Source organism: Fluviicola sp. (genome assembly GCF_039596355.1).
Classification (GTDB): domain Bacteria; phylum Bacteroidota; class Bacteroidia; order Flavobacteriales_D; family Crocinitomicaceae; genus Fluviicola.
The window spans coordinates 1-57,671 of the sequence record NZ_JBCNJW010000010.1; the positions used below are offsets into that span (position 1 = coordinate 1).

A 57,671-nucleotide genomic window follows, 5' to 3' on the forward strand; every position below is an offset into this window, starting at 1 on the left:
CGGCAGCGGCATCGTAGAAGTATTTCCTCCAGGTTCCCTTCATGCGGAGGCCCTGGATCGGAACACTGCTGTTGGACATCTTTCCCCCCGAAAGCGAAGTGAGTCCCAAATCGAAACGCTTGATTCCGTCTAAGAACCCGTTGGGTTTTCTTAGGTTCAAGGCATTCAGATCCGAGAGCTTGAGCTCCTTGAGCTGCTGAAGACTGTCTTTCTTATTGCTCCACTGATCGATGTTCAGGTTATAGTTTGAGATCAATTGGTTGATGGAATCCAGGTTCAGGTGATCGAAATCAATTGCTCCTTTTTCCGGAAGCTTCAAACCATTCAAACCCGGTGTTTTCACATCCGGTTTATCCAGGTTCACCTCCGGCTTGTTCAGATCGGGCATCCCGATGGTCGGTGTGTTCAGATCCGGAAGACCGGCTTTTGTGGCGGCATCTTTCTTTGTTTTCCACGCTTTGTACTGCTGGAGCAGAAAGTCCAGGTAGCCCAGTTTTCCTTCCAGGCCGTAAATGTTTTTGTCGATATCGCCGATCCCGGTGTTCAGATCCCCGATCTCATGCTCGAGTTCTGCCTTGCGCATGCGGTATTTTGCAGCGGCATCATAGCTCAGGCGGAAATAACTGGGTTTTCCGGAAATGTACTTTTCATCCGAGAGTCTTCCCTGGAAGGTAAGGGGCAGGTTTTTATACTGAAACGACGTGGAAACCTCCACAAAATGATTCATCCGGCCACGCTTATCCAAAAAGTTCGATTGAACACCCGCATTGGCCCCAAGATCAATGTTCACTGCTCCAAGATGGAAGATGGAAGAGTCTGATAGATTGGATTCCTGACCGAATAAGATCGAAAAGGGCAAAGTGGATAGTATGATAGCGGTACATTTCAATTTTAGGAGATTGAGGTAACAAATATAGTAATCCGGGTAAAAGAAAAAAGTGAAATTCAATGGATTAGGACACCGGTACGTAGATCAACTAAAATTATTTTTTTCTCCTTTTCAGGAGTGGCGGGTGTTTTTTGTTAATAAACGTGAAAAAAATATTTTCAATGACAAATCTGTTTTTTAACAGTTTAAATGTACTTTGTTTAATTAATCTCTCATCTGTGTGGATTTGTCGGAATCTGAATTGTCGTTATTTGGAAAATGATCCGAAGTAGTTGAAATGATACTGTTTTTATTCAGATTAACTCAGCTTTTTGCATGATTTTTTGACTCCTCCACAGATTTATGTGCCGATCTGGTTTCGGACTGGAATCGAAACGCCAAATGGTCATATTACAGGCGATTAGTTGTAATTACTGTTCTTTGAGACTTTTCAATCCTTCCGAAAAGCACTTAGCGTTATCATGCCAGCCTATTTTTCTGTTTTGCCGGATTAACTTTCTGTAAAGTTGAATCAGTTCTTTCTTCCGTCCGGATTTCTCCAGTATGGATATTTTCCAATTGATCAGCGAACTCCCCGATTCACAAGCGTAAAAAAGATTGTCAAATTTCTTTTCAGAAGTGTTTTCATCCAATATTTGATCCACATACGTAAGTGCCAGGTCAATATTTCCTATTGCAAAATACGTAATTGAAATGCGGTACAATGCCACTTCTCTAAATCTTCCGGAACTATCCATTTCAATAATCTGCAGGTAATCAGAAAGTGCATTTTGGTAGTTGGTTGATTGAGAATAAAATATTCCCCGGTTTAATAAGAAGTCCAGTTTAGTCGTTTGAAAGTTTCCTTCCCCAATCTTTATATCCCGATCAATTAAATAATTCAAATCGTTGATCAGTTGTTTCGTTGCTGTGGAATCGGTTCTTTTAGTAGATACATTACTTTGGACTAGCAGTGAAACCTGCATTTCGGCACGTTCCCACAGAAGGGCATGATACTTTGAAGAGTCTTCCTGAATAGCCTGATACTGTAATTCTTTTGTGATTTCAAGAATTCTTCCCGGATAGAATAGTGACGGATCCGGTTGGGAAAAGCACTTCAAAGAAAAAAGTAGAAAGAGCAAAAATAGTCCGATAGGCTTCATAAAAACACGGGATTAATCTACCTTACATTTGATGTTGAAATCGGTTCATTTAACAATCGAAAAATGAGCGTGACAACGAGTACTGATAGCTATCGGGAGAGGACAAAATAAAGGTCGAGAAGTTTTTTTCTCAGTCTTTATTTTTTTGCACATCGGGCTGGAAAGAAATCGAACTTTTTGGAGGATGTTAGAAAACTTCATTCTTTGGTTGTATAGTAATCTATTTGAGAAACCTCACCACCAAGATTGATAATTATATGGGTACGTTTATTTTCATCTTTGTACTCATGATTTTTGTAGATGGAAATATTATGTTCACTAAAGTCATTTGTTAAAGTAAACATTTGATCTGCTAAGATTTTCTTTAGCCATTCTTCTGAATTACGAATTCCAATCTTTTCAAGATGAAAGCCATAAATAATGATTAACTGTTTCATAGGGTAGATATGCATCATTTATATTTTTAATCATATATAATAGTTTACTGATTTTTTCTGAAAAATGCAATCGATTCCGAGATTAATTACTCAGATTTTTCACCATTGTATATAGAATCCTTGATAATTCGTCTGCTTTTTTCAAAAATGAATTGAAAGTGCTTTCTTCGATAGAATTAGAATCATATAAGATGTCTAGAATAGCGACACATTCAAAAACAGAACCTCTTGAAACAATGAAAAAATTGCGTCTATCTGGCTTCGAAAATCGTCCGGAACCTTCAGCAATGTTTAAGGCGATACTAAACGAAGCTCTCGATAATTGATCTTTTGTTGTTTTATCCAACTGGATTGATTGAATCAGTTGCTTAGATTCTAAATGAAAAGCCTTAGCTTTTTTATAAACTTCCAGATTCTGAAACTCAAACATAGTAGTGAAATGTAGTTGTTACTTGAGTATATGGATTCTTTTTCAGAACTACAATTGAATCATCATTCTCGTTCTGTTTCTCATTCTGAAAAATAACGGCTCGCAAAAGAATGAGAAAGAGAAGCAGAATGAGGACAAAAAAATACGGCTGCAAAGTTAAAACTTCACAGCCGTTATTTTTTTTGGTACCCGAGGCCGGAATCGAACCGGCACTCCCGAAAGAACAGGATTTTGAATCCAGCGCGTCTACCAGTTCCGCCACTCGGGCTTTTTCTGCGGACGTGCTCACTTATATAAGTAAGCGGGTGCAAAAATAAGGAATTATTTTAATTCTGCAAATCATCCGGTAAAAAGAAATGCGTGATTATATTCCGGGATTGCGTAATGAGCTGAATTTTAAAGGGTAAAAAAGCACGATTATCTGCAAAACAATCGCGCTTTTCGGGATTATTGAATGATTAACTCGCTCCACCACCGCCTCCGGTGCATTTTCTATAGGTTATAATGATATCGATAGCGGCTGAAGTCACGGAACCTGTTCCAACAACCGGATCCGGGACGTAGTCGATGTAGCTGATAAAATACCCGCTTGGAGTATTTGCAATAGCCCGGGCTTTTGCCGCTGCCATTACCTCGCTCTGCTGAGTCGTAGTGATCGTTTGATTACTTGCAAATACAAAAATGCTTCCTGATGAATTCGTTAAGAGGTATTGAGTTAACGGCATTGTAACAGAACCTCCGGTACATGCCTGTGGGTCACAGTTGGTCAGAGCATCCAGTTCGTCACAAAGAGCTGTATAACCTACAACACTGCGGTCTGGCGTGCATCTCAAAGTGAGCGCCGGGGTTTTCTCATGGAACTTACTTCTGGTAGGAGAAGTGTTGGATTTTTCGCATCCGGATAAGGCTAAAGACACGGCGAAGGCAAACGCAGAAGCGCCTTTTAGAATAGTGATTTTGTTCATAAGTGAAATTTTAGTCTTCACCAAAGTACAAAATTTAGCTATCCATGATTATTCGGAATCAGAAAATTCAACTCATTTGATGATTTTTAATGTCGCGCGTTCTTCGCCTTTGAGAATTTCTACAAAATAGATTCCGTTCGACAAATCAGACAAACTGTTTAAGGTGAGAGCATTATCGTAAGCGGATTCCGCAGGGATAGTTTGCTGCATTACCATTCTGCCTGTTCCGTCGCGGAGTGAAATTTGTGCTCCCGTGAGGTCCGTTTGCTGCCATTGAATCGTAATCCGGGACGAAAACGGGTTCGGATAAGCTGAAATCCGGTTCAATGCTACCAAATCCTGGATACCCATCATGCTGCATCCATTCAGGGTTCCCGGCATGTTTGCGTCCAGCCAGATGAGTCTTCTGTGGAACCAATCTTTCAAACGCTGCACTTCTTCCGCATACGTTTGGCTCGGAGCCTGCACTTCCGGCGTTCCCGTTGCAATTCCCATGTGTCCCCAGGTATCGTAGTGCCATACCTCGCTTTCGTGAACCTTTTGCGCCACCGAATCAATTTTTGCGTCGATGTAGGATTCCTTCAATATACTTCTTCTCAAATCGTCATACCGGCAGCGAAGCTCATTGGCGAATAGTGTATCCTCAAGCAAACGGATATACCAGCCCGGAGCATGCACGTCCTGATCACAGGCGCCGTAAATAAACTGCGAACCATCTTCCGAACCGCCCCACATATCCTTTTCCGCCCAGTCGAAATCCCACACCGGGCCGGCCTTCAGCTTGCGGATCGTGCCGTCGGTTTTGTCCTTGTCTTTATAGAAATAACGACTTTTCTTGAAGCCGTCGCCGTTTCTGCACACTTCATTCACGATGAAATAATCGATAAAAGAAGGCACGTCGATATAAGCGCGGTAACCCAGGCCCGGGTTGTCAAAATTGCTTCCGTACAAAGCCGTTTCATAATCGTTGATGAAATTCTGGATGTAGGTTTTCTGCTGGGGCATGATTTCATCCGGTTTCGGGTAAACGTAAACCATGTGAATATCCAGACCCGGAAACCCGATCGGGCTGTAATTCAATTGCCAGGAATCGTCGTTGTTCCAGTAATCAATTTTCAGCATGTAGCCGCCTGTGAGGTCTATTCCGCTGATTTCAGTTGGTTCCAGTTTGGCAACATCCACCCGGTGCTTGTCCCGTTTGATTTTCTCCCCGAACAAATAGATTCCCTGGTATTCTCCGTTCAGAACTACATCCACCAGGCGCATGCGCGTTGCGTAATGTCCCATGGAATCGAAGAGATGAAACGGGATGATATTGCGTGCAAAAGACTTGTCGTTATAATTCGCCAGCAGCACCCAGTCACTTTCCGAAGGCATTCCCAGCAGGGAAGTGTCGATGGTATTTCCGTTTACATCCCACGTTTCAAGCGCAAAGGGTTTTTGAGGAAGCGTCAGGGAGTAATTTCCGCGGTATTCAATCCCTACTTTTCCATCGTAATGCAGCGGCGGATCGGTCATGTAATTCCGGGTTCCGGAGCTGTTGTAACGAATGCGCATGTCTGCCATGATTTTCGGGTCGTCCAGGATCATGTTTCCGTTTGTGTTGATCTCCACAATCGGCAGGAGCGAAGAAGTGAGTGCAAAATAGCCCGCAGGATTATTTCCGAAAGTAATGGAAAAGGAAAGCAGGGTTCCCTCATCCGCTCCGTAATTGTCATTGATGCGCAGTTTCCAGGTTCCATTCGGGTTTTGTCCATTGTTCACCAATCCCATTTGCCCCTGCGGTTTGAATGTTCCTGTAAAAGGAGCCGACCCGTTCATGATGCTGTTTGCTGCGTCTGCATTCAGACAGGTATTGGTGAAATCATCGTCTCCACCACCAATATTTGAAAACAACATGCCGGTCGTTCCATCCGGAGCAACAATCCAAACCGTTAAATCCGCATCCCAGGTATGGGTGATATTGATACAAACCGTTTCCAGTCCGAAGTTCGTTGTATCGATCACATTCGGAAGCCCGCTGACAGTCACCGGGATGTCAATCGTTGTGTTGTCATTGATGGGGCCGGAACCTCCGTTAAATGTTTGGCAAAATGCTGAAAATGAAATGCTTGAAAGCAGAATAGAGAGCGCGTTTTTCATTGTTGTCGTAGTTCTGGAACGAATGTAGCTTAAAATTGGATTAATGATTTCTTCACATTAAATTTTAACAGAAGTGCGATCCCGGGAGTGCTTGCTTAAAATCGTATCTTTGAAGCCGTGAAATACAGAAATCATGTCTAAAATTCTGATTAAAAACATCCGCACACTGTACCAGGCCGGTGAAAATTTCCCTGCATTTCTCAGTGGAGAAGCAATGAGTACCGTTCCAACGATCCACCATGCATACCTGGCGCTGGAAGACGGCGTGATTGTAGCGTATGGCCCGATGGACGAGTGGGAAGGCATTACCGACTGGAGAGGAGTGGAAGTAATTGATGCGGAAGGCCAGAGCGTGATGCCGGCGTTTTGCGATCCGCATACGCACACGGTATTTGCACGCACACGGGAAGAAGAATTTGTAGACCGGATCAAAGGGTTGAGCTACGAAGAAATTGCGCTGAAAGGTGGTGGAATCCTCAATTCTGCCCGCAGATTGGGCGAATTATCGGAAGAAGAATTGTTCCGGGAAGCCATGAAACGCATCCGCAAAATGATGGCAAACGGAACCGGAGCCGTAGAAATTAAATCCGGTTACGGACTTTCTGTGGAAGCAGAGTTGAAAATTCTGCGTGTGATCAAACGCCTGAAACAGGAATCCGGAATTGTTGTTAAAGCAACATTCCTGGGGGCGCACGCCTTTCCGAAAGAATTCAAAGAAAACCACCAGGGCTACATCGACCTGATCGTAAACGAAATGCTTCCGATCATTGCAAAAGAAGAACTGGCAGACTACATCGATGTGTTCTGCGAGCGCAACTACTTCTCGGTTGAAGAAATGCAATACATCCTGCAGGAAGGAAAAAAACTCGGATTGATCCCGAAAGTGCACGTCAACCAGTTCTCCATTTTGGGCGGCGTAAAGGCGGCAGTAGAACTGGGAGCCTTGTCCGTAGATCACCTGGAAGAATCCAATGACGAAGACATCGAAGTGCTGAAAGGAAGCGGCTGTATGCCGACGTTCCTGCCGGGCTGTTCCCATTTCATCAGCATTCCGTTTGGAAATGCACGGAAATTCATCGCGGAAGGACTACCGGTTGCACTGGCTACAGATTACAACCCGGGAACAACCCCGTGCGACAATATGCAGTTGATCTTTTCCCTGGCTTGTGTCAAAATGAAACTCACGCCGGAAGAAGCATTCAATGCGCTCACCATCAATGCGGCGTATGCGATGGGCTTGTCGGAAACACACGGAACGATCTCTCTCGGGAAATCGACCCCGCTAATCCTCACCAAACCGATTGATTCACTGGCATATATTCCGTATGCATTCGGAGAAAATCACGTTGACAGACTGATTTTTAGTTCGTTTTGATAGTGCATGAAAACCGGGTGGGCATGTTGTTCATGACGGCGGAAGAGAACGTTCAAAAAGTGTAAAAGCTCCAAATTGAACCCTTTTAACTTTTCAACTCTTGGAACTTATTTAGAGTAAATTAAACCCTTCAAATCACCTGAATTTTCGTTTAAGACGTTAATTTTACACTTGTTTAACGTCCTTTGAACAAATAGTTTGTAATTTTCGGCGTTGATATTCACATGAACAGACCGGTATTTCTGATTCTTTTTCTCATTTGCTTTCAGTCCTTCGGGCAGGAATCGGGAAAGGAATACCAATTACTCTGGGAAGTAAAGGCTACAAAAGGAAGCAAGAAGACGAGTTATATCTTCGGAAGTATGCACTCCAACGATCCGCGCCTGTTCCATTTCCCGGATTCGCTCTACACAGCTTTTACGAAGGTCGAAGCGGTGGTTCTGGAAACAGACGTCACACAGATTTACGACGAATACGACGTACGGCTGAACCTCTTCAATTTTGATCTTTTCGATAAAAAACGCTCCTTCGCGAGTTCGAAGAAAGCGACGCAAACCGTTTATGGTTCGGAAGACGGAAGGCCTCAGTTTCTCGATGCCTATTTTCAGCAGACCGGTTATTGCGGCGGAAAATTATTTTACCAGCTTGAAACGGTACAGGATCAGTTGAAATTGGCTGAAAATCCCGAATTGTTCAACACGCGGACGGCGATCAACGGCTTGTTTTTTACGAAAGAAGCATTTATCCAGACTTATCTGAACGGTGACATTGCTTCGCTGACCAACATGCTCAAGGCCCAGTTCAAGAGTTCCCCGGAAGCCTACGACGAATTGATCACCAAGCGGAATCAGACGATGGCAAAAGGGCTCGACACACTGATGCGCAAGAAAAGTGTTTTTTGTGCCATCGGTTCGGGACATTTATATGGTTCGGACGGAGTATTACAGCTGCTGCGTCAAAAAGGATTCCAGGTAAGAGCCGTAAAAGCAAGCTACGACAACACGACAACTGCAGAAAAGAAACTCATGCTTTCCTGGCGGAATTATTCAATCACCGATGAAGAAAACTCCTTCCGGATGACTTTCGGCGGAAAGCCGATTCAGCTCGAAGATGCCAACAAGAAACACTACATCTACCAGGAACTGGGGCAGGGAAATACCTTCGAACTGATTATCCACGAATCGGCAGATTACCTGGACGATAACCGCTACCATTTTGTGGAGAACGAACTGGCGAAAACCAAAGAATCCACACTAGACGCAGGTGCGCAGATGATTGAAGGATTGGTTTTTGACCCGATCAAAGGGTATCAGTGGAAACGCTTCATTCAATTCGGCGAGGTATGTTACGAACTGATCTGCTACGGCGGAAATAAATTCATGCACTCCGACCGGTCGGGAAAATTCTTCCAAAAGTTTGAAATTCTGACGGAAAAAGAATAACCAACATCCCATTGTTTATTCCTTTTTCGCAATCTTCAAATGAATTTATCGGTTAATCCTAATTTAGATGCGATTTATTGCAAAGCATGATTGAAAGAACCCTGGAACCGATTCTTCGCGAGAAATGTCGGGAAAGTAAAATTGTAGTGCTCAAGGGAGCGCGCAGAACCGGCCGGCTGACACTTGTTTCCCGTATCTTCAACCTGGAAGATTCACAGGTCGGGATCATTGATTGTTTCAATAAAAAAGAACGCAAGCAGCTGAATTCGCTCAAAGAACTGAAGGCATTCAGTGAGGGGAAGAAAGTGGTCATTATCCGCGATGCGCAGCTGCTGGAACCCTTGCAGGATTATGTTGATTTTGCGATCGAATCCGATTCCCTTGAAAACCTGATTCTGATTTGTTCCTTTGAACCGGAACTGCACGAAGATTTGTGGGAGGCATTGCGCGACCAGGGACTCGAATTGAACCTGTTCCCGCTTTCCTATGCAGAGAGTGCGAAGTTTCATGGATTGGTTCAGGAAGACAAAGACCTGGAGCAGCGCCTGATTTACGGCTATTACCCGGAGGTGATCGTCAACCCGGAAACAGCAGAAAAGACCATTTCCGACCTGCTTGAAACCAGTATTTTCACACAGTTGGGAGCTTCCGAACGCATCAACAAAAAAGAAAACCTGATCCGCCTGCTGCGCCATTTGGCATTCAATATCGGGAAAGTGATCAGTTTCAACGACCTGGGAAAAAAATGCAGCCTGGACAATGAAACGGTGGAACGTTATGTGAAACTATTTGCCAAGGCTAACCTATTGGTGCTTATTACTTCCTATAACAACGGAAACCGTTACGAACTTAAAAAGAGTCACGTGGTTTATTTCCTCGATAATGGAATCCGCAATGCCTTGATCCGGGCTTTTCAGCCTTTGGAGTTCCGCAATGACGTGGAAGAATTGTGGCGCAATTTCGTGATCAGTGAGCGTTTCAAAGCCAACCAGTATGCAGGAAAAGATCCGGAGGTATTCTTCTGGCTCACGCATACCAAACAAGAGGTCGACTACCTGGAAGTGTCCGGCGGAGAAGCTTTCGGGGTCAAAATGTGCTGGGATGATTCCAAAAAAATCAAGGTTCCGGCTTCGTTCCGTGAATTGTACCCGCAAATCAAAGTAACGGGAATCAACCGGAAAACATTCTGGACTTTCCTGCGGAAGTAGGTCGTAATTTCATGGATTTGATGTTTCATCACTGATGAGGTAACGGATGTGTTTTTTGATCTGAAAGCCTTGTGGAATCTGGCCTGTATGCAATATCGCGAACATGCGGACAAGAGCTTGTTTTTCGATCCCCGGATGAAAAGCTTCGGGATGTGACAAACCTGAAACAATATCGGTTTAGCCTGATTTTCACAGAAAAATAACACCAATTCTCAGATATCTTGAGTAAATTCACGGAAATCACAGGATGAAGACAAAAGCAGAAATCGTAGAAAACTGGCTGCCTCGCTATACCGGGGAAGAGCTGGCAAATTTCGGACAGTACATTTTGTTGTGCAACTTCCACAATTATGTAGAGAAGTTCGCAACCATTTACGGAGTAGAAGTAGTTGGTAAGGACAAACCGATGCAGTGCGCAACTGCTAACGGAATCACGATCATCAATTTCGGAATGGGAAGCGCTTCTGCTGCAACGTGTATGGATTTGTTGTCAGCAATCAAACCGAAAGCTGTTCTGTTTCTGGGAAAATGTGGAGGTTTGAAAAATAAAAGTGAAGTCGGCGACCTGATTCTGCCAATCGCAGCCATCCGCGGAGAAGGAACCAGCAACGATTATTTCCCGTCTGAAGTTCCTGCTTTACCGGCATTTGCTCTTCAGAAAGCAATTTCTACTACCATCCGCGATGCCGGTTTTGATTACTGGACAGGAACCTGTTATACGACCAACCGCCGCGTTTGGGAACACGATGAGAAATTCAAGGAATACCTCAGCAGCATTCGGGCAATGGCCATTGATATGGAAACCGCAACGATCTTCATGGTCGGATTTGCGAATAAGATTCCGACGGGAGCATTGCTCCTGGTGAGTGATCAGCCCATGACGCCGGAAGGAGTGAAAACCAGTGAAAGCGATTCGAAAGTAACTGCCGGATATGTGGATGCGCATTTGATGATCGGGATTGATTCGTTGAAGCAGTTGATCAATAACGGGCATACGGTAAAACACCTCCGGTTCTAAAAAGACGGATAGACATGTATCTATTTGCCCAGTGGTAGTAAGGGATTCAGTGTTTTTAGGTGTAAATTCTCTTCAGCGATATTTCCTGCTTGGGAGTAAATCTGGTTTCAGTTGATCATCTCTCCGAAATACGGATAGACATGTGTCTATTTGCCCAGTGGTGGTAAGGGATTCAAGAATTTCTCCCAATAAGAAGGATTCTCCCCCAAATTGGTATCTTAGTTGAAAATCAAGATGCATGAGATTTTCACTGTTGATGCTTGGGTTCGCTGCCGTATCCGGTTCTGCGTTGTCCCAGAGTAAATTGAAATATGTCGATCCGCTGATCGGGACATCCAAAATGGGACACACCTTTCCGGGAGCAACCGTTCCCTTCGGGATGGTGCAGCTAAGCCCGGACACAGATACAATTCCCTATGCCGTAAACGGAAAATACAATCCCGATGTGTACCGGTATTGTGCCGGCTATCAATACGAAGATCCCACCATTGTTGGTTTCAGCCACACGCATTTCAGCGGAACCGGGCATTCGGATCTGGGTGATATCCTGATTATGCCTACGAGTGGTAAAATCCAGCTGAATCCGGGAATTGCTACTAATCCGAAAGGGGGATTCCGGTCAGCATACAGCCACGAAAATGAAATAGCGAAACCCAATTATTACTCCGTTCTATTGAATGATCACCAGATTCGTGCCGAGCTGACGACTACTACCCGTGTTGGAATTCACAAATACACCTTTGCCAGGCAAGATTCCGCCAATATTATCCTTGACCTGGTTTCAGGAATTTACAACTATGACGGGAAGAACGTAAATACTTACGTTCGTGTGGTGGATGACTTTCACATCGTTGGCTTCCGGCAGACTTCAGGCTGGGCAAAAAACAGAACGGTCTACTTCGCAGTTGAATTTTCCAGGCCCATCAAATCCTATGGCTACGATGATTTTCAATCCAAAAAAGTGTACCAGGGATTTTGGCGGAAATTCAACCTGAAGGACAATTTCCCCGAAATGTCGGCAAACCAGTTGCGCGCCTTTTTCAACTTCGACCTGGATGCTTCGAAAGAATTGCTCCTGAAAGTATCACTCTCGAATGTGAGCATGGAAGGAGCCTTGCTGAATATGGTGTCCGAAACACCGAACTGGCGCTTTGATCAGTACCGGAAAGCGGGAGAAGCATTGTGGGAAACCGAATTGAACAAGTTCCAGGTTGAAATGCTCAACGAAGGAGATTTGATCAATTTTTATACCGCTGTTTATCACACATGCCTGGGGCCTACGGTTTACCAGGATTTTTCAGGCTCCTACCGTGGATTGGATTTTTCAGACCATTCAAACCCGGACGGACAAACAAACTATACTACTTTTTCGCTCTGGGACACCTACCGCGCACTGCATCCCCTGTTCAACCTCGTGCAGCGCAAACGAAATGCAGACATGGTGCTCTCCATGATTGCACACCAAAATCAAAGTGCGGAGAAAATGCTTCCGGTTTGGTCTCACTACGCCAATGAAAACTGGTGCATGATCGGTTACCATGCCGTTTCCGTCATTGCAGATGCATACAGCAAGGATCTGGAAGGAATTGACTACAACAAAGCACTCGATGCCTGCATTCAAACGGCTCGTACACGCTATTTCGACGGAATCGGTTCCTACATGGATTTGGGATATGTGGCAGAAGATCAAAGCTCGAGTTCGGTTTCAAAAACGCTGGAATACGCCTATGATGACTGGTGTATTGCGCAGCTGGCTTTGGGCTTGAAACGGATGGATATCTACGAAGAATTTTCCAAACGAAGCAGGAATTACCAGAACGTCTTTGATCCGAAATCCGGCTTCATGCGTGCGCGGATGAAATCCGGAAACTTCATCGACAAATTTGATCCGCTGGAAACCCACCAGGCCGGCTACATTGAAGGAAATGCATGGAATTACAGCTTGTATGTACCGCACCAGGTTGACTCCATGATTGCCTTGATGGGAGGGAAAAAACGTGTTGCGGCGCATTTGGATTCCTTGTTTACGATGCGCCTCGACGACAAGTACTTCGAACACACGGAAGACATTACCCGAGAAGGAATCATGGGGTCATATGTCCACGGAAATGAGCCTTCGCACCACGTGATCTACCTCTTCGATTGGGTGGGAAGACCCGATCTGGCTCAAAAATACATGCGCCAGGTACTTCGGACAAAATACCTCCCGAAAATGGACGGATTAAGCGGAAACGATGATTGCGGACAGATGAGCGCTTGGTACATTTTCAGTTCCCTGGGCTTCTATCCGGTGTGTCCTGGTTCCAACGAATATGCACTCGGTGCGCCTTTGGTGAAGAACGCGAAAATTCACCTCGAAAACGGATCAGATATCACCATTGAAGTCAAAAACCAAAGCGAGAAAAATGTATTTGTGAAAGCTGTTTATCTGAACGGAGCAAAACTCAAGGACTTTAGGTTGGATTATCAGCAGTTGAAAAACGGGGCGAAACTGGTATTCGAAATGACCTCCAAACCCGCAAAAACGTTCTGAGAACTTGTAGTTTAAAGTGAATTTTAAGAAAAGAATAAGATAAAAATGCTAAATTCAGCACTTAAACTCATGCTTATGAAAAGAAGAATACTACTCTCCGGCGTATTTTTTCTAGGTCTGTCTTTGTGTTCCGTGAGCCATTCTCAGGGAATCAAAAACGTCACAAGTGCCTGGAAATCCATTGCGCAAAGCGAGATTCCTGTTAGCGGAACCCGCTACATCAAACCAACCAAATTTACAACACTGCACCTGGATGTAACGTCTATGAGACAACAGCTGGCGGCGGCAAAACGAATCACCGATCCATCCTACGTTCCTGTTTTTGTGAAAATCCCGAGAGCCGACGGAACAGTTGGAATCTACCAGGTTCATGAAAACGAAACCATGTCGGAAGGCTTAGCGGCACAATTCCCTGAAATCCGTTCCTACGATGGAATTGCGATGGACAAATCGGGAGAGGTGGTGAAGTTTGACCTGACTCCGCAAGGATTCCATGCCATGACGCTGATTCCCGGAAAACCGACCTTATTCATCGATCCGTACTCTTTCGGTGGAGGTGATGTGGAACATTACATCGTGTATTCCCGGGCAGATTTCACCACAGATAAATTTTTCACCTGTGATATGGAAGCATCCCTGCTGACAGAAGCAGAAGAAAACGACCCGGTGAAATCCTTCGGAAACTGCACGAAACGAACCTACCGTCTGGCAGTAGCTGCTACAGGAGAATATACGACCTTCCAAGGAGGAACCGTTGCCCTGGCACAGGCTGCACAGGTAACAACCGTCAACCGGGTGAATGGCGTATACATGCGCGACCTTGCAGTTACCTTGACCATCATTGCAAACAACAATTTGCTCATCTATACCAATGCTTCTACTGACCCGTATACGAACGGAACACCGGGAACGATGATTACTCAGAATCAAAACAACGTGACCAGCGTAATCGGTTCTGCAAACTACGATATCGGACACGTTTTCGGAACGAACTCCGGAGGTTTGGCTGGTTTGGGAGTTGTTTGTAATTCCAGCAACAAAGCGCGTGGTGTAACAGGGTCTGCCGCTCCGGTTGGAGATCCGTTCGATATCGACTACGTAGCACACGAAATGGGACACCAGTTTTCCGGAAACCACAGTTTCAGAGGAAATGCAGGTTCGTGTTCCGGGAACGCCAATAACGGTACGGCAATGGAACCCGGTTCCGGAAGCTCCATCATGGCATACGCCGGAATTTGTTCTCCCCAGAACGTTCAGTCAAACTCAGATGACTACTTCCACGGTGTGAACATGAATGAAATGCACATTTTCCTGAATGCAGGTGGAAATACCTGTGCGGTTTCATCAGCGATTCCGAATCAGACTTCTCCTACGATCACCGGATCGGTTGGAAGTGTGACGATTCCTGCGGGAACTCCTTTTGCATTGACTGCTACGGCAACAGACCCGGATGGAGATGTGCTGACGTATTGCTGGGAACAAATGAACAACCAGACTTCAACACAACCTCCGGTTGCAACCGCTACAGGCGGGCCAAATTTCCGTTCGAAAGATCCGCAAACAAGCGGAACACGCTATTTCCCTTCCATCGCAAGCCTGATGTCAAACGGGCCGTTCACCTGGGAAGTACTTCCTACGGTGAGCAGAACCATGAATTTCCGTTGTACGGTTCGTGATAATGAAGCGAACGGCGGATGTAACGATAATGTGGATCTGACGGTAACAACCACTTCTGCAGCGGGACCATTCATTGTGAATTATCCTTCAGCTACCGGGATTTCCTGGACTGCGGGGTCTACACAAACAGTGACCTGGACAGTAGCAAATACAGATGTTGCTCCTGTAGCTTGTGCCAATGTAGACATTTTAATCTCAACAGATGGCGGAGCTACTTTCACCGTTATTGCGAACGACGTACCGAACGATGGTTCTCAGGATATCACCGTTCCAAATACGGCTACAACGACTGCAATCATCATGGTAATGTGTGAAAACGGAACCTTCTTCGATGTATCGAACAACGTATTTGCGATTACAACAACGCCTTGTAACAACCCTACCTTGCCGACACTTTCCGGTAACACGACCATTTGTCCTGGAGGAAGCACAACCATTTCGGTTACGGCTGGTTCACTCAATGATGCAACAGCGTGGAACTGGACTTCCGGTTCTTGTGGAGGAACAAACGTAGGAAACGGAACGTCCATGGTGCTTTCAGCTCCGGGAACATACTTTGTCCGCGGACAGGGAGGATGTGTTTCAGGAGGAAGCTGCCAGTCGATCACGATTACACAAACTGCGGTAAGCACGGCTACATCCGTAAGCGGAATTACGATCACAGCTTCACAAAGCGGAGCGCAATACCAGTGGTTGAACTGTTCAACAGGAAACAGCCCGATTTCAGGTGCAACTTCTCAGTCCTACACGCCTACGGTAAACGGATCGTATGCAGTGACTGTAACGCTTGGTTCGTGTTCGGTAACGAGCTCTTGTGTAAACATCACCAACCTGGGAATTGATGATCTGAACTTAGAAGATGTGTCGATCTACCCGAATCCTACGAATGGTAAAATCACGGTTTCTTTTGCGAAAGAAGTGAACCTGAAATCATTTGTAATCCGTGATGTGACCGGAAGAATGATCCGCGAAGAACAACCACAGACAACAAGTGAAATTACCTTCGATATTTCAACGGAAGCGCAGGGAATTTACTTCCTGAATGTGGAAGTGGGAAGTGCTGTTCAATCATTCAAGCTGATCAAGAATTAAACGAGCTCATAATAAATAAGAGAATCCCGGCTTCAGAATTGCTGAACGTCGGGATTTTTTTATGCCTGGATGGCTGCTAAAATGGAGCTGAGTTTGTTTTCGTCCGGTAAGAGCAGATTTTCCTCAAATGCAGTGCCGGCCTCAACCTGCGTCAAAGAAGTTCCTGAAAAATGAATGGCATCCAATCCGCTTGCTTTCAGCGCAGGAATGAGTGCTTCTTTCACGCCGCCCCCGGCCATGATTTCAATACGTCCGGCAGCATAGGAAACCAATTCCCGCAGGTGATCCATTCCCTGATCCACATTTCGTTCTGAACCGCTGGTCAAAATGCGTTTAAAGCCCATTTTAACCAATTGATCCATGGCGGTTTTCCAGTCCTGGATACTGTCGAATGCGCGGTGGAACGTAAAATCGAGTTGAGGTGCTGCCCGTTTCCAGGTTTCCAGTGCTTCCAGGTTCAGCTTGAAATCGGGAGTCAGAGCGCCCACCACAAAACCTTTGATGCCGGTATCTTTTAATTCCAGGATTTGATCGCGCATCACAACCAGTTCGTCGTAATTGTAAACAAATCCGCCGGCGCGTAAACGGATCAATGCGTGCTGTTCGAGGTGGAATGTTTGGTGAATCCATGAAACCATCGCCCGGGAAGGTGTGAGTCCGCCTTGTTCCAGTGCAATGCAGGTTTCAATGCGGTCAATTTGTTGCTTGCTGACCATTCTGGCAGCTTCGAGCGTGCCTACGCAAATTTCGATTTTCATTTCGATAAAATGATTTCATTGATAAATGTCCAGGGAGTAAATCCTGCACCGGTTTGTCCCGGCGGAATAAGTTCTTTGTTGAAAATGGTGACTTTGACGTAGCGCGCTTTCATCTTTTTCTGAACCCGGATCAGGTCGCCATTGAGCTTGGCTTTGGCAACGGTTTTGAATTTCTTTCCATCCGAACTGATCTGAATTTGGAAATGCTCCGGGCGGTAAATCCAGGATCCGGGATCGTTCAACGTTTCGATTTGAATACTGCTGAATTTGGCAAGCGTTTCCATATCTAAAGTGAACTGAATTGTATCCTCGTTAAAGCCCAGCCATTCGTTTCCTTTCCACGGTTTTCCACCAACAACACCGTCAGTCAGGCCGAGATTGCCGTTGTGGTTGTATTTTTCATGCGGTTTCGTATCAAAGGTTACCGCTTTTCCCAAAGCCAGGTGAGAAGTGAAGCGGTAGGAGCAGGTTCTGAGTTCCTGGTTCCCGATTTTGGAATGAATTTCCAGGGCCTGTGTCACCGGTTTTTCTGAACGTTTGATGTTGATGGAATTCACGGCTTCATTGTTCCGGTAAAAGCTCACCTCATTGATTGGCTTAAGAAGATCGTAAGTAATTCCGTTCTCTGAATTCTTGTATTGCAGTGTCGGATCAAGGAAAGAAGTCGAAAAATGAATTCCGTCTTTTTTCAGTTGCGGTAAATAGTATTCCGACAGGGATTCCACAAAGGAATGATACGGTACTTTACTCCGGTTCCAAAGTACTTCAGCCATCGCCAGCAAGCGTGGGAAAGCCTGGTATTCGACTGCATGGATTGTGGAAAGGTATTCAGTCCACATGTTTGCCTGTCCACCCAAAATATAGCGTTTGTACGGATCGTCGATGCCTTTTGTCGGGTCGAACTGGTACACTTTTTCCAGCGGAAGGTAACCGCCAATCGCAAGCGGTTCGGAAGGATGTCCGCTTTGATAATAATCGAAATAGCAATAGGAAGTAGGAGTCATCACGACCTGGTGTTTGAGTTTTGCAGCTGCAATACCGCCTTCCATTCCCTGCCACGACATTACCTGTGCGTTCGGAGCCAGTCCGCCTTCCAGGATTTCATCCCAGCCGATAATGGTTCTGCCTTTAGCATTGAGATGCTTTTCCATGTCGGTGATGAAAAAACTCTGCAATTCATGTGTATTGTGCAGGTGGTTGACTTCCATCACCATTTTGCACTTCGGACATTTCTCCCAATTGACCTTCGGAGATTCGTCTCCACCGATGTGGATCACCGGGTAAGGGAAAATCTCAATGATTTCATCCAGCACATCTTTCAGGAAAGTACGTGTTTTTTCCTGCGAGCAAAATACGTCGTCAAAAACACCCCAGGTTCCCACAACCGGCAGTTGCTGTTCGGTGCAGCTCAATTCCGGGTAGGCAGCCAGGGCCGCACGTGCATGACCCGGCATTTCGATTTCCGGGATGATCTCAATTCCCCGGATCCGGGCATATTCGACCAGCTTTCTGGCTTCTTCCTGTGTGTAAAATCCACCGTATTTTTGGTGTTCGTATTCGATGGGCTGCTTGCTGAAGTGCCCCATGAGTGTGCTGTCTCTCCACGCCCCAACGGAAGTAAGTTTCGGATATTTTTTGATTTCAATCCGCCAGCCCTGGTCATCTGTCAAATGCCAGTGAAAACGATTGTATTTCAGTTTGGCAATCTGATCAATCAGGGATTCGATCTCGGCGATAGTGAAAAAATGCCGGCTGCAATCCAGGTGAAATCCGCGGTAACCGAATGCGGGTTCGTCCGAAATATGAATGCCTTCAAGCACATTTGGGTCTTGGATCAATTGATTCAGCGTTTGCATTGCATTGCATAAACTTTGGTAGTTGCTGTATTGAATGGTGATTCCTTTTTCGGAAACATCCAGCTGATAGCCTTCGGTATATACCAGCGTATGGATCAACTGCAGGTGAACAGAGGCGTCTTTTGAATCGCTCAGGAGCAGATGAACACCGTGGTCGCGTTCAAACAATTCGTGGAAATAAGCATATCCCTTTTCCGAATCCCGGTTGCTTTCCAGTTTCAGTTCTCCGTTAAACACCAATTTTCCGGTAGTGTGTTCTACATGAGCAGGTTCCGGAAAAACCGGGCTGTGCTGAGCAGATAATGTGATCGTTAGAAATGAAAGAAGGATCGAAAGTGAAATTTTCATGTGTTTAAAATTGAAATCCGGAGCTGTTTCCGGAAGCGGGTAACAGAATGCAAAAGTCCGAATTGCCTGTTTTATTACCTGCTTCACAAATTAAGTATTTATATTTAAGCTTTGTTTAAAATTAGTTTGTTTTGATGAAAGCTTCAGTTGTATTCATTTTTTTGATGCCTCTATTTTTGGGGACGAGTGTTTTCGCGCAAAAGAAAATCCTTGGTCCTGAGGTATATAATTCCTGGAACCGGATTGGAGATATTCAACTTTCCCAGGACGGAAAATTTGCCGTTTACTCTGTAAAACCTTATCGCGGTGACGGATTTTTGTTTGCTGTGAACCTGGAAACGGGGAAAAAAGATTCCATTGCAAGAGGATATGACCCGAAGTTTGAAGGAACCGGAAATGTAGTTTCGTTCAAGATTCACCCGGGATTCGATACCGTTCGGAAAGTAGAATTGGCAAAGATCAGTAAGGACAAATGGCCGAAAGATTCCCTGGGAATTTGGTTCCTGAGCCAGGATTCCATCGTGAAGTTCGACCAGTTGAAGGAATTCAAGGTGTCTGAGAACGGAAGCGCGCTGGCTTATACGACCACAAAAAACGAATGGCCGAAAGGATATTTGACGAAAAAGGAGGTCAAAAAGGAAAAGAAAACCGAACAGAAAAAGGGGAAAATCAAAACAGACGGAAAACTCCTGACCATCGTTGATCTCGGATCGAAAGGAAAGAAATACTTCAAACACGTTTCACAGTTTGAAGTGAGTAAAGACGGGCAGTATGTCTTGTTTGTCCAGCAGGAGAAATTCAAAAAAGATTCCCTTCGTCTGAACATTTACGACTTGTCCAAAAAGGAACTCTGGAGCAGTAAAAAGCGGGTTACAGAATACGCGGGATTGAGTTTTTCCGGAAAGAATAATACGCTTTTAGGATTGGCAACGGTTGATACGGCTTCTAACAAACGCTGGTCGTTGTTTATGCTCCACCCGGATTCGAAAGAATTCAAGCAATTGATCGATACATCGGTTGTTTTTGACAACAACGAAGTGCTGTCCTCCAGCTTCAGACCATACCTCAATAACAACGATTCGGATGTGTTTTTCGGGATCGCAGACAAACCGGAAAAACCGGTAAAAGATACCTTGCTGGAAAGCGAAAAAGCAAAAGTGGATTTGTGGCATTGGAAAGACGATCGTTTGCAGCCACAGCAATTGGTGGAATTGAAACGCGACCAGGGACGAAGCAACCTGGCGGTATATCATGTAGGTTCAGGTACTTTCAACGTGTTGGGTGCCGATTCGATGAACCTGTACCAATCCGAGAGATATCCGCAGCAGGTCATCCTGGCAAGCAGCGATGCGGCATACCGTTTTCAAACCTGGGCATTCCCGAACCCGGATAATTATTACCTCATTCAGGTTTCCGACGGGAAAATCACGCCGTTGAAAGATAAGTTGAATTCCCGTCCTTCGCTGTCGCAGAATGGAAAGCAGTTGGTTTTCTGGAATGACATTACGAAGAACTTTTACCTGATGGATGTCTATTCGCAGGTAGAAGAATGCGTGACTTGCGGTTGGAAAGGAATGCTGCTTGAAGACAAGAACGGAATGATTTACGAAGATCTTCCGCAGGGAATTATCGGCTGGGGTCCGGATGATCAGAATGTGTTTATCCAGTCGGATAAAGATATTTTGTCGTATGACCTGAAAAAGAAATCGTGGGCGGTTTTTACACATCCGCTCCAGGCTTCCGAAACAGATACGAATTACACCTATTCACTCTACAACCTGAGTTCGGATTCGATTCGTTATTATCCTGAAAACACCCTGCTTACGCGCTTCAGTAAAATCACCAAAATGATGGATGTGTACCGCGTGAAAGGATCTTTTGCAAACCCAAATTTTGAATTGGTTTCAGGTTCTGCGCACAATTATTTCAATTTCAACAAAGCGAAAAAGAGCGACCGGATTCTGTTCAATCGTTCCTCCAATGCCGATTACCCGGATTTATTCTCAACGACTCGTCCGGGAGCGGATGTGGTACGCGTTTCATTGGCAAACCCGCAGCAGAGCCAGTACAACTGGTCAACCGTAGAATTGATCAAGTGGAACAGCTATGCAGGAATTCCGTTGGAAGGATTGGTGTACAAACCGGAAAACTTTGACCCGAACCAGGAATACCCGTTATTGGTTTATTATTACGAACTGTATTCCGACCAAATGCACAACCATTATGCTCCGCGACCTACAGCGTCCATTATTTTCCCAACGGAATACGCTTCGGCAGGATATATCGTGTTCATTCCGGATATCCGTTACACTCCGGGTCACCCGGCGAACAGTGCTTACGATTGTGTTTTAAGCGGAACGGATGCGGTTTTGAAAAAATACCCGAATATTGATCCGAAGCGTATGGGATTGCAGGGGCAAAGCTGGGGAGGTTACCAGACGGCTCAGCTGATTACCATGACAGACCGTTTCGCTGCTGCGATGGCAGGTGCACCGGTGAGCAACATGTTCTCTGCTTACGGTGGAATCCGCTGGGGATCGGGCTATAGTCGCCAGTTCCAGTACGAGCACTCGCAAAGCCGGATCGGGAAAACCATTTGGGAAGCTCCTGAATTATATGTGGAAAACAGTCCGCTGTTTGGTCTGCCAAAAGTGAAAACACCGCTGCTGATCATGCACAACGACGAAGATGGAGCAGTTCCGTGGTACCAGGGAATTGAATTGTACACCGGTTTGCGAAGACTTCAGAAACCGGTTTGGCTGTTGAATTACAACGGCGATGACCACAACCTCATGAAACCGGCGAACAGAATGGATTTGAGTATTCGTATGCGCCAGTTCTTCGATTATTACCTGTTGAACAAACAGGAACCGTTGTGGATGAAGGCAGGAATTCCGGCAATTCAGAAGGGCAAGAAAATGAACTACGAATTGGTAGAGTAAAGTCATTGGTAGCATAAAAAAGCCCGGTCACTGAGCGGAGTCGAAGTGCCGGGCTTTTAAAATTTCATGTTTGTTTTAAGGAATAAAAACGGTTTCTTTCGTCGTTTCTTCCTGTTCCACTTTGATGATGCCGTTACCAACGGCACCACCCAAGCTTGCTTCTATATTAAAAACGGCGACACCACATTGCCCCAACTGATAGATATCGTTGTAATTGAATGTGGCCTCACCTTGCTCATTGGTCGTTGCTACTTTCGGTTCTCTGACAGCATTATGTCCCTGTTCGGTAGACATTCCTGACAGTTTAACCGTTGCACCTGAAACCCGGTTGTTATTATGATCCAAAACGTAAATCTTCGCAATGGTATCTGCTTTCTTTCTGCAAGAACCGATACCCGTTAAAACAGCGCCGATTGACAGGATTAAAATGGAACGTGTTATCATTTGTAGAACGTTTATATCTCTAATCTCGCACATTCGGTCTGAAGATTAGTCTGCAAATGAATGAAATGGCTCTGTGGATGTTTTTTTTAAAATTCTCAGCGAATAAAAAACCCTGACTTCCGGAAAGTTCGGAATGCCAGGGTTCAAAAAGTATTTGGAACGGATTACTGGATGAATACCGTTTCTTCGTTGTCTTTTTCCTGTTCGATTTTAATAATCGCTTGTCCGGTCAAAGCATCTTTACGCGCTTCAATGTTCAATACCGCTACTCCGGCTTGCCCGAGTTGGTATACATCGTTGAAATTAAAGACTGCAACACCAGAACCATCAGATAAAGTAGTGTCAAACAAAACTACCGGTGGAGAAGGAGTCACGGTGGATTCACCTTTTAATACAACCTGAGCTCCGGCAACCCGTTGATTTTGGGCATCCAGCACGTAGATGATCGCAGTTGTATCTTTCTTCTTACGGCATCCCGAAGAAGAGAACACAACCCCCATCCCAACGATCAGGGCTCCATAAAATGCAGATTTAATAAATAGATTCATGTCTTTCAATATTATGGATTAGTTCAGGTATACCGTTAAAACATTAGTGATATGCGCTCTGCAACGAATGTACCCGGTTCCCTGACTTGGATCCTTTTTCACCAGTACATCGAAGTAACCGGTTGTTTCTTTTTTTCCGAGCTTACTGAAAAAATCCGCCATATCAAAGTAGGCAAAGCCTGATGAATTTGTCTGGACAGTGTCCACATAAGCAGGAGTAGCAGGTTCGGAATCAACGTCAGCAATGATAATCACCTTTGCGTTGTTGACTAATTCATTGTTGGATGAACGCACGAAAACCTTTAGGATCGAAGGGTCTTTCTTGCAGGAGCTCAGCACTAAAAGCACCGAAACCAACGTTAAGTACCCCATTTTACGTACCATTTTGTTCATAGTGTTGTTTTTTTGCGATGTAAATATAATCTTTTTGCGATTATAATCTGATTCTCTACAATTTCGTAACTTCGTTGCTCGAAAAAGTAAGTTTTTAAACATCAAATTAACGGAAAAAGTTACATTTTCGGTAATATTTTTTCAGTTAGACGTTTAGAAACTCAAAAGGTTGTATAAATACAGATGAAAGAGCAAATCGCTGCAGCTAAGGAAGCTATTGAAAATTACGCATTGACGGATCTGAATACCGTTGAAGCATTCCGTATTCACTTTTTAGGATCGAAAGGAGCGTTGAAGAACCTCTTCGGAGAGTTGAAAAACGTTCCGAACGAAGAGAAAAAAGAAGTGGGGCAGTTGCTGAACGGCCTGCGCTTGCTTGCAGAAGAAAAATGGCAGTCCTCCAAAGAAAGTTTCGAAAACGCACAGGGTGCAGATTCGGATGTGGATGTGACACGCCCGGCAGAGCCCATCCCGCTTGGTGCAAGACACCCGCTTTCGATTGTTCGAAGTGAAATCATCTCGATTTTTGAGCGCATTGGGTATTCGGTTTCGGAAGGACCGGAAATCGAAGACGACTGGCACAACTTTTCCGCATTGAATTTCCCGCCGGAGCACCCGGCAAGAGATATGCAGGACACCTTCTTCATTGAAAAAGGCGAACGCGAAATGGCGTTGAGAACCCACACCTCATCGGTTCAGGTACGCGTGATGGAATCTTCCACTCCGCCGATCCGTACTATTTCCCCGGGAAGAGTATACCGCAACGAGGCAATCTCGGCAAGAGCACACTGTTTCTTCCACCAGGTGGAAGGATTGTATATCGATAAAAACGTTTCGTTTGCCGATTTGAAGCAGACATTGGATTATTTTGCGAAATCGCTCTTCGGAGACAAAGCGAAGATCCGTTTGCGTCCGTCCTACTTCCCGTTCACCGAACCAAGTGCGGAAGTGGATGTTTCCTGTACGATCTGTAATTCGAAAGGATGTAACGTCTGTAAATATACCGGCTGGCTGGAGATTTTAGGTTGTGGAATGGTAGACCCGAATGTGCTGGAAGCTTCCGGGATTGATTCGGAAGTATACACCGGATTTGCATTCGGAATGGGAATTGAGCGCATCGCACAGCTGAAATTCCGTGTAAACGATTTGCGTTTGTACTCGGAAAATGACGTGCGTTTCCTGAAACAATTTAAAGGAGTGAATTTCTAAGATGGGACTGTTTTCAAGCAAGCAAAAAGCCGCGTTTCCGTGGGTAAACCTCACAAGTTCCGAACAATTGCACCAATTGCTGGATCCTTCGCAGGAAAAGCCGGTAGTTCTGTTCAAACACAGTACGCGCTGCAGCATTTCATCGATGGCGTTGAATCGTTTTGAAACGAATATGGATCCGGAAAAAGCAACCTGTGTTTTCCTGGATTTGCTCAGCTACCGTCCGTTATCTGACGAAATTGCACAACTAACACACGTGGAGCACCAGTCTCCCCAGGCTATATTGATTAATCACGGAGAAGTCATTTATTCCGCAACACATACGGCAATAGATGCTTCTGACATTATGAAACTCATTTGACTATGAAAAGATACGGAATCATCATCCTGCTCGTTCTGATTGTGGCGGCATTCATCATTGTTCCATTGATCAACAAATCTGGAAGAGGGTCGGAAGAAATGGCCATTGCCAAATTTGAAACGCCCGGTAACATCATGGTGGAATACGGACAGGAAGTTCCGGTGAAATTTACTGTTCCGGAAGGATTGGTGAAAGTGGAACTACTTTACAATGATTCTGTTTTCGAAACCTGGAATAACCCGAAAGCACAAACCCGGACGGTTGCCATGCAGACAAATTACTACGGTGTGGGAGCATTTCCGATGGTATTGCGTTCGACATTTCAAGATGGAACTTCCCTGGAAAACAGCATCCTGGTGCGCGTTGCTTCCGACATTGATCCGGAACTGGTTTTCGTAAAAGTGTTGAAGGAATACCCGCACAATAAGGAAAACTACACGCAAGGATTTGAATTTGACGGAAACCAGTTGTATGAAGGAACCGGTGACCCGGGACAACAGGGAAAAACATTGGTTGGGCCGATCTCATTGGAAACCGGACAGTTTATCGAGCCAAAGAACGGCCTGGATGCAACCTATTTCGGAGAAGGAATCACCATTTTGGGCGATTTGCTCTACCAATTGACCTGGCAGAACGGAAAATGCTTTATCTACGACAAGAAAACAATGGTGCTGAAAGGCGAGTACAGCTACGTAGGACAAGGCTGGGGATTGTGTAACGACGGAAAAGTGATCATGATGTCTGATGGATCCGAACGCATTACCTTCCGCGATCCGAAATCTTTCCAGGCAATCCGTTCCATTGAAGTATACGACAAAGAAGGACCGAGAACATACCTGAACGAACTGGAATACATCGACGGGAAGATTTATGCCAATGTCTATACTACCGGAACCGTACTGGTGATTGAACCGACTACCGGACGCGTATTGCAGGAAATCGATGCAAACGAATTGGTTGTGCGCGGGAAAAACGGAGGAGATGTACTGAACGGAATTGCTTACAACAAGCTGACGAAGAAACTGTACATGACCGGGAAGTACTGGACAAAAACATTTGAAGTTTCTATCGGTAAATAGTCATGATTTCTCCTTACAACGATGAGTATTTCATGCGCCAGGCTTACCTGGAAGCGCAAAAAGCCTATGAACTGGGAGAAGTTCCCGTTGGAGCGGTGGTTGTGGTGAATAACCAGATCATTGCGCGGGCACATAACTTAACGGAACGATTACACGACGTTACCGCCCACGCTGAGATGCAGGCAATCACGGCGGCATCGGAATTCCTGGGGGCAAAATACCTCAAAGATTGTACGTTGTATGTGACGCTGGAACCTTGTGTGATGTGCGCAGGAGCATTGTACTGGTCGCAGCTGGACAAAATTGTGTTTGCAAGCCGGGATGAAAAGCGTGGAGCAGGTCGTTTTCAGAATGAATTGTACCACCCGAAGACCCTGGTTACCAAAGGCCCGATGGAAAATGAGTGCGCACAATTGATGATCGACTTTTTCAAAGCAAAACGGTAATAGTTACGCATTCGTAATTAATCCACAACCTTTGCGATAACTGCTTCCGAAGAAATCCAGCCGTTTATTTTTCCCACATTATTCCCGATCAGCAATTCATGTTCCCTTTTGTCGAGAACGAGGTGAAGCAGGTAATTGCCTTTCCAATGGATGAATACGACATCGTTCACTTTGACTTCCTCATAGTTTGCCGTTTGCAGCGTGACGAGTTGTCCGCTTTCGATGCGTCCGCGCATAGAGCCGCCCACCGGTCGAATCTGTGCTGTGCCATCCTTTTGTAATGATTCAAGTGCTTCTTTTAACCAGCTCATTGCTTTGGTGTTGTATTGTCTCAAAATTAGCGAAATCCGTCTAACAATGCTTTTCCCTTCTCAATTTTGAATTTTTCATTTTCAATTGAAAAGTGCGTTCATAACCAATTTGGGACTTTAGCAATCCCTATTTGACCTCCCGTACCAAATTGAATTTTGCAAATCCCTGTTTTCGTGTAGATTTACAAAAAAACAATCGCTATGTCTGACATCATTCTCGACGTTTCCGGTTTAGACAAAAAATACAAAGACGTGCATGCGCTCGGAGGAATTTCCTTCCAGGTTCGGCAAGGACAAATCTTCGGTATTTTGGGCCCGAACGGAAGCGGAAAAACAACAACCCTGGCCATTCTCCTGGGGATTCTCAAAGCGAATAAAGGAACTTTTTCCTGGTTCGGAAACGGACAGGAGGCGTCTAACCGCATCCGGATCGGTGCACTTCTGGAAACGCCGAACTTTTATCCGTATCTGAATGCCATTGACAACCTGCGAATCGTTGCCAAAATCAAAAACCTGCCGAACCCGAAAGCCGCTATTGAAAGTGTTTTGCAGCGTGTGGGTCTGGCGGAACGCGCCAACTCCAAATTCAGAAGCTATTCGTTGGGAATGAAACAGCGTTTGGCAATTGCCTCGGCTTTGTTGTCTGATCCCGAAGTTTTGGTTTTGGATGAACCGACCAACGGGTTGGATCCGATGGGAATTGTGGATATTCGCCGCCTGATTCTCAACCTGAAAGAAGAAGGAAAAACCATCGTGATCGCTTCGCATATCCTGGATGAGATGGAAAAAATCTGTACCGATGTCATCATCATGCGCAAAGGAACGATTATCCGGGAAGGCAAACTAGCCGAAATTACCCAGGATAAAGAACACATCCTGATTCACAGCAGTGAACTGCAAAAAGTGAAAGAAGCACTGGGTTCTTCCATCTCGCGCATCATCAGCGAACAGGATTCCTGGATGGAGTTTACCAGCGACTTGAGCAGTTTGGAGATCAATAAGAAATTGGCACAGTTGCACATTTACTGTGACGAAATCTTTGTGAAAAAACAATCCCTTGAACAGTCATTTATCAATCATATTGAAGCATGAAAAAACTCATTCAAATAGAGTGGATTAAGATTAAGAAGCTCACCTCGGTGAAAGTGATCCTATTGGTTTATATGGCTTTGATCCCTTTGTGGATGCTTGGGATGAACGCGTTTTTTGAAGATTTGAATACCAAACTCAAGTTGTTCCCGACTTCTGAAACCATGTATTCCTTTCCCAATGTGTGGGGATTCATTACCTACTCGGCCAGTTATTTTAATTTGCTGCTGGCAGTGGTGGTAATCATTCTCACAACCAATGAATTTTCCAACCGAACCCTGCGCCAGCATGTTATTGACGGTTTGACTAAAAGACAAGTGATCTTTTCCAAATTCATGGTAGTGGTTTGCTTGTCAGTGATAGCTACCGCATATGTCTACCTGGTCGGGATTCTGTTTGGTCTTTCGCAGGGAAAAGGATTGGATTTGTATACGAACGTCCATTTTGTGGGCTTGTTTTTCGTACAAACCTTGTGCTATTTTGCGCTTGCCTTCTTCCTGTCGGTGCTGATTATACGCCCGGCGCTCACAATCGTACTCTTCTACGGAGTCATTTTCCTGGAATCGATTATGGGTTTGTTCCTGCCTGTTTCCGTCTACGCATTCCTGCCGATGAACAACATTTCGAAACTGACGCCCTTGCCGTTTTTCAAAGAGATTTTTGTGACCAACCCGGATGCTGACCATCACAGAGAGTTTTACATCCTGGATTTGTGGCAGGTAGCTTTACTTTCCCTGTTCTACATGATGATTCTGTATCTCATTTCCCTGGTTCGGTTGAATCGAAAGGATTTGTAATCTTTTTTAGCGATCCGCTTTTATACGAGAGCCGGTCCGATCATTCGGGATCGGCTTTTTTCTTTGTAACTTTGCACCATGCATGTTTCTCCAAAAACCATTTGTGCTTTGTCAACTGCCCCGGGAATGGGAGCAATTGCATTAATCCGCATGTCGGGAACAGATGCTGTTTCAATCCTGGAACAGATTTCCGGTAAATCGTATGCGGATGCACCTTCACACAGTGCGCATTTTGTGCGCCTGAAAAAGGCCGATGGTTCGGTATTGGATGAGGTTGTAGCGACCATTTTCCACGAAGGACGCAGTTTTACCGGAGAAAACACGGTGGAGATTGCCTGCCACGGTTCGGTATTTATTCAGCAGGAAATCATCAACCTGCTTTTGGCACACGGATGCGAACTGGCACAACCGGGAGAATTTACCATGCGCGCTTTCCTGAACGGCAGAATGGATTTAAGCCAGGCAGAAGCTGTGGCGGATTTGATCGCTTCCGAATCGGCACGTTCGCACGAAGTGGCCATGAACCAAATGCGCGGTTCCTTCTCCAATGAATTGGCGGAATTACGTGAGAAACTCATTCACTTTGCATCGCTGGTAGAACTGGAGCTGGATTTCGCGGAAGAAGACGTAGAGTTTGCAGACAGAACGGAATTGCTTGCGCTGGTAACAGAAGTACTTGCATACGTGCGCAGACTGATTCAATCGTTTGAATTGGGGAATGTCCTGAAAAACGGAGTTCCGGTAGCTTTGGTCGGAGCGCCGAATACCGGGAAAAGTACACTTTTGAACCAACTGCTCGGCGAAGACCGTGCGATTGTGAGCAACATTGCCGGAACAACCCGCGATGTGATTGAAGAAACCCTGAATATCGACGGCATTTTGTTCCGTTTGATCGATACGGCCGGAATCCGCGACGAAGCAGCCGAAGAAATTGAAGCTATGGGAATCCAACGTTCACTGGATAAAATCAAGCAGGCAAAAATTGTATTGATGTTGAGTGATTTCAGTGCGGAGCAGGCTTCGCAGGAAGGACACCTTTCAATGGATTCGGAGGAAACGGGCCGCTGGGCAGATGAACAGGCCGGAATCTATCCGGGAAAACACTTTTTGGTGCTCGGTAACAAATATGATCTGCGCCCGGATCAGCTCAACAGCTCGTGGAATTTTCAAACACCTTTCCTGCCGATCAGTGCCAAAAACGGCAACGGGATCGAAGAACTGAAAAAGTGGCTTTCGGCACAAATCCTGGGATCATTCAATACGCAATCTGATACGATCGTCACGAATGCGCGCCACCTGGATGCCTTGCAGAAAACGGAAGATTCGCTGGAGAAAGCCAAGTGGGGATTGGAAACCCAGATTACCGGCGATTTTGTGGCGATGGACATCCGCCAGGCCATGTTTTGGCTCGGAAGCATCACGGGGCAAATCTCCGAAGATGATTTATTGGCGAATATCTTCAGCAAGTTTTGCATTGGGAAATAATGATACATTTGTTCATGCAAAATTCCGGGAATAATAGGGAATATTAAATAGTTGGGATTTTTACCTTATCTTGAATCAAAACGATCGGATGAAGAAGGAGAAACAATCATTTCTGAAAAAACTGGGGCCAGGAGTGATCACTGGTGCGAGTGATGATGATCCTTCAGGAATTGCAACCTATTCTCAGGCAGGTGCAGCTTTCGGTTATAAAACCTTATGGACGGCTTTGATTACATTCCCCTTAATGGCTGCCGTGCAGGAAACCTGTGCCAGAATTGGTTTGGTAACAAAAAAGGGGATTGTGGCAAACATCTACGAACATTATCCCCGGTGGGTTTTGTACTTGCTTTTCCTGTTTTGTTTTCCGGCAATAGTCATGAACATAGGGGCGGATATATCTGCTATCGGTGCAGTTTCCAATATGTTGTTTCCCGATATAGAAGCAATTTATTTTAGTGTGGTATTTACCATTATACTCATTCTTTCACTGGTACTTTTGCCCTATGCGAAAATTGCCCTGATCTTGAAATGGCTGTGCATAACACTTTTCGTATACATCATAGTGCCGTTCATTACCAGGGAAGATTGGTTCGAGGTTTTAAAAGCAACATTTACTCCTGATTTTGAGTTTGATGCTGGTTTTGTTGGTGTTTTGGTTGCTATACTAGGAACCACCATTTCGCCGTATTTGTTTTTTTGGCAGGCAAATATTTCGCTGGAAGACATGGCAGCAAAAAAAAATAAAAAGCTCTCCAACCGGATGCTTAAAGACATGCGGCAGGATGTCTTTTCAGGGATGTTTTTTTCAAATATTGTGATGTTTTTTATTATTCTTACCGCCGGGGCAGTACTTTTTAAAGCCGGAATCAGGCAGATAGATACTGTTGATCAGGCAGCGAAGGCATTGGAGCCTCTTGCGGGTGAGAAAGCATACCTTCTTTTTGCAATAGGTGTACTGGGAACAGGACTTTTGGCGATACCGGTCTTAAGTGGAAGCATATCCTATATGTTTAGTGAAGTTTTCAATTTCAGGGAAGGCCTGGATAAAAAGTTTTACGAGGCCAAACCATTTTATATCATTCTATCGATCTCGTTGATTCTTGGTTTATCCCTTGAATATTTGGGAATAAAACCCGTCAAAGCATTGCTTTATTCGGCAATGCTTTATGGCCTTACTGCTCCTGTCTCATTAGCCATAATACTTCACCTGGCAAATAATAAGAAAGTAATGGGTAAGTATAAAAATGGCTGGCTTGCCAATACATTGGGAATCACTACGCTGATTTTTATGATTGTTGCAGCTGTGTTATTGGTGTATTTGCAGTTTTGGTCATAGTTGATTCCTGCAATTCAGAATTTCTTCAGAATTGATCCCTTATTTTACAGATGTCTGATTCGTAATCATTTGTTTAACAAATAGTTAATGAGATGTCTTCAAATACAAAACAACTGAATAAGGTAGCTGAAATCACGTTATTGTTTTGGCTGATGAAAATTGTTGCTACGACTCTGGGTGAAACGTTGGGCGACTTTCTTTCCATGACATTGGATCTCGGTTATCTTACGGCTTTAGGTATTACGCTGGGGTTGTTCGTGGTATGTGTGTTATTGCAAATCAGTACCCGTAAATACGTTCCTGTTCTGTATTGGCTGGTTATTATTGCCACAACTACTTTGGGAACAGAAATTTCAGATTTTATAGACCGTTCGTTGCATTTGGGCTATTCTTTGGGAAGTTTGTTGTTAGTTACTTTGTTGGTGCTTACCTTATTTCTTTGGTTCAAAAAATACCGGAACCTGGAAGTATATCCAATCAACCAAAGGACAAAAGAAGTGTATTATTGGTCTGCAATTCTGTTTTCCAATAGCCTTGGAACAGCATTTGGCGATTTTTTGGGAGAGTACTTCGGGTTGTCTTACCTGGAAGGTGCTACGATCACCGGAGCAATTATCGTTATCGTGGTGATGCTTCATTATTTCACCAGAATCAATCACATCGTATTATTCTGGATCGCCTTTATTTTTACCCGGCCATTTGGTGCTACTTTTGGAGATTTTCTTACAAAACCCGTTAAATCAGGAGGTTTGGACTTAGGAACACTCAATGCATCTTTGGTATCCATGGCAATCATGTGTCTTTTCATGTATCTCTCTCACAGGCAATATCATAAAATCAATCTGAATAGAAGCATAGAATAACAAGCCGGGAAAGGTAAAACGAATCATTTTATTTCTTATATTCAGGTAAACACGTCTCTTCCCATCATTTTTTTGGATGAGGAATGAGTGCAAAAACCACAAACTGAAGCAATGGAATTACAGACAATCCAACACCGTATTTACGAACTGAGAGGCCAAAAGATCATTCTGGATTTTGACCTGGCAGCATTATATGAAGTAGAAACCCGTGTACTCAACCAGGCAGTTAAACGCAATAGCAAACGATTCCCTCCGCGTTTTATGTTCCGGCTGAGCTTGAAAGAATGGAATGATATGCGATCACAATTTGTGATCGCATCGGTATCGGGGCAGATCAAAAGAAACACCCATGTAACACCTTTTGCTTTTACAGAACATGGAGTAACTATGCTGGCGAGTGTATTGCGGAGCGACAAGGCCATTGAAATGAATATTGCCATCGTGGAAGCATTTATTGCGCTGCGGGAATTGACGGTGGATTACCTGGAGCTTACGGAGAAATTAAAGGCCATTGAAAGCAAATACGACAAGCAGTTTGAGGATGTATACGATGTAATCGATTACCTGATCAGGAAGGAAAAACTGGCACTGATCGAACAACTGGATCGGGTTCAGATCGGATTTAAACAACCTGATTAAGAAGGAGTATTTTTCGAAAAGTGGTCATGCAGGCTTCGGAGTACTCGTTTGATATCCAGGTTCGGATAGAATCCGGCGCTGTTGATGCAATTAACCTCCACGATTTTCCACCCGTTTTCTGTCAGGCAGATATCCAGGACAAACGCTTCCGCTACGTTGAAAACGGCAATCATTTCCGCAGCAAACGCCATTCCTTCAGGAGCAACGAATGACTCAAAAGGAGTTTGTTTGTGAAACTTATAGTAAACGCCCGCCGCAATCTTGCCGCCTACAACCCAAATACGTGCTTCCTTGTAAATAAAAGCAGGTACCGACACCTGAACGTACGATGCTTCCGATCCCCGGAGCGATTCGTATACAAAATCAGTCCATTCGCTTTCGGAAAAAACCTGACCGGTAAACAACTTGGCTTCCCGGTAAGGCTTGATGAACTTTTGTTCCTTTTCTTTCCATGAAATGTTCTCTCCGACCCGGAAAACCTGAGCTGTCTCATTCAAAAGATACCCCTTGTAGCGATCGGAATATACTTCGTATAAATGATTCCCGCCGTAAAAAGATCCTGGGAACCAGTCGGTATTTTGTTTGGCGAGCTTTGCCAGTTTGACCGAACCATAAGGAAAAACATCCGTTCGCCCGGAATGTGTTTCAATCTGTTCCATACCCGGAGCCAGTTCAAAAACTTCATAGGAAAAACCCAGTTCATTTAGTGCCTCAACAGTGCGCTGATGATCTTCCGGATTGCGGATATTGGATTGAATGAGAAAATGCATATGCGTTTGGAAAATGGGAAAATCAGTTTCAGTGCTATTTAAAGCTGATTTTCAGTCCCATTTCACGTTTCATGTGCAAGAGTACTTCGGCATTTCCTTTGGCATCATCCACGGGGTGATGCGTATGCTTGGTTTGACGCAGGTGTTTCCATTGCGCAAAGGTGTCTTTTTCCAATCCGCAATAGAGGTCTGCCAGTCTCCTGGACGAAAACCCGAACGGATTCCGCTGGATGAAGTGGTGAAAATACCAGCAGATGAACATCCAGTCGAAACCGTTGTTATCACTGATGAAAATCGGCCGGCCTTTGGAGTTGGTCTTAATCCATTCTTCAAAGTCAAGCATCACTTTTTCCGGTTCGTCGAAAGCAAGCGTTTCTTCCCGGCTGAATCCCGATACAGCCAATGCTTCGGGAACATAGTTTTCCGAAATCGGTTTGATTTTTCCGTAAAAGGTTTTATCCAGGTGCTCGTCGACAATCACTGCTCCGAAGCAGATCATCGAATAATCCCCGGGAATCGGCCCGTCGGATTCAATATCAACAACAATATAACTCATATGTGATTTGGTGTTTTTGTTCTGTTTAATGTAGTAATTGCTGCAAATATAAGTACGATTGAGCAAACTGTCTGCTTTTGAAGCGTGTATGAAAAACAAAAAGCGAATCACTTTCGTCATTCGCTCTTTGGGTTTGCGCACCAGTGCTCACAAATGAGCGGGAAATTATCCGGTAATCTGGATGGAAATGGCAGTCAGTTCAAATCCCTGGAAGAAACCGTCTACTGACAATGTTCCGGATTTAAATCCGGGACTTAATGCAAATTGGATACCTGTTGTAATCGGTTTTGGAGGATTTGGCCACGCGTGCATGGTTCCTTTTCCGGTCGTTTTTACAGATGTATATCCCGTACTTCCGTTAAATTCTGCATTTCCGCTGTATTGCAGGATTGTCTCAGAGCCCATACCAAACAATGTTTGAATGGTTACGATCCCAACGGCACTTTGTCCGTTAGATTCTTCCATTAACGTTACATTCAGTGTCCCGAATGGACCGTTGATGGAATATGGATTCTGGAAACTGTATTTGGCCTGGAGTAAAATTTTTCCATCGGCCAGTTTTGCTAATTCTTCATCTGACTGAACGACAGCCAAGTTTTCTGTAATCATAAAAGGGTTTATTTAGTGAATAATGATGATACAATGGTCGGGAAATCCCGTTGAAATAAAAAGGGTATAAATACCTGATTTAAAACTGCTTTTCGTCTTGAAAATCAATTTGCTACTGCAATTTGTGCATTGACATTGATCGGTTCTCCATCCGGGTTGGATTTGGTCGGCCCGTACACATTGAACTGCTTAATGGCTTTCGGCTGGAATACCAGGCAGAGAGTTGATCCTCCGTAACTGAAATAACCCAACTCTTCTCCTTTTTTGACAATCTGTCCGGGTTTTACGCCGATGGTAATAGACGAAATTTCAGTAATCCCGATCGGGATGACACAAACTTTCCCGATGGCTTTGTCGTCACTTTCGATAATCACCAATCCCCGGGTGTTGACCGCAGATTCATATCCCTGGGAAAGAATCCCGGCGTTTGAGTCAAATCCTTCTGAGTGCAGCTCGCTGAACATCAAGCCAGGAATGATCCGTGCTTCGATGACTTTTCCGGAAATGGGAGCCCGCCAGCGGTGGTAGTTTGCCCCGCTCAAAAAGGATTGCAGGACGTCTCCTCCCACAAAATCTGCCGTATGCGGACTTTGATCGAGCATGTTGACCAACGAATAAGGCTGGCTTTTGATCCAGAACGTATCAGAAAGTTTTACCTTCCGGCTCAGTTTGTATACCGTTCCGTCGTTTGCAGATACAATGACTTTCGGGTTTTCCGGGTCGGCAAGCGGACGATATTGCAGGTTAATTTGACGGTGGAAGTAAGCATTGTACGATGCAAACCCCCAATGCGGTGCATTTTTATCCGGGATGACGAATTCATTCAGTTGGTTCAGCGCATAAGCCGAAGGCGATAACCAGCCGTTTACTCCCGTGTTCAATACATTTTGCGAAGCCGGAGAGTCGAGGTAATCGCACCACGCCTGCAGTATTTTCCGGATCGCAGTGTTGAATTCACTTAGGCGGAAAGCTGCTTCCCCGGACGGAGTAAACATCATGTACACAAAGAGTGTCGACATCGGGAAGGTATTGCGCTTTGCCGGAACCGGGTTGTATTCCGGAGCCCGCTGGATGATGTAATTCAGGGAATCCAGCAGTTGTTCCACGTTTTTGATCTGCCTGTTTGCAGCCGGAACTTCCTGGATCATCTGTGTCACATACATGCGGACAATCCCATTGGTTGCGATCAGATCAGCTAAAGCCTGAACGGAAGGCTGATAGTGTGCCGCTTTGTTTTTTTCGTTCTGAATGTCAACGGCCAATTGCTTGTGCCAGTCTTTGATGCTGGCTTTGTCTTGTGGCAGATATCCTGCGATCACGCCATATTTGGTCGTGTACCAGTCTTTTTTAATTTTCATAATGGATAGTTGTTACGTTCATTAAATAACCGGAAAGGCTTGTGCAATGCGGGTTCCCATTTTGTAGTGAACACCGACCTGGGCGGTAAAACTGACATTGGATGCCGATTCGAACAGCAGGATGATGTCAGATCCCCCGAATTGGAAATAAGACAATTCTTCTCCTTTTCGTACCGTAACGCCTTCTTCTGCAGTCATAATAACGGATGAAACCTGGCACATTCCGATCGGAACTACTGCAACGAGTCCTATCGGCGTGTCGAGTACGATCAATCCGCGAGCTTGCGCAAACTGGTAACCGGCATTATCCGGTGCATCGAATGTTCTTCTCGGGCAAATCTTGTTTTGGCCATTTCCGTCCGGAACCGCTTCCACTTCGAGGTAGACCTGACCCGGGATGACGCGTGCTTCCAGTACTTTTCCTCCAACCGGGGCATGCTGGCGGTGATAATCTGCCGGACTCAGGAATGCGTGCATAAACAACCCGTTGGTGAAACGATCCTTGTACGGACTTCCTTCCAATAACTCGCTGACTTTCCAGTGGAGGTTTTTCACCGTTACGTGCGAATCTTCGCGGATTTCCCATTGACCGTCAAACGTGGAATCTGCCGGCGAAACAATGACCGTTTGATCCGAAATCGCGGCAACCGGTCTGTAACCCGGCTTGAAATTGCGGGCGAAGATTTGGTTGAAAGACTTCCATCCGCCGTGAGGACGAATGTATTCGTTCATGTTAAAGTTGGGAGAATCATAGAATGATTTTTCCGATTCCGGAGTCAGTGATTCCGGTGTGTCGAGGAATTCGCCCATGGCGTTGGCATATTTTACCAGCCAGGCCGACAGGGTGGTGAGGGGTGGTGCAACATCGTGCGGGATGATTTTGTTTTGCAGCTTCAAAAGTGGTTCCTGGTCCACGATGAAATAGAATGCACAAAGGTGATCGTAGATGTTCTTCCCTTGCACGTTTTCACTCGGAATCCAGTACAGGAACCGGTTGATCCAATGAAGATACTTGTCGAGATTCGTCACTTCGCTGAGAAGTGGAACGTTCATACTGCTTGCCTTTTTGATCGCAGTTTCAAAATCTTTTTCCCATTTGTTCTTTTTGATCAGGACAATGAGTTCCTCTACAACAGGATGGAATTTTTCCTTGTTTGCCATAGTGTGGTGTTTTAAAGTGAATAATGATATTTCACAATGATCGGGGAATCAGGACAAAATGAAAAGGGTAGAAATACCTGATTTTCTTTATTTTTGAATGATGCATATACATTTTAAGGATTTGTTCCTGGGGCTGGCCATCGGCGATGCATACGGAGCCGGGTTGGAATTCCAGGATCGGAATTGGATTCGCCAGGAGGTTGACTTTACCCGTTTTGTCAATAAACGTGCAGAGATCAAAACGGACAAGCCGGAGTTGTTCACGCTCGATTACAACCCGTGGGATTACACCGATGATGCGGAAATGACTGTTGCAGTAGCCAAAGCAATGATGTCGGGAAAACCATTCACCGAATCCTTGTTGATTGATAGCTTCACGGAAGAATACAACCTGACTTTTTCCAAAAGAGGATACAAGCGAAACGGTCACGGGGCGATGCGTTGGTATTTCAGCGGTGAAAAGACCATTGAAGAGATCAAATCGTTTCAGAAAGACAAACGATATCCCGGGAATGCACCACCCATGCGCGCAATTCCACTGGGTTTTGCTCCTTCAGATCAAATCAATGAAATGGCGGCGATCAACGCCGATTGTACCCATCCGCACCCGCTGGCAGCAACTGCGAGCATCCTAGTGGCACGTGCCACCGAGGGATTTTTACTGAGAGGAATTCAACCGGAATCCATCATATCGTATTGCATTACATTCATCGATGAACCGGAGACGATTGCCTTGCTGAAAGCCGCCGACAAACTTCCTGCACCGGACTCCCTGGCAGAAACCGATTACGAGATTCTATGCGGACCGCAACCCATCCGGGAAGACCAGTTTTTGCCTGGAATCTGCGGATTGCCTTCCAACGCGATGCAGACAGCAGTCTGTGTATTGTACGTTTTGAAACACGCGCAAACTCCCTTCGAAGCGCTGAAATACTCCGTCAACATTGGTGGGGATGTAGATTCTTTGGCGTCCATTTGCACCGGACTCCTTTCCGGGAAACATGGAATCGGCGATATTCCGTCTTACATGATCGAAAACGTGGAAGGAAGGGCCTATCTGGCTGAGGTTGCGGAACAGTTTGAGGTGTATGTGGCGAATGTGAATCCGTTGAAATAAGATCTGTATTGCTCTTCCCGAAAAGAAATTCTGTTCAGATTATCTCGCAAAATGAGTGGTTTAGCATTCTTTTGTGAAGTGAGTATTAAAATAATTATGGTTTTTCGCAAAAAACTATTTTCTTTGTACCCGCAAATGTTGCCCAAGTGGCGAAATTGGTAGACGCACCGTCTTCAGGTGGCGGCGCCGCAAGGTGTGCTGGTTCGAGTCCAGTCTTGGGCACAAAAAAGAATCGGGATTGTTACGTAAGTAATGATCCCGATTCTTTTTTCACTCCTCTCTCGCTCTCACTCTTTCCCGATTCTTTTCAGAGCGGGAGTGAGAATTGAGAGCGGAATACTCTTATAGACCTTGTTTTCTCGTACTAATTTCTTATCTTGAATAGTATAATCATAATACTACTATTCATGTTCGATTTCGAAAAATTGGATGTTTATCAGAAAGCCAAACAATTCAATAAAGAGATTTACTCTTTTCTCAGAAATTCGAAAACGATTGATTCTGTTTCTAAGAACCAATTGCGAAGAGCATCCTTAAGCATCATGTTAAACATTGCAGAAGGTTCAAGTATATTTAGTGAACCTGATCGTCGGAATTTCTTTGTTATTTCAAGGGGTTCCGCGTTTGAGTGTGCAGCTGTTTTTGACTTTTTGAAAGAGGAAACGATTCTGACTGAAGAAGAATTTCAACAATTCTATGCAAAAGCAGAAGAGCTTTTCAGAATGCTGTTTAAGATGATTCAGAATTTATCAAATAATTAATTCTATGAGAAGTTTATGCGACAAGTTGAACAGCTTTAGAGTCGTGAAACTTCGTCGGTAAGTCCTGTCCTGCGGACTCTATTAAGGAGATAACGAAAGTTATTTCTTATTAGGATTAAATAAAATTGTCTTCCAAATATTATTTTAGAACGATTAAAAGTAGAATTGTTTAAAACAATATATTTGCTCTTAATTTAAAAAAAAACACTATTTAAGTGTTGATTAAATTAAAGTTACACTTTAAACCATTATTCATCTTTGAATCTATAAAATGGAAAACTTACTAAGACTAACCGAAAGGGTAGAAATTGCAATTGAAATAGGTGAGAGTTACTATCGTGAATTTAAAAGCGGGTTCCAAGGTCCCCCAGACAACAAGGTTCCTAGAGACCTTGCAGAAATTAAATATGACATAGCGAAAACGTTAGTAGCATTTGCTAATGCGGATGGAGGAGAATTATTTGTTGGAATTGAAGATAATCACGAAGTAACAGGTCTTCCACATAAATCAAATCAAATTGAAGAAATCCTAAAATCACCTAAAGATTGCATATTGAAAGATACCCCTATTGTATTGAAAAATGCTACAATAATTAAGTATAATGGTCAAACGGTACTCTATTTTTCAGTTAATAAGGGTGTTGATTTTGTTCACCTAACTTCCAAAGGTGAATGTTTTCAAAGGAAAGATAGAGAGTCTGTACCAACAGCTTCGGAAAAAATAAGATTTGAGCGTGAAGAAAAAGCTTCTAGAGAATATGATAGAGAATTTGTTGATATTGCAAAGATTACAGATTTAGATCATGACCTAATCGAGCAAGTGATCAACCAAATCTATAAACTTATTTCACCTGAGAAATTTTTGCAATATCTAGATCTAGCGGAGTTTGATGGAACATCATTGAAGCTACGAAAAGCTGGATTGTTATTGTTTGCAAAGAAGTCAAACAAGTGGCATCCTAGACTTCAAGTAAGGATTTTAAAAATAAATGGAACCGAAGAAAAGACAGGTGAAGATTTTAATGTCGCTGAAGTGGGTGAAGCTAATGGAAATATATTTCAATTGATTGAAAGTAGTTGGGATTTACTAAGACCACACTTAACTGATACTAGGTTTTCAGAAGACGCTAAATTCAAGAATCAAATCATGTACCCGGAATTAGCTTGTAGAGAAGCTCTTGTTAATGCTATTACACATAGAGATTACAGTAATGAGGGTAGAGGGATTGAAGTGAAAATTTTTAATGATAGACTTGTAATAGAAAACCCTGGAGAATTATTATCGTCAATTTCCATCGATGATCTTAAATCGTTATCAGGAGTTCACCAATCAAGAAATACATATATTGCTCGAGTACTAAGAGAAATGGGATTCATAAGAGAATTAGGTGAAGGTATTAGGCGTATACACGATCTTATGAAAAGTAACGATATGGTGGAGCCCGTAATCAAATCTGAAAATAAGACTTTTTCTATGTGTTTATTTTATAAACATGTTTATACTGCAGAAGAAAAACTGTGGCTTGAAGAATTCGAAAATATGCAACTAAGCAGAGAACAGAAAACAGTGATTCGTTTAGGACTTAATGGACGATTAATTTCAGCAAAAGAGATATTTGAAAATGTAGGTATCGTAGATGAAAAGGATTATCGAGAATTGGTCGAATCTCTAAGAAAAATGGGAGTTCTAGCTGCTACGATGTCTTCAAATGAAACCACTAAACTCATACGGAAACATGGTGGGTCAAGAAAATCTGTTCCACGATACCAAATTCAATTACCATCAAATCAATCTATTGACCTGCTGGAAGAGGAAGACCGATCTGATTACGCAAGAATATATGTTGGAAACATTCCATATATAATAAAGGAAGAGACAATTTATGAAGCTTTGAGTAAGTTTGGTGAAATTGTGGACGTTGCAATACCAAGATGGTTAGGCGGTATAAGAAATGGTCAATCTAAAGGTTTTTGTTTTGTGGAATTTGACAAAAAATTATCTGCAAATAATGCTCTTAATTCTACTTCTACAATTTTAATTGATGGAAAGAAACTTATGTTAAAAGAGGATAGATTAATGCGACGTCAAAATTCGCGCGATTCTAAATCATTAAAAGGATAAGCTATTAGTTGGTTCGACTTGTGTACTAAAGTGCGCACCAAAAAATAAGGAGAGCGAAAGTTCTCCTTATTTTTTTGCATTCTTCTTTCATTTTTCAGATTTACTCTTTTACGATTCTTTTCAGAGCGAGAATTAACGTACCAACCATTTCAATTTACTACTCGTTCCTGAAAGAAAGGAATCGTTGTAATGAAACTACCCACCTTGATTTTATCTTTAATCATTTTTGTGCTGTCCGCTGTCACACATGCGCAGGCAATTTATGGCATTACAGACGATCAAAATGTGGTAAAAATTTCTGAAGAAGGATGTTCCCTTGAAGTCATCATAAGCGCAGTAGACCTGAATCCGGCCCCAGGTACAATCATTACCGATATTGCCTATGAACAAGGCCAGCTTTACATTGCACTCGGTTCCAGTATTTGTACCGTTAATCCTGAAGATGGCTCTGTGAAATGGATCAAATCAATGTCACTTGATATAAATGGTCTTGAAGGTGATCAAAACGGTCATCTTTATATAGCAGGTTCGCAATTATCCAGATATACCATTGCTACCGGCACAGTGGAAGTAATCGGCTCATTATATCCATACTATACCTCCGGTGATGTAGAATATGTAAATGGAATTCTTTATGTAACAGCGCATGGAAACGGAGGGAATTATTTGTTAAAAGTGCAGACAAATCCGTTCTCCGTTTCAGTGTTCACGAGCATTCCTGATTCTTCCTACGGCCTGGTAAAATCGCCACAGAATCCCCAGGAACTCTATGTAACAGATTTAGGAGTCTTGTATTCGATTAATCTCAACAACGGATTCGTTCTTCCGGTTTGTGAGGCAATTTTCGGGGTATACGGCCTTACTTCCGGTCCGGAAGATTTGACATCGTCTGAAACCATCGCTGAATTTCCCAATATATTCTCACCAAACGGCGACCAAAAAAACGATGTGTTTACCTACGATACCGGCACTACAAAAGGGTCGGTAAGGATCGTGAATCGATGGGGAAATCCGGTTTTCTATTCGGACCTGCCTTTTTCATGGGATGGTAAAACTGCCGATGGCTCGGAATGTCCGGACGGAGTTTACTATTATACTTTTGAAAGCGAATCCGGATCAAAATCTGGAATCATTCATTTGTTCCGATAAATTAAAAAGTTGGTTCTGGTTTTGAATCGAATTGCACACTTTATACTTCAAAACAGACTTCTACTCACTCTAAAACTCCAACCACTTGTCCTAATACCCCAATGACTCATTTCAGATTGAACCGCTCCGGTATAACTAATAGATTGTCAGGGACTAATCTTAATTACATTCACGAATATGAAAACAATGATCACCGGTCTTGCTTTGACCACCATCCTTTTATCATTTACCGCTTGTGAAAAGGTAAATATCAGCCAAACCCTATCAGGTAAGAAGAAAACATCCGGACAGTCAGAGAAAATAACACGGCCTGTTAGTATTGAAGCATCCGTCAGTTATCTGTGCGGTGCTGCTACAACACCGTGTGGCACTACCTTGTCTTATGTGGGGAGACTCAATATGATTCAAATCGATAATAACAATCAGTTAAATTTCCCAAGTCTTACCTACACATTCTATAAACGAACTTCCGTTTCGGGAACTGTTGAAACGTATACGGGACTTGGACAATACACCTGCTCAAACTACAGTTCGTATTATGCGGTAGGCTTGCTTGATAATGGTGCGAAAATCCTGATTTTTGCCAATGATGCATCAGGAGTTGGACCGAATGTCGGAACGGCATTGACGTATGATGTAGCTACTGCAGGAATTACCAATTACCCGTCATTAAGTGCTCCATCAACGTATACTTTTGCAACAATGGGGAATTACAAAGCACGCTCTTGTGGTGCAGGAACAGACTAATATCTGTCAAAACAGCAGTAAATGAATCTCGGGTTGTTTTACTCTTCGTGGCAAAGCGTATAAAACGCAAACTGCTTTCTGGCTTTCAGGCATGTTCCTTCGCGGATGATCTCGAGTTCTTTCATGACCTGCTTTTGAGTGACGTTCAGCAAATGCACTTCCTGGTCTTTGATTTCCCAGGTTCCGGAAAGGTCGATCGGGTTGCTGCTTTTGGTCTGATCCAGGTAATGAAATGTGTGGTCTGATTTCAATTCGATTTGAGGAGCTGTTTTGCCGTCGCCGCCAAATTTACCATAGCGGATTTCCGGGTCGGAGTTCCAGCCGAAAGAAAAGCTGATAATCGCGAGAACAGCGCCAAATGCAATAGGAAAGAAACGTCTCATGGGTTTGATTTGGTGCAATGTAGGAAAAAAGGCGCACATTTCAAATGTCATTTCCGGATTATTCTGCTGAAGCGTGTTCGGAAGATACTTTTCCGGTGAAAATGGAGTTTGGCTTGGATTTTGATTTATCTTTCGGAAAAAAAACGAGATGAAAGGGTTTTTAATGGCTGCTTTGAGCATGTTCGGATTGGTTGCACCTGGTTTTGCCCAGAAAACCATCCGCATGGTAGTGAAAGAAGAATGTGTTCCGTGTCGTCGCATGATGCCGCAGACGTGTTACCAGGTTCAGAAAAACGGTTCCAAAACATGGGAATTGTTCTACGAGAACATCCAGGGATTTGAGTATGTAGCAGGAAACAGATATGTGATCGATGTGATCGAAACACCGCGACCGGAACCGGTTCCGCAAGACTTGTCGAAATATACCTACAAGCTGGGTAAGATCATTTCCGTGACTCCGAAAATCAGCAGTGACGAAGGTGCTCTTTACCGGGTGACCCGCATGAACGGGAAAGACATGAGCAATGTTCCCCTGTCGCTTTCTTTCGACAGTACGTTCCTGCGCATTTACGGAAGAAGCGGGTGCAACAACTTTTTCAGTGCTGTGAAACTGAATAAAAAACAGACGAAGATCAGTGTAAAACCGGGTGGAGGTACTTTGATGGCTTGCCAGGATGACCAAATGGCGATCGAACGTGAATTTTTAGCAACCATTTCCGACAAGACCTTCAAGATTGCGCTCAAAGACGGTAAAATGATCTGGACGGCAAAGAGAAAAGAAATCCTGGTTTTTGAACGCGCTGAAGGGAAACCACAACCAGAAGATCCTGCAGCTAATTCAGGAGGAAGACCAGAGAAAACACCGTGGAACTACTTCAACCAGCAGGAAATGAAACTGATCCAGATGGATGGTACTGCAGTGCATGGTACAAAAGCAGGAATCAAAATGGATATGGCAACCAATTCTTTTACGGGAAGCAACGGATGCAACCGCATTTCCGGAACGATGGCAACGACGCGCAACACGGTAGAATTCTCCAATATCATGTCGACCAAAATGTTGTGTGCAGATGAAGTTGTGGCAACAACCGAGCGCCGTTTCATGGAGATTTTGAACAGCAAAGGATTAACGGTAGACTTTGCCGAACAGGTACTCAATGTGTACGATACTAAAGGAAAACTGGTATTGATGTTCGCAGTTGATGCAACCAAATAAAATAATTGGAGTTTTAATTTCAGTTTTCATATATTTATACACCAAAAAATTTTTACTATGAAAAAACTAATCAAAATTTCTGCGTTTGCAACATTGGCATTTGTTGGAGCACTGGGAATTCAGTCATTTGCTTCAATGACAGCGAATTCCTCGGAGAAAGTTCTTGGAAATATCGAGTTCAAAGTGATTAATGATACATCATCAGAGTACAAGTACTGCGTGAATGGAGGACATAACTACATCAGTGCAGGTGCATCCAAAGGATTCAGCTACAGTGAGGGTACGGAAATTAAGCATTTGGATGGAAGCAACTGCGGGAATACGTGGTTCAAAGTAACCAGCTCCATGCATGGAAAATCATTCAAACTTTCTGAATTGAAATAATTCATTTTTTGAAATATTGAACATCAGGCCTCTTTTTTTAAGAGGCTTTTTTGTTTTCCACATTTTCTTTCAGGAATCCAATTTAAATAAGGTTAATTCGATACCTGAATTCGGTGATTTGAGTTAATTTCGTAACAGATTTTAATGGGTATGAAACGAATTTTGCTTTTGGGGGCCGGCCTTTCAGCTTCAACTTTGATCAAGTATCTGCTTCATCATGCGGAAGAACACAACTGGCAGCTGCGTGTGGTGGATCAGTCATTGGACTTGGTAAAATCTAAACTGGCGGGACATCCCCGTGGTGAAGCACTTTCATTCAATGCCCTGGATCGTAACGAACGTTGGGAAGAGTTGAAACAGGCTGATTTGGTCATTTCCATGCTCCCTGCACGTTTTCACCCGGAAGTTGCCAAAGACTGCCTGGAATTGAAGAAAAACCTGATTACGCCATCCTACGTTTCCCCGGAAATGAAAGAACTGAGTGCGCAGGTGCGTGATGCCGGACTGATCTTCATGAACGAGATCGGGGTAGATCCGGGAATTGACCACATGAGTGCGATGCGCATCATTGACTCGATCAAAGCGCAGGGCGGAACAATCTCCGGATTTAAATCCTACTGTGGCGGCTTGATGGCCCCGGAAAGTGATACCAATCCGTGGAACTACAAGTTCACCTGGAACCCGCGTAACGTGGTTTTGGCCGCGCAGGGCGGAACAGCACGCTACATCGACCGGCATCAATACAAATACATTCCATATACACAGGTATTTAACCGCCTGGATATGATTTCCGTGGACGGCTACGGGGATTTTGAAGGGTACGCAAACCGTGATTCCTTGTCCTACAGAGCAATCTACGGATTGGAAGACATCCCAACGATGTACCGTGGTACTTTGCGTAGAATGGGTTTCTGCCAGGCCTGGAATGTATTCGTGCAACTTGGATTAACGGATGACGGCTTTGCTTTACAAGATTCTGAAAATCTCACACCGAGAACATTCGTAAACGCTTTTCTGCCTTTCGAAGAGAGCTTGAGCGTCGAAGAGAAATGGGCAAATGCCTGCGAACAGCTTGGGGTAACCGATATGCACAAATTCGAATGGCTGGGCTTGTTCGACTCGTCTGAAAAGATCGGGTTAAAGAATGCAACAGCTGCTCAAATCCTGGAGAAAATCCTGGTCGATAAATGGGTGCTGGAACCAGAAGATAAAGACATGCTGGTGATGGTGCACCAGTTTACCTACCTGCTGGATGGAAAACCGCATTTCATCGAATCATCCATGGTAAATCTCGGGGACGATCCGGTGCACACCGCCATGTCAAAAACAGTCGGTTATCCGGTGGGAATCTGTGCGAAACTGATCCTGGAAGGAAGAATCTCGGAAAGAGGCGTACTGCTTCCAACCAAACCGGAGATTTACAACCCGATCCTGGAAGAATTGGAAACACTCGGTGTGGTGTTCCACGAACTGGAAAAAGTCGTTTAATTCGAAAAAGCAGCGTTTCTGTTTACCAGGCGGTAAGCGATGACTCCCAGAACGGTTCCGAAGAGCAAGACTTCGTCGGGGAAACGGACAAAAACCGAAACAGCCAGCACCATCCCGAATACGATGGAGAGGATGATTCCCTGTTTCACGGGTTCCCGTGTGAACCAGTTGACCGGGTATTTCCGGAAGAGTTGCGGCAGCAGGAATTGCTGTTTATACGTCACGTAACCACTGAAGGCCATTAACGGAATCAATACGACCCCTTGTTGAACTCCCATATCGCTATACGTCAAAAAGGCGTAAATCCGCTCCGTCCACGAGAAATCCGGATGCAGGTGAGGCAAGGTGTAGAAAACAGCCAGAGAAGTGCTTAAAATGCATAAAAATGCTATTGTGAGGTGGCGCAGGGCCAATTGTTTCTCTGCTTCATTTCCGCTAAAGGTGATCCGCTTGCGGGCTTTGAAAATGGAAAGCACCCAAAACAGGATCCAATCAATCAAATAAAACAGCAGGATGAAGCTCGCGTCCCATTTCCAGTAGAAGTAACCTAAAACGGGGATCAGCGCTTCAATCAGTGTTTGGAGAAGAATGGCTCTTTTCGGGGTCATTTTGTTTTAGCCAGTCGCTTGATTGCTTCTTCCGAGATAGCGAAATCCGGGTTGTATTTCAAGGCTTTCCGGTAATACTGGATTGCCTGGTACTTTTCTCCCTTGGTTTCGTAAATCAGACCCAGGTTGTGCCATGCCTCCACATAGCGCGGTTCTTTCTGCAAGGTTTCGTTGTAGAAATAGGTTGCACTGTCCGGATCATTCTGTTTGAACTGCTTGATCCAGCCCAACTGGAAAAGCGGCGGTGTGAAGGTCGGGTCTTTTTGAAGCATTTGGCGGTAAGTCTGCTGCGCCTCATCAATTTTATCGAACTGCTGGTAGGCGTATGCCAGGTTGTAATACGCCTCAATGTTATTCGGACGAAGCTGTGTAGCTGTGATGAAATACTGGATGCACAGCGGATCATTTTCTTCCTGGTAAATCAATCCGAGTTTGATATAAGCCGCAAAGAATTCCGGGTCCTGTTCGATAGCTGTCTGATATGAAGACTTTGCGAGTTTATTATTTCCAAGGCTGAGGTAAATACTTCCTTTCAAAATGTAAGCGTCGCGGTATTTTTTATTGATACGAAGTGCTTCATTGATGTAGTAAAATGCCTTTTCATTATCTCCCTGTTGGGCATAGGTTGTTGCGAGCGCAACGAGGGCCTGGGTGTTTTTGGGTTGTTTTTTAACAACAAATTTGAAATGGCCCTGTGCAGCCATCACGTCGCTTGTGCTTCTGTTTGCACGGTTGTTGAGTGCATTGGCATACAAAAAGCGCGCTTCGATATTGGATTCCTGCATGCGGTAAGCTTTCGCTCCGTCCTGCAATGCTTTTTCATAATCGTATCGTTCCAGCATCAGGTTTCCGTGTTTGATTAGGATGGGAACGCTGTCCGGGTATTTTTTATAAAGCTCATCAACGGAAAGCTCCTTTTGTTTCTGCTTGTTGGAATTTCCCCCGCAGGCAGTTGTTACAAGAATGAACAGAAATCCGGTTGAAAATAAAAGAATGCGCATATAAAATTGGTTCTTAGTCACAAAAATAAGGAAATGTCTTTAGCAATGGTTATTTAAACGTGGTCTTCTTGCAAAGCGTTGGAATAAACCAAAAAACGAAATAATTAGTTTTTGTAAAACAGAATACTCGATGGATTTAACGGAATGTTCATTTTTGTTTAATAATCACACATTGTTGGGAGAAAATTTTAGTTGAATTAACTAATATGCGATACTGAAACTTATACAAAGATGAACAATAAATTACTACTGATTGTTCTTCTAACTCTTGCGTCTCATTCCTTTGGTCAAACATCGTATGATCAAAGGCTTCTGGCTCATTTTACAGAAGAACAGCTTGCGCAGATGCCGCAGCAAAAACTACAAGCCGTCACATATTATTATTGTGAAAGTTACGCCATTGATGCTTCCCATGCAGCCGGTTTTGAGATCAGTTCCTTTGATGTGTCCTCCTATGAAGATCTGAGAAGAGAATCTGTTGACTTTGCTTTTACCACCGAACAAGGGGTAATCGTAACGCTTTACGCGAAACAAAAATTCTTACCGAAAGCAACTTTAGCCAAACAGCCATGAAGGGATTGTTGACCGCGTGGATGGTAGCAACGGGTTTTGCTGCTTTCTCACAATTGCCCTACTCCTGGACATCGGGTGTGGACCCGGGATGGACAAATTCCGGTGCGCTCCAATGGAGAACGGCTTGTAACTATGTCACGACAAACTGTACCGGGAATTACAGTAACAACCTGAACACGACGTATACGTCGCCGTCTATTGACGCTTCCTGTGCGAATGCATCTACCATTTCGGTGGCATTCACCGCATTCGGAAATGCTGAGTATCAATACGACTTTTTGTTTATCCTGTATTCCCTGGATAATGGGGCAACCTGGATCAATCCATACGGGGCTGGAATCGGGTGGACCGGAAATTTCGGGAATTCTCCGGGGTCTACCATCCCGGCAATTACGCTGCCGACTTCCTCCAACATTCGTTTCCGTTTGAATTTTCAGTCAGACAATTCCTTTGTCTACACAGGTTATAAGATCACGAATTTTACAGTATCCTGTAACGTCGTGCTACCGGTGGAAATGGTTTCTTTTACCGGAAAACGAGTCGGAAACGAAAACAGTTTGAGCTGGACAACCCTGTCTGAAAAGAACAACGACTATTTCGATGTTGAATGGTCGGTGAACCCGGAAGCAGAACTGTGGACAAGCATCGCTCATATCAACGCGTACGGAACCGGAAATTCGGAAGCAAAACAGAACTACGGAACGGTTCACTCCAGTCCGGCAGCAGGAAAGAAAAACTATTACCGGATCACGCAGGTGGATAAGGATGGAACCCGCAGAACATTTGACGAATGGACAGTGGTAGACAATACCATGAAAGAAAATCCACTGAAAGAGATTGTGAACCTGATGGGGCAGCAAGTGACTGAAACCACACCCGGTTTGGTGATCTACGTGTATGAAGACGGAACCAAAGTGAAAAAATATCAATAACGCGAATCAACGAAACTGACCTGTTATCTACGTAGTGTAGTAGTGCAAAAAAGGCTGGTATCAACGGATGCCAGCCTTTTCTTTTTGATACTGTTCTGAAATCAGCGCACAATGGTGATATTGCCGTAACAGAATCCCTTGTATTTTTTATCGTTGCAATCGAAATCATCGGATTTGATCGAATAAAAATAAACACCTTCGCTCAGCTCGTTTCCGTGTTTGTCACGTCCTTCAAAAAAACTGCTGTTGTTGTCCATCGAATAAACCACATTTCCCCAGCGGTTCACGATCGTGATTTCATACTCGAAACAATCCGTCAGTAAAGCAGGCATTTCCAGGCGGTCATTCACCCCGTCTCCGTTTGGAGTAATGATATTCGGCATCCCGAGTTCTTCGATTTTTACTCCTTCTGCAATCGTAACGACCCCTGTTGAATCATAGGAGCAACCAAACTGATCTGTTACGGTGAAAACGACCGGATAGGTTCCCGGTGAAGTGAAAACGACCGCGAAAGCGTTTCCGGATCCCTGGTAACTGTTCCCGATATTCCAGTGGTACGTATAATCCGGATTTGAAACCAGGGAAGTGAAGGTCGCTTCCTGGAAACAGTTGGTTTCATACGTATACTTTGCGGGAACAGGGCTGCTTACGGTATAGGTCTTATCCAGCTGGTTCGAACAGCCGAAGGAATCCGTGTAGGTATAGGAAACGGTATAGCTTCCCGGAGAAACTCCCTGAATATTGATTCCGTTTCCAAGCACATTCGCTCCTGTGAATGTACCTCCGGGAGGTGTCGGGCTGACAGGATAGACCCCGGTTTCGTAACAATAGATCCCATTCAAAGGAATTTGAAGGTCGGGTAATCCATGTACCTGGATCGTGCCGCTTGCAGTTGTGAGACACCCGTTTGCATCGGTCAATGAGTACGTGATCACGTGGCTTCCGATTCCCTCATTTCCGGAATTAAACGTGCTGCCTGAAGCAGTTCCGTCAACCTGGAAGTTACCTCCACCCGGATTTGCTACCATGATCACCGGATCGGAGTCAATACACAAATCCGAAGGGATGGTGAGTGTTGCCGGTGCTGAACCGACTACCTGCACGGTAATAGTTGTTGAGTTGGAACATCCGTTGGCATCCTGGTACGTGTAGGTTAACGTGAATGTTCCTACGCCTGCCTGGGATGGAATAAATTGATTGTTTACAACTCCTGTTCCGCTTAATTGACCACCTGCCGGGGAAAGCAATAATCCGGCCAGAGTAGTTGAAAGGCAATAAGGAGATTGATTGTTGGTAATGGATACAACCGGTAGCGGATGTACGATAATTGAGTCGCTTGCTGAGTTGCTGCAACCGAATTGATCCTGGAAGAAATAGGTTACCGTATGATTCCCAACTCCTGCGCTGGTCGGATTGAAATTCGATGAACTGACCCCGTTTCCGGTGAGTGTTCCGGTTTGTCCTGTAGTTGCAACCGGACTTACTGTTATGGGAACCGGATTGGCATTCACACATATTTCTGCAGGTAGGTCAACAGACACGGTGGGTACAAAATTGCTGACTGTTACCTGGAACGTTCCCGTTGTTCCGTCATTGTCAGTTACCGTTACCGTATATGTTCCGGCACATAGATTGAGTGCTGTTTGAGTGGTTTGTGCCTGGGAATCGTTCCATGCATACGTGTAGGGCGGTGTTCCACCTGAAACGTTTATCGTTGCTGTTCCGGTACAGGAAGAAGATCCCGCAGGAATACAGGTTCCGTTGCAGGTTGCATAGGTCGGAGCTGCCTGCGTATCCCATGCGCCGCCATCGGGAAGCCGTCTGACGGAACTGCCCAGTATGAGTGAGGAGGAGGTATTCAGGTAATTCTTACGTCCGGCGGGAATGTTGTTATAGCTCGGAAGGGAAGTTGCATTGGAACAGCCTGGCAGGGAAGGAATGCAGGGTGAACCGGATACGTTTGCGGAATTTACCCAGGAAACGGCATCCTGTGGCACTCCGTTTGAATCATAGAATGCGAACCAGCCTCCGGCATTCGGAAACCACAAACGTGATCCTGCTGCACAAACGCCGGGATCAGAAATGTTGTATGGAACAACCACTTCGACGACATTTCCACCGTTTTGAACCAGTAAATTGGCCGGCACGGCGGGAACGTTCATCCCACGGATCATACAAAAACCTGCCGGTGGAACAATGGTCCCGGCTGGAATTACAAAACCTCCGTTTCCTTCCGGGGTATCATTTCCGAGGTAATAACACGAAATATCAACGGGCTCACACAGGTTTGGATTGTAAAGTTCGATCCATTCGCCTCTCCCGGAAGAGACTCCACCGTTTCCGGAGATGGATCCATCGTTGTCGATCGGGCTGATCATCAATTCGTTGATGAGAATAGAAGGACCGGAATAGTTACAATCGGTTCCGTTACAATTGGTGTTTAGCTGCGAACTGCCTGTAGCCGAAAGCTGTGACAGGGCAGTGAACCCCATCAGGGTCATTGCAATAGTAGTAGTTAACTTCATGACAAGTTAAGTATTAGTAAATTGGTTCAGTTTTGGAACTGACTTATAGACTGCAGGTTGGCGAAATTGGTTGCATGGGGATGGCAACTTCATAGGTGCTTGGGATTTTTTGGATCAGAACCCTAAGCATGTTGAATAAAAAACCCGGTACTGATCAGCACCGGGTTTGGATATTTCCTTGTTGGTTTTTACAGACCTAAAAGCACTGCGTGCGGATCTTTTCCTCCGAAGATGATTCGCTCCGGGTTTTCGATCATTTCCTTCACTTTTACCAGGAAGCTTACAGATTCTTTTCCATCGATGATCCGGTGGTCGTAAGACAACGCCAGGTACATCATCGGGCGGATTTCCACTTTTCCGTCAATCGCAACCGGGCGCTCAACGATGTTGTGCATTCCCAGGATCGCAGACTGCGGTGGGTTAATAATCGGTGTAGACATCATGGATCCGAACACACCACCGTTTGTAATGGTGAACGTTCCTCCTGTCATATCTTCCGGAGTGATTTTCCCGTCGCGGGCTTTCACTGCCAATCGTTTGATTTCTTTTTCGATCTCTGCAAGGCTCATTTGCTCTGCATTGCGCACCACCGGAACCATCAATCCTTTCGGAGAGGATACTGCAATACCGATATCTGCGTAATCGTGGAATACGATCTCGTTTCCGTCAATTTGAGCATTTACTGCAGGGAACAGGTTCAATGCTTCTGTTACAGCTTTTGTAAAGAAAGACATGAACCCAAGGTTCACCTCGTGGAATTTCGCAAACTGATCTTTGTATTTTGCACGCAAATCCATGATCGGCTTCATATCCACTTCGTTGAAAGTCGTCAGCATCGCTGTTTCGTTCTTCACAGAAACCAAACGCTCTGCGATTTTACGACGCAACATCGACATTTTTTCACGGTGCTGGTCGCGTGTGCCACCCCATCCTTGTGCATCTGCAGATGAGATTCCGGCAGCCATAGCACTCACTACATCTTGTTTCGTGATGCGGCCGTCTTTTCCTGTACCGTTGATTTTTGTCCCTGAAATGCCATTCTCTGCCATGATTTTTGCTGCAGCAGGTGATGGAGTTCCTTTTGCGTAGCTGTCAGATACAGGCCCCGGATTGGGTGTTACGGGAGCACTTGTTTTTTCTGCCGCCGGAGCCGCTTCTTTTACAGGAGCTGCTTCTTCCGCTTTTGTTTCTGCAACCGGAGCCGCAGAACCTGTAGGTCTTTCAGCCGAAGTGTCGATCAGACAAACCACTTGTCCAACTTTCACCACATCGCCTTCAGCAGCTTTCAGGGTAATGATCCCGGATTGCTCGGCAGGAAGCTCCAGTGTAGCCTTGTCTGAGTCTACTTCTGCAATGGCCTGATCTTTTTCTACATAGTCACCGTCCGAAACCAGCCAGGTAGCGATTTCCACTTCAGAAATCGATTCTCCCGGACTAGGTACTTTCATTTCAAGGATTGACATAATTGAATTGGTTTTAGTTTTTTAAAATCTTATTTAGCTGTTACGGATGCATATTGGAATACATCAGCAAACAATTGTTTCAAACGGCGTTCGTGCAATTTTTTAGAACCTTCCGCAGCAGCAGCTGATGCCGGTCTGGTAATCCCGATGAATGGAATTTGTCTCAGGTTCATCGCGATGTACGTCCATGCCCCCATGTTTGCAGGTTCTTCCTGTGCCCACAGGATGTTTTTCGCGTTGTATTTTGCAACGATTGCTTCGATTTGTTTTTGCGGAAGCGGGTACAATTGCTCTACACGTACGAAAGCCATGTTTTCAACTCCCATTTCTGCTGCTTTCTCTTTCAGCTCGTAATAGAATTTACCGGAACAGAATACTAAGGTGTCTACCTGTCCTGCTTTTGCTGTCGGGTCATCCAATACTTCACGGAATGTTCCGCTTGCCATTTCTTCTAGGGAAGAAGTAGCTGCAGGATAACGAAGCAGCATTTTAGGAGAGAATACCACCAATGGTTTGCGGAAAGGACGAGCCAATTGTCTTCTCAGCAAGTGGAAATGGTTTGCAGGAGTCGATGTGTTGACAACCTGGATGTTTTCATCCGCACATTGCTGTAAGAAACGCTCCATACGTCCGCTGGAGTGCTCGGCACCCTGACCTTCGTATCCGTGAGGAAGCAGCATCACCAACCCGCTTTGAGTAGACCATTTGTCTTCTCCGGCTGTGATAAACTGATCGACCATAATCTGTGCTCCGTTAAAGAAGTCTCCGAACTGTGCTTCCCAGATTGTCAGCGCTTTCGGCGTTGCCAGGGAATACCCGTATTCGAATCCTAAAACGGCGTATTCGGAAAGTAATGAGTTGTATACGGTAAATGGTGCCTGGTGATCAGACAACATGTTCAATGTTTCGATTTCTTCTTCGTTGTCTTCTGTTTTCACAACAGCGTGACGGTGGGAGAATGTTCCGCGCTCCACATCCTGACCGGAGATCCGAACCGGAATTCCTTCGTCCAGTAAAGTTGCGTAAGCCAGCATTTCTGCCGTTCCCCAATCCAGGTTATCGTTTTCGATCGCCGCCAGACGGTCGTCAAAGATTTTTTGAATTTTACGGAAATATTTCTTGCCTTCCGGAAGTGTAGCCAGTTTACGACCCAGTTCTACCAGTTTCTCTTTGTTGATTCCTGTTTCCGGGCTGGATTCGAAATCTTCTGCTTTACTGCCTCTGAATCCTTCCCATGTTTTGCTCAGGAAGTTCCAGACAACTGCCTTTTCATTTTTGCGGGCAATTTCGAATTCGTTCTCCAGGTAATCGTTGTATTCGTCTTCCAACTTTTTTGCAGCATCCGAAGAAACGGCCCCTTCTGCAGCAATCTGCTTCAGGTAGATATCTTTCGGGTTCGGATGTTTTGCAATAATGTTGTACAGGCTTGGCTGCGTGAATTTCGGCTCATCTCCTTCGTTGTGACCGTATTTACGGTAGCACAGCAAATCGATGAATACATCGCGGTGGAATTTCTGACGGTACTCCATGGCGATTTCAATCGTTTGGATCACCGCTTCTACGTCGTCTCCGTTCACGTGGAATACCGGAGTAAGGGTTGTTTTTGCAACGTCCGTACAGTAAGTGGATGAACGGGCATCGTGGAAGTTGGTTGTAAATCCAACCTGGTTGTTCACCACGATGTGGATCGTACCACCTGCGCGGTAACCGTCAAGCAAAGCCATTTGAACGACTTCGTATACGATTCCCTGTCCTGCAACGGCAGCGTCTCCGTGAATCATCACCGGACAAATTTTGTTCTCGTCTTTCGACAGGTGGTGATCCAGTTTTGCACGTGCAATTCCCTGAACAACCGGATCAACAGCTTCCAGGTGGGAAGGGTTCGGAGCCAGTGTCAAACCGATCTCTTTTCCTTCTTTCGTTTTGATGGAGCTGGTGTAACCCTGGTGGTATTTCACGTCTCCGTCAAAAGCACCGTCTGCGTCAAACTCTTTTCCTTCAAACTCGGAGAAAATATCCTGAGGTCTTTTCTGGAAAATGTTTGTCAGGGTGTTCAAACGTCCGCGGTGTGCCATCCCCATTACAAAGTATTCAACACCCAGGTCTGCACCTTTTTCAACCAATGCATCCAATGCCGGAATCAGCGCCTCTCCTCCTTCGATGGAGAACCGTTTCTGACCAACATATTTTTTACCTAAAAATGCCTCAAAGTTGGAAGCTTGAAGCAGTTTTTTGTACACGTGTATCTTTCTTTCCGAATCAAACTTCGGTCTGTTTTTCAATTCAATTTTATCACGGAACCAGTTCAATCTGTCCGGTTCGCGCATAAACATGTACTCAATTCCGATGGATTGACAATACGTTTCTTCCAGGTGCTCAATAATCGCTTTCAGCGTTGCCGGCCCGATTCCAACCTGGTCTCCAGCCTGGAAAACAGTCTCCAGGTCAGCGGTTTCCAAACCGAAGTTTTCTATAGCTAAGGTCGGCTCATATTTTCGCCTTTCGCGCACAGGATTCGTTTTTGTGAACAAATGTCCGCGCGTACGATACCCGTTAATCAGGTTAATTACTTTGAATTCTTTCTGGAAATTTTCTGGAATTTCACCTCCATCTTCATAGTTTGTCTTAGCAAAATCAAATCCTTCAAAGAACTTTTGCCAGCCAATATCAACGCTTTCAGGGTCTTTTGTGTAAGATTGATACAAATGCTCTATTGCATTCACGTCTGCGTTTCCGACGTATGTCACTTTATCCATGTTTGTGCACTATATTGGAGGGTAAAGTTAAGACTTTTATAGCAAGGGTGAATAGGAAAATGCTATAAAAAAATGCAAAATTGCTATAGATTGTTTCAGGGCTGAATTATGCTACTAAAAACGTAGAGAACGGGGCTTTTTTTACGTGTACCGGAGTTGGTAAAATACTTTGAGTAATTCGCGGTGGAGAATGGCATCTGCCAGATGGAAAAGCCTGTCTTCACTGGTTTCTGCCTGGATCAGGAGGATTTCCGGGACGTCGATGAGGTAGAGGAGGTGGCTCAATTCGCCGGAATTTAATTGTTTCAGGAAGGCCTGGATTTGTGCGTTCCACGAAGTGGGATCGGGGTCGATCAGTTTGAAGTCCGGAACGCCTGATCGTTCAAAATCTTTGTGAATCTGGCGCTGGATCTTTTCGAGCAGCTCCGGTTGGCTCAGCTCCAGCTGCAATTTCCGAACGAGTGCATTCAAATCTTTTTCTTCCATAATCCGGACTTTCGCGGCGAACTTTCTATCTTTGCCGCATGTTCGATACACCAAAAGAAGCAATCATTTTTGATTTGGGAGGGGTTTTGTTGAATCTCGATTACGATTTAACAGAAAAGGCATTTATTTCCCTGGGGATGAAAGATTTTAGCGCGTCTTATTCGCAGTTGCAGCAAACGCAGTTGTTTGACCGGTTTGAGCGTGGCGAGGTTTCGTCTTTTCACTTCATCAATCAGTTGTTGGATCGCCTGC

Annotated in this window: 52 protein-coding genes and 2 tRNA genes (1 of these 54 running past the window's edge); 29 read left to right on the forward strand and 25 right to left on the reverse strand. The window is 44.6% G+C overall.

Features of this window, described 5'->3' with window-relative positions; genetic code table 11:
* The 7 genes from ABDV94_RS15915 to ABDV94_RS15945 form a co-directional block, all read right to left on the reverse strand.
* A partial coding sequence (locus tag ABDV94_RS15915) for a hypothetical protein (protein WP_343748202.1) occupies nucleotides 1-859 on the reverse strand: 859 nt, incomplete at its 3' end.
* Nucleotides 860-1,299: 440 nt separating this feature from the next.
* Nucleotides 1,300-2,031, reverse strand: a complete 732-nt coding sequence (locus ABDV94_RS15920) for a hypothetical protein (protein WP_343748203.1) — start codon at nucleotides 2,029-2,031, stop codon at nucleotides 1,300-1,302.
* A 197-nt stretch (nucleotides 2,032-2,228) separates the two neighbouring features.
* On the reverse strand, nucleotides 2,229-2,468 hold the full coding sequence (locus tag ABDV94_RS15925) for a hypothetical protein (protein ID WP_343748204.1): 240 nt from the start codon (nucleotides 2,466-2,468) through the stop codon (nucleotides 2,229-2,231).
* 82 nt (nucleotides 2,469-2,550) lie between these two features.
* The gene (locus tag ABDV94_RS15930) at nucleotides 2,551-2,898 is read right to left on the reverse strand and encodes a four helix bundle protein (RefSeq protein ID WP_343748205.1); all 348 of its coding nucleotides are present in this window, start codon (nucleotides 2,896-2,898) and stop codon (nucleotides 2,551-2,553) included.
* A gap of 183 nt (nucleotides 2,899-3,081) precedes the next feature.
* Nucleotides 3,082-3,166: transfer RNA gene (locus ABDV94_RS15935), tRNA-Leu, on the reverse strand.
* Between the two features lie 190 nt (nucleotides 3,167-3,356).
* Nucleotides 3,357-3,863, reverse strand: coding sequence for a hypothetical protein (locus ABDV94_RS15940; RefSeq protein ID WP_343748206.1), 507 nt, complete (start codon nucleotides 3,861-3,863; stop codon nucleotides 3,357-3,359).
* 72 nt (nucleotides 3,864-3,935) lie between these two features.
* Nucleotides 3,936-6,005 carry a CotH kinase family protein gene (locus ABDV94_RS15945; protein WP_343748207.1) on the reverse strand — a complete coding sequence of 690 codons (2,070 nt, stop codon included), beginning with the start codon at nucleotides 6,003-6,005 and terminating at the stop codon, nucleotides 3,936-3,938.
* Nucleotides 6,006-6,138: 133 nt separating this feature from the next.
* Between ABDV94_RS15945 and hutI the strand changes: the two genes are divergently transcribed.
* From hutI to ABDV94_RS15975, 6 genes are all read left to right on the forward strand, one after another.
* Entirely contained in the window at nucleotides 6,139-7,380 is a 1,242-nt protein-coding gene (hutI, locus tag ABDV94_RS15950) for an imidazolonepropionase (protein ID WP_343748208.1), read from the forward strand.
* Between the two features lie 224 nt (nucleotides 7,381-7,604).
* Nucleotides 7,605-8,822 carry a TraB/GumN family protein gene (locus tag ABDV94_RS15955; RefSeq protein WP_343748209.1) on the forward strand — a complete coding sequence of 406 codons (1,218 nt, stop codon included), beginning with the start codon at nucleotides 7,605-7,607 and terminating at the stop codon, nucleotides 8,820-8,822.
* Between the two features lie 86 nt (nucleotides 8,823-8,908).
* Nucleotides 8,909-10,030 carry a DUF4143 domain-containing protein gene (locus ABDV94_RS15960; protein WP_343748210.1) on the forward strand — a complete coding sequence of 374 codons (1,122 nt, stop codon included), beginning with the start codon at nucleotides 8,909-8,911 and terminating at the stop codon, nucleotides 10,028-10,030.
* A 247-nt stretch (nucleotides 10,031-10,277) separates the two neighbouring features.
* On the forward strand, nucleotides 10,278-11,048 hold the full coding sequence (locus tag ABDV94_RS15965; protein WP_343748211.1) for an AMP nucleosidase: 771 nt from the start codon (nucleotides 10,278-10,280) through the stop codon (nucleotides 11,046-11,048).
* Nucleotides 11,049-11,286: 238 nt separating this feature from the next.
* The gene (locus ABDV94_RS15970; protein WP_343748212.1) at nucleotides 11,287-13,581 is read left to right on the forward strand and encodes a GH92 family glycosyl hydrolase; all 2,295 of its coding nucleotides are present in this window, start codon (nucleotides 11,287-11,289) and stop codon (nucleotides 13,579-13,581) included.
* 75 nt (nucleotides 13,582-13,656) lie between these two features.
* Nucleotides 13,657-16,350 carry a reprolysin-like metallopeptidase gene (locus ABDV94_RS15975; protein WP_343748213.1) on the forward strand — a complete coding sequence of 898 codons (2,694 nt, stop codon included), beginning with the start codon at nucleotides 13,657-13,659 and terminating at the stop codon, nucleotides 16,348-16,350.
* 59 nt (nucleotides 16,351-16,409) lie between these two features.
* On the opposite strand, the gene ABDV94_RS15980 is transcribed toward ABDV94_RS15975, so the two are convergent.
* Together ABDV94_RS15980 and ABDV94_RS15985 are read right to left on the reverse strand one after the other, a co-directional pair.
* Complete coding sequence (locus ABDV94_RS15980) at nucleotides 16,410-17,108, reverse strand: copper homeostasis protein CutC (RefSeq protein WP_343748214.1); 699 nt, start codon at nucleotides 17,106-17,108, stop codon at nucleotides 16,410-16,412.
* A complete protein-coding gene (locus ABDV94_RS15985) occupies nucleotides 17,105-19,399 on the reverse strand; it encodes a family 20 glycosylhydrolase (RefSeq protein ID WP_343748215.1) in 2,295 nt (764 codons plus the stop codon). Before ABDV94_RS15985 ends, ABDV94_RS15980 begins: the two co-directional genes overlap by 4 nt.
* Nucleotides 19,400-19,446: 47 nt before the next feature.
* On the opposite strand from ABDV94_RS15985, the gene ABDV94_RS15990 reads away from it, so the two are divergent.
* On the forward strand, nucleotides 19,447-22,254 hold the full coding sequence (locus tag ABDV94_RS15990; RefSeq protein WP_343748216.1) for a prolyl oligopeptidase family serine peptidase: 2,808 nt from the start codon (nucleotides 19,447-19,449) through the stop codon (nucleotides 22,252-22,254).
* A gap of 75 nt (nucleotides 22,255-22,329) precedes the next feature.
* On the opposite strand, the gene ABDV94_RS15995 is transcribed toward ABDV94_RS15990, so the two are convergent.
* From ABDV94_RS15995 to ABDV94_RS16005, 3 genes are all read right to left on the reverse strand, one after another.
* A complete protein-coding gene (locus ABDV94_RS15995; RefSeq protein ID WP_343748217.1) occupies nucleotides 22,330-22,698 on the reverse strand; it encodes a hypothetical protein in 369 nt (122 codons plus the stop codon).
* 164 nt (nucleotides 22,699-22,862) lie between these two features.
* Nucleotides 22,863-23,246 (reverse strand): hypothetical protein, encoded by a 384-nt coding sequence (locus ABDV94_RS16000; protein ID WP_343748218.1) that lies wholly within the window; start codon nucleotides 23,244-23,246, stop codon nucleotides 22,863-22,865.
* Nucleotides 23,247-23,264: 18 nt separating this feature from the next.
* Complete coding sequence (locus tag ABDV94_RS16005; protein WP_343748219.1) at nucleotides 23,265-23,639, reverse strand: hypothetical protein; 375 nt, start codon at nucleotides 23,637-23,639, stop codon at nucleotides 23,265-23,267.
* 183 nt (nucleotides 23,640-23,822) lie between these two features.
* Between ABDV94_RS16005 and pheS the strand changes: the two genes are divergently transcribed.
* Genes pheS through ABDV94_RS16025 form a run of 4 tightly spaced genes read left to right on the forward strand, consistent with a single transcriptional unit; the run spans nucleotide 23,823 to nucleotide 26,734 of the window.
* The gene (gene pheS, locus ABDV94_RS16010) at nucleotides 23,823-24,848 is read left to right on the forward strand and encodes a phenylalanine--tRNA ligase subunit alpha (protein WP_343748220.1); all 1,026 of its coding nucleotides are present in this window, start codon (nucleotides 23,823-23,825) and stop codon (nucleotides 24,846-24,848) included.
* A 1-nt stretch (nucleotide 24,849) separates the two neighbouring features.
* Nucleotides 24,850-25,209 (forward strand): bacillithiol system redox-active protein YtxJ, encoded by a 360-nt coding sequence (ytxJ, locus tag ABDV94_RS16015; RefSeq protein ID WP_343748221.1) that lies wholly within the window; start codon nucleotides 24,850-24,852, stop codon nucleotides 25,207-25,209.
* A gap of 2 nt (nucleotides 25,210-25,211) precedes the next feature.
* Entirely contained in the window at nucleotides 25,212-26,288 is a 1,077-nt protein-coding gene (locus tag ABDV94_RS16020; protein ID WP_343748222.1) for a glutaminyl-peptide cyclotransferase, read from the forward strand.
* A gap of 2 nt (nucleotides 26,289-26,290) precedes the next feature.
* Nucleotides 26,291-26,734 (forward strand): nucleoside deaminase, encoded by a 444-nt coding sequence (locus ABDV94_RS16025; RefSeq protein WP_343748223.1) that lies wholly within the window; start codon nucleotides 26,291-26,293, stop codon nucleotides 26,732-26,734.
* Between the two features lie 17 nt (nucleotides 26,735-26,751).
* Here the strand turns inward: ABDV94_RS16025 and ABDV94_RS16030 are convergent, their stop codons facing one another.
* Complete coding sequence (locus ABDV94_RS16030) at nucleotides 26,752-27,045, reverse strand: hypothetical protein (RefSeq protein WP_343748224.1); 294 nt, start codon at nucleotides 27,043-27,045, stop codon at nucleotides 26,752-26,754.
* Nucleotides 27,046-27,246: 201 nt separating this feature from the next.
* Here ABDV94_RS16030 and ABDV94_RS16035 point away from each other — a divergent pair, with 201 nt between their 5' ends.
* From ABDV94_RS16035 to ABDV94_RS16060, 6 genes are all read left to right on the forward strand, one after another.
* Nucleotides 27,247-28,137, forward strand: a complete 891-nt coding sequence (locus tag ABDV94_RS16035) for an ATP-binding cassette domain-containing protein (RefSeq protein WP_343748225.1) — start codon at nucleotides 27,247-27,249, stop codon at nucleotides 28,135-28,137.
* Nucleotides 28,134-28,931 (forward strand): ABC transporter permease subunit, encoded by a 798-nt coding sequence (locus ABDV94_RS16040; protein WP_343748226.1) that lies wholly within the window; start codon nucleotides 28,134-28,136, stop codon nucleotides 28,929-28,931. The genes ABDV94_RS16035 and ABDV94_RS16040 overlap by 4 nt, the downstream gene beginning before the upstream one ends.
* A 78-nt stretch (nucleotides 28,932-29,009) precedes the next feature.
* Nucleotides 29,010-30,416 (forward strand): tRNA uridine-5-carboxymethylaminomethyl(34) synthesis GTPase MnmE, encoded by a 1,407-nt coding sequence (mnmE, locus tag ABDV94_RS16045; RefSeq protein WP_343748227.1) that lies wholly within the window; start codon nucleotides 29,010-29,012, stop codon nucleotides 30,414-30,416.
* A gap of 88 nt (nucleotides 30,417-30,504) precedes the next feature.
* Entirely contained in the window at nucleotides 30,505-31,752 is a 1,248-nt protein-coding gene (locus ABDV94_RS16050) for a divalent metal cation transporter (RefSeq protein ID WP_343748228.1), read from the forward strand.
* Between the two features lie 92 nt (nucleotides 31,753-31,844).
* The gene (locus tag ABDV94_RS16055) at nucleotides 31,845-32,615 is read left to right on the forward strand and encodes a hypothetical protein (protein ID WP_343748229.1); all 771 of its coding nucleotides are present in this window, start codon (nucleotides 31,845-31,847) and stop codon (nucleotides 32,613-32,615) included.
* Between the two features lie 111 nt (nucleotides 32,616-32,726).
* Entirely contained in the window at nucleotides 32,727-33,254 is a 528-nt protein-coding gene (locus ABDV94_RS16060) for an ORF6N domain-containing protein (RefSeq protein ID WP_343748230.1), read from the forward strand.
* On the opposite strand, the gene ABDV94_RS16065 is transcribed toward ABDV94_RS16060, so the two are convergent.
* The 5 genes from ABDV94_RS16065 to ABDV94_RS16085 all read right to left on the reverse strand — a co-directional run bounded on the left by ABDV94_RS16065 (nucleotide 33,251) and on the right by ABDV94_RS16085 (nucleotide 37,708).
* Complete coding sequence (locus ABDV94_RS16065) at nucleotides 33,251-34,024, reverse strand: ATP-grasp domain-containing protein (RefSeq protein ID WP_343748231.1); 774 nt, start codon at nucleotides 34,022-34,024, stop codon at nucleotides 33,251-33,253. The two genes, ABDV94_RS16060 and ABDV94_RS16065, sit on opposite strands and share 4 nt — an antisense overlap.
* Nucleotides 34,025-34,058: 34 nt before the next feature.
* Nucleotides 34,059-34,580: a 3'-5' exoribonuclease gene (locus ABDV94_RS16070; protein WP_343748232.1), complete on the reverse strand. Its 522-nt coding sequence runs from the start codon at nucleotides 34,578-34,580 to the stop codon at nucleotides 34,059-34,061.
* Nucleotides 34,581-34,745: 165 nt separating this feature from the next.
* A complete protein-coding gene (locus ABDV94_RS16075) occupies nucleotides 34,746-35,189 on the reverse strand; it encodes a hypothetical protein (protein WP_343748233.1) in 444 nt (147 codons plus the stop codon).
* Nucleotides 35,190-35,293: 104 nt separating this feature from the next.
* A complete protein-coding gene (locus ABDV94_RS16080) occupies nucleotides 35,294-36,547 on the reverse strand; it encodes a phosphatidylserine decarboxylase family protein (RefSeq protein WP_343748234.1) in 1,254 nt (417 codons plus the stop codon).
* Nucleotides 36,548-36,568: 21 nt separating this feature from the next.
* Nucleotides 36,569-37,708 carry a phosphatidylserine decarboxylase gene (locus ABDV94_RS16085; protein ID WP_343748235.1) on the reverse strand — a complete coding sequence of 380 codons (1,140 nt, stop codon included), beginning with the start codon at nucleotides 37,706-37,708 and terminating at the stop codon, nucleotides 36,569-36,571.
* 100 nt (nucleotides 37,709-37,808) lie between these two features.
* Here ABDV94_RS16085 and ABDV94_RS16090 point away from each other — a divergent pair, with 100 nt between their 5' ends.
* The 6 genes from ABDV94_RS16090 to ABDV94_RS16115 all read left to right on the forward strand — a co-directional run bounded on the left by ABDV94_RS16090 (nucleotide 37,809) and on the right by ABDV94_RS16115 (nucleotide 43,604).
* A complete protein-coding gene (locus ABDV94_RS16090) occupies nucleotides 37,809-38,825 on the forward strand; it encodes an ADP-ribosylglycohydrolase family protein (protein WP_343748236.1) in 1,017 nt (338 codons plus the stop codon).
* Nucleotides 38,826-38,965: 140 nt separating this feature from the next.
* Nucleotides 38,966-39,047, forward strand: a tRNA-Leu gene (locus ABDV94_RS16095).
* Between the two features lie 185 nt (nucleotides 39,048-39,232).
* Nucleotides 39,233-39,586 (forward strand): four helix bundle protein, encoded by a 354-nt coding sequence (locus tag ABDV94_RS16100; protein ID WP_343748237.1) that lies wholly within the window; start codon nucleotides 39,233-39,235, stop codon nucleotides 39,584-39,586.
* 271 nt (nucleotides 39,587-39,857) lie between these two features.
* The gene (locus ABDV94_RS16105) at nucleotides 39,858-41,708 is read left to right on the forward strand and encodes an ATP-binding protein (protein WP_343748238.1); all 1,851 of its coding nucleotides are present in this window, start codon (nucleotides 39,858-39,860) and stop codon (nucleotides 41,706-41,708) included.
* A 204-nt stretch (nucleotides 41,709-41,912) separates the two neighbouring features.
* Nucleotides 41,913-42,857 (forward strand): gliding motility-associated C-terminal domain-containing protein, encoded by a 945-nt coding sequence (locus ABDV94_RS16110; RefSeq protein WP_343748239.1) that lies wholly within the window; start codon nucleotides 41,913-41,915, stop codon nucleotides 42,855-42,857.
* 177 nt (nucleotides 42,858-43,034) lie between these two features.
* Nucleotides 43,035-43,604 (forward strand): hypothetical protein, encoded by a 570-nt coding sequence (locus tag ABDV94_RS16115; RefSeq protein WP_343748240.1) that lies wholly within the window; start codon nucleotides 43,035-43,037, stop codon nucleotides 43,602-43,604.
* Between the two features lie 38 nt (nucleotides 43,605-43,642).
* On the opposite strand, the gene ABDV94_RS16120 is transcribed toward ABDV94_RS16115, so the two are convergent.
* Complete coding sequence (locus tag ABDV94_RS16120) at nucleotides 43,643-43,987, reverse strand: hypothetical protein (protein ID WP_343748241.1); 345 nt, start codon at nucleotides 43,985-43,987, stop codon at nucleotides 43,643-43,645.
* A 148-nt stretch (nucleotides 43,988-44,135) separates the two neighbouring features.
* Here ABDV94_RS16120 and ABDV94_RS16125 point away from each other — a divergent pair, with 148 nt between their 5' ends.
* The 3 genes from ABDV94_RS16125 (at nucleotide 44,136) to ABDV94_RS16135 (ending at nucleotide 47,075) form a co-directional block, all read left to right on the forward strand.
* Nucleotides 44,136-45,203 (forward strand): META domain-containing protein, encoded by a 1,068-nt coding sequence (locus ABDV94_RS16125; protein ID WP_343748242.1) that lies wholly within the window; start codon nucleotides 44,136-44,138, stop codon nucleotides 45,201-45,203.
* A 57-nt stretch (nucleotides 45,204-45,260) separates the two neighbouring features.
* Nucleotides 45,261-45,587 (forward strand): hypothetical protein, encoded by a 327-nt coding sequence (locus tag ABDV94_RS16130; protein WP_343748243.1) that lies wholly within the window; start codon nucleotides 45,261-45,263, stop codon nucleotides 45,585-45,587.
* A 150-nt stretch (nucleotides 45,588-45,737) separates the two neighbouring features.
* Nucleotides 45,738-47,075, forward strand: coding sequence for a saccharopine dehydrogenase family protein (locus ABDV94_RS16135; RefSeq protein ID WP_343748244.1), 1,338 nt, complete (start codon nucleotides 45,738-45,740; stop codon nucleotides 47,073-47,075).
* On the opposite strand, the gene ABDV94_RS16140 is transcribed toward ABDV94_RS16135, so the two are convergent.
* Nucleotides 47,072-47,683, reverse strand: a complete 612-nt coding sequence (locus tag ABDV94_RS16140) for a hypothetical protein (RefSeq protein ID WP_343748245.1) — start codon at nucleotides 47,681-47,683, stop codon at nucleotides 47,072-47,074. The two genes, ABDV94_RS16135 and ABDV94_RS16140, sit on opposite strands and share 4 nt — an antisense overlap.
* On the reverse strand, nucleotides 47,680-48,684 hold the full coding sequence (locus tag ABDV94_RS16145; RefSeq protein WP_343748246.1) for a tetratricopeptide repeat protein: 1,005 nt from the start codon (nucleotides 48,682-48,684) through the stop codon (nucleotides 47,680-47,682). The genes ABDV94_RS16140 and ABDV94_RS16145 overlap by 4 nt, the downstream gene beginning before the upstream one ends.
* Nucleotides 48,685-48,915: 231 nt before the next feature.
* On the opposite strand from ABDV94_RS16145, the gene ABDV94_RS16150 reads away from it, so the two are divergent.
* Both ABDV94_RS16150 and ABDV94_RS16155 read left to right on the forward strand, forming a co-directional pair.
* A complete protein-coding gene (locus ABDV94_RS16150; protein WP_343748247.1) occupies nucleotides 48,916-49,257 on the forward strand; it encodes a hypothetical protein in 342 nt (113 codons plus the stop codon).
* Nucleotides 49,254-50,189: a hypothetical protein gene (locus tag ABDV94_RS16155; protein ID WP_343748248.1), complete on the forward strand. Its 936-nt coding sequence runs from the start codon at nucleotides 49,254-49,256 to the stop codon at nucleotides 50,187-50,189. Before ABDV94_RS16150 ends, ABDV94_RS16155 begins: the two co-directional genes overlap by 4 nt.
* Before the next feature lie 101 nt (nucleotides 50,190-50,290).
* Here ABDV94_RS16155 and ABDV94_RS16160 read toward each other — a convergent pair whose 3' ends face one another.
* From ABDV94_RS16160 to ABDV94_RS16175, 4 genes are all read right to left on the reverse strand, one after another.
* Nucleotides 50,291-52,714 (reverse strand): gliding motility-associated C-terminal domain-containing protein, encoded by a 2,424-nt coding sequence (locus ABDV94_RS16160; protein WP_343748249.1) that lies wholly within the window; start codon nucleotides 52,712-52,714, stop codon nucleotides 50,291-50,293.
* A 188-nt stretch (nucleotides 52,715-52,902) separates the two neighbouring features.
* A complete protein-coding gene (gene odhB / locus ABDV94_RS16165) occupies nucleotides 52,903-54,177 on the reverse strand; it encodes a 2-oxoglutarate dehydrogenase complex dihydrolipoyllysine-residue succinyltransferase (RefSeq protein ID WP_343748250.1) in 1,275 nt (424 codons plus the stop codon).
* Between the two features lie 29 nt (nucleotides 54,178-54,206).
* Nucleotides 54,207-56,933, reverse strand: coding sequence for a 2-oxoglutarate dehydrogenase E1 component (locus ABDV94_RS16170; RefSeq protein WP_343748251.1), 2,727 nt, complete (start codon nucleotides 56,931-56,933; stop codon nucleotides 54,207-54,209).
* Nucleotides 56,934-57,074: 141 nt separating this feature from the next.
* Nucleotides 57,075-57,419 (reverse strand): hypothetical protein, encoded by a 345-nt coding sequence (locus tag ABDV94_RS16175; protein WP_343748252.1) that lies wholly within the window; start codon nucleotides 57,417-57,419, stop codon nucleotides 57,075-57,077.
* Nucleotides 57,420-57,457: 38 nt separating this feature from the next.
* On the opposite strand from ABDV94_RS16175, the gene ABDV94_RS16180 reads away from it, so the two are divergent.
* Nucleotides 57,458-57,671 carry the 5' end (the start) of an HAD family phosphatase gene (locus ABDV94_RS16180; RefSeq protein ID WP_343748253.1) on the forward strand. Its footprint extends 416 nt past the window's final position, so 214 of the gene's 630 nt are visible here — the first part of the coding sequence; it begins with the start codon at nucleotides 57,458-57,460; its stop codon lies beyond the right edge, outside the window.

Coding starts and splice junctions, on each gene's coding strand:
- ABDV94_RS15920 (WP_343748203.1), bottom strand. CDS start 2,031: ATGAAGCCTATCGGACTATTTTTGCTCTTTCTACTTTTTTCTTTGAAG.
- ABDV94_RS15925 (WP_343748204.1), bottom strand. CDS start 2,468: ATGAAACAGTTAATCATTATTTATGGCTTTCATCTTGAAAAGATTGGA.
- ABDV94_RS15930 (WP_343748205.1), bottom strand. CDS start 2,898: ATGTTTGAGTTTCAGAATCTGGAAGTTTATAAAAAAGCTAAGGCTTTT.
- ABDV94_RS15940 (WP_343748206.1), bottom strand. CDS start 3,863: ATGAACAAAATCACTATTCTAAAAGGCGCTTCTGCGTTTGCCTTCGCC.
- ABDV94_RS15945 (WP_343748207.1), bottom strand. CDS start 6,005: ATGAAAAACGCGCTCTCTATTCTGCTTTCAAGCATTTCATTTTCAGCA.
- hutI (WP_343748208.1), top strand. CDS start 6,139: ATGTCTAAAATTCTGATTAAAAACATCCGCACACTGTACCAGGCCGGT.
- ABDV94_RS15955 (WP_343748209.1), top strand. CDS start 7,605: ATGAACAGACCGGTATTTCTGATTCTTTTTCTCATTTGCTTTCAGTCC.
- ABDV94_RS15960 (WP_343748210.1), top strand. CDS start 8,909: ATGATTGAAAGAACCCTGGAACCGATTCTTCGCGAGAAATGTCGGGAA.
- ABDV94_RS15965 (WP_343748211.1), top strand. CDS start 10,278: ATGAAGACAAAAGCAGAAATCGTAGAAAACTGGCTGCCTCGCTATACC.
- ABDV94_RS15970 (WP_343748212.1), top strand. CDS start 11,287: ATGAGATTTTCACTGTTGATGCTTGGGTTCGCTGCCGTATCCGGTTCT.
- ABDV94_RS15975 (WP_343748213.1), top strand. CDS start 13,657: ATGAAAAGAAGAATACTACTCTCCGGCGTATTTTTTCTAGGTCTGTCT.
- ABDV94_RS15980 (WP_343748214.1), bottom strand. CDS start 17,108: ATGAAAATCGAAATTTGCGTAGGCACGCTCGAAGCTGCCAGAATGGTC.
- ABDV94_RS15990 (WP_343748216.1), top strand. CDS start 19,447: ATGAAAGCTTCAGTTGTATTCATTTTTTTGATGCCTCTATTTTTGGGG.
- ABDV94_RS15995 (WP_343748217.1), bottom strand. CDS start 22,698: ATGATAACACGTTCCATTTTAATCCTGTCAATCGGCGCTGTTTTAACG.
- ABDV94_RS16000 (WP_343748218.1), bottom strand. CDS start 23,246: ATGAATCTATTTATTAAATCTGCATTTTATGGAGCCCTGATCGTTGGG.
- ABDV94_RS16005 (WP_343748219.1), bottom strand. CDS start 23,639: ATGAACAAAATGGTACGTAAAATGGGGTACTTAACGTTGGTTTCGGTG.
- pheS (WP_343748220.1), top strand. CDS start 23,823: ATGAAAGAGCAAATCGCTGCAGCTAAGGAAGCTATTGAAAATTACGCA.
- ytxJ (WP_343748221.1), top strand. CDS start 24,850: ATGGGACTGTTTTCAAGCAAGCAAAAAGCCGCGTTTCCGTGGGTAAAC.
- ABDV94_RS16020 (WP_343748222.1), top strand. CDS start 25,212: ATGAAAAGATACGGAATCATCATCCTGCTCGTTCTGATTGTGGCGGCA.
- ABDV94_RS16025 (WP_343748223.1), top strand. CDS start 26,291: ATGATTTCTCCTTACAACGATGAGTATTTCATGCGCCAGGCTTACCTG.
- ABDV94_RS16030 (WP_343748224.1), bottom strand. CDS start 27,045: ATGAGCTGGTTAAAAGAAGCACTTGAATCATTACAAAAGGATGGCACA.
- ABDV94_RS16035 (WP_343748225.1), top strand. CDS start 27,247: ATGTCTGACATCATTCTCGACGTTTCCGGTTTAGACAAAAAATACAAA.
- ABDV94_RS16040 (WP_343748226.1), top strand. CDS start 28,134: ATGAAAAAACTCATTCAAATAGAGTGGATTAAGATTAAGAAGCTCACC.
- mnmE (WP_343748227.1), top strand. CDS start 29,010: ATGCATGTTTCTCCAAAAACCATTTGTGCTTTGTCAACTGCCCCGGGA.
- ABDV94_RS16050 (WP_343748228.1), top strand. CDS start 30,505: ATGAAGAAGGAGAAACAATCATTTCTGAAAAAACTGGGGCCAGGAGTG.
- ABDV94_RS16055 (WP_343748229.1), top strand. CDS start 31,845: ATGTCTTCAAATACAAAACAACTGAATAAGGTAGCTGAAATCACGTTA.
- ABDV94_RS16060 (WP_343748230.1), top strand. CDS start 32,727: ATGGAATTACAGACAATCCAACACCGTATTTACGAACTGAGAGGCCAA.
- ABDV94_RS16065 (WP_343748231.1), bottom strand. CDS start 34,024: ATGCATTTTCTCATTCAATCCAATATCCGCAATCCGGAAGATCATCAG.
- ABDV94_RS16070 (WP_343748232.1), bottom strand. CDS start 34,580: ATGAGTTATATTGTTGTTGATATTGAATCCGACGGGCCGATTCCCGGG.
- ABDV94_RS16075 (WP_343748233.1), bottom strand. CDS start 35,189: ATGATTACAGAAAACTTGGCTGTCGTTCAGTCAGATGAAGAATTAGCA.
- ABDV94_RS16080 (WP_343748234.1), bottom strand. CDS start 36,547: ATGAAAATTAAAAAAGACTGGTACACGACCAAATATGGCGTGATCGCA.
- ABDV94_RS16085 (WP_343748235.1), bottom strand. CDS start 37,708: ATGGCAAACAAGGAAAAATTCCATCCTGTTGTAGAGGAACTCATTGTC.
- ABDV94_RS16090 (WP_343748236.1), top strand. CDS start 37,809: ATGCATATACATTTTAAGGATTTGTTCCTGGGGCTGGCCATCGGCGAT.
- ABDV94_RS16100 (WP_343748237.1), top strand. CDS start 39,233: ATGTTCGATTTCGAAAAATTGGATGTTTATCAGAAAGCCAAACAATTC.
- ABDV94_RS16105 (WP_343748238.1), top strand. CDS start 39,858: ATGGAAAACTTACTAAGACTAACCGAAAGGGTAGAAATTGCAATTGAA.
- ABDV94_RS16115 (WP_343748240.1), top strand. CDS start 43,035: ATGAAAACAATGATCACCGGTCTTGCTTTGACCACCATCCTTTTATCA.
- ABDV94_RS16120 (WP_343748241.1), bottom strand. CDS start 43,987: ATGAGACGTTTCTTTCCTATTGCATTTGGCGCTGTTCTCGCGATTATC.
- ABDV94_RS16125 (WP_343748242.1), top strand. CDS start 44,136: ATGAAAGGGTTTTTAATGGCTGCTTTGAGCATGTTCGGATTGGTTGCA.
- ABDV94_RS16130 (WP_343748243.1), top strand. CDS start 45,261: ATGAAAAAACTAATCAAAATTTCTGCGTTTGCAACATTGGCATTTGTT.
- ABDV94_RS16135 (WP_343748244.1), top strand. CDS start 45,738: ATGAAACGAATTTTGCTTTTGGGGGCCGGCCTTTCAGCTTCAACTTTG.
- ABDV94_RS16140 (WP_343748245.1), bottom strand. CDS start 47,683: ATGACCCCGAAAAGAGCCATTCTTCTCCAAACACTGATTGAAGCGCTG.
- ABDV94_RS16145 (WP_343748246.1), bottom strand. CDS start 48,684: ATGCGCATTCTTTTATTTTCAACCGGATTTCTGTTCATTCTTGTAACA.
- ABDV94_RS16150 (WP_343748247.1), top strand. CDS start 48,916: ATGAACAATAAATTACTACTGATTGTTCTTCTAACTCTTGCGTCTCAT.
- ABDV94_RS16155 (WP_343748248.1), top strand. CDS start 49,254: ATGAAGGGATTGTTGACCGCGTGGATGGTAGCAACGGGTTTTGCTGCT.
- ABDV94_RS16160 (WP_343748249.1), bottom strand. CDS start 52,714: ATGAAGTTAACTACTACTATTGCAATGACCCTGATGGGGTTCACTGCC.
- odhB (WP_343748250.1), bottom strand. CDS start 54,177: ATGTCAATCCTTGAAATGAAAGTACCTAGTCCGGGAGAATCGATTTCT.
- ABDV94_RS16170 (WP_343748251.1), bottom strand. CDS start 56,933: ATGGATAAAGTGACATACGTCGGAAACGCAGACGTGAATGCAATAGAG.
- ABDV94_RS16175 (WP_343748252.1), bottom strand. CDS start 57,419: ATGGAAGAAAAAGATTTGAATGCACTCGTTCGGAAATTGCAGCTGGAG.